Genomic DNA, 49,455 nt, shown 5'->3' on the forward strand with positions numbered 1-49,455 from the left:
TCAATTACTGACTTAAATTTCGCTCAAATAAACTTCGAGTAATTTAAACCAATCAATCAATGAAAATTATTTCGATTAATCAATCAGTAAAAATCCACACAAGTTGTTCTTCAATTCTCTTAATGATTTTTCTGCTCTTCGTCAGAGACAGATTCGACACAATACTAAGCTTTTATCTTAACCCTGTAAGCTAAGATATTCTCGTGTATCGCGTCGGGATGAGTGCATTATAGGGGAAAAAAACCGGTACGCAAGCACTTTTATAAATATCCGTGTTCGACCGGTTCTTTTTCACCCAAATAAAGCTTTTAAAATTATCAAATGATTGATTTATATGATTAATTTATTTTATCGCTGTTTTAATCTTTATATCTACAATCTTTATAGGCTGTTTTGGCACGTTTTGATGCATGCCATAGTTTGATGTAGGAACCTGAACAATACGGTCAACTACATCCATTCCTTTTACCACTTTACCAAAAACGGCGTATCCTGGATTTCCTGGTGAACGGTTAAGAAATTTATTATCTGCAACATTTATAAAAAACTGACTAGTAGCTGAATCTGGATCTGATGTACGAGCCATAGCTAAAGTACCGCGTGTATTTGCAATACCATTTCCTGCTTCGTTCTTAATAGGTGCTCGTGTTGTCTTTTCCTGCATATTTGCAGTCATACCACCACCTTGTGCCATGAAACCAGGAATCACACGATGAAAGATTGTTTCTTTATAAAAACCAGACTTTATATAGCTTTTAAAGTTATTCACACTAATCGGTGCTTTATCGTCATACAATTCTATTTCGATGTTGCCCAAATTTGTTTGCATCTCAACTAAGCTATTAGCCCATACTGAGTGACTACTTAGACCTAGACAAAACAACATCAATAGCTTTTTCATATTTTCCTACAATAAACTTTATAAAAAGATAATCATTAAATCTAATCGTCTACAGCGAAGAATTCTAGTGAGTATTTATTAAGAATTTTAATTCTATTTTCTATTTAATCCATGTTCCACGTGAAACATGGATTATTGAGTTTGCTTAACTATTTTTATCCCAGAATTTTCTGAAATTTTTACTAATTTCGATAGTATGGCGTTTTGCTTTTCTAGAAATTGGTGTCAGGTTAATAAAACCATGAGTCTGTTCCGGAAATTCTTCGTAATACATTTTTACGCCATTTTGTCTTAATTTATGACTATATATTTTTGCTTCGTCATGTAAGACATCATGTCCAGCTGTAATCACAAAAGCCGGTGGATTTTTCTTTAGGTTGCCATAGGTAGGTGAAATAATTGGATCGTCAAGTTCTACATTATGCTGAGTTGCATAATATTGTGTGACGTAATCAATATCGGTATTTGTTAACACCAACCCTTCGTTATAAGCATAAAAAGAAGGATGTCTGCTTTTGAAATCCACTGTTGGATAGATAAGTAATTGTGCTTGCGGAGCATAAGCTTTATTTACTGATCTTTGCGCAACAACAGTACTAATATTTCCACCTGCACTGTCCCCTGCAACCGCAATTCTATTTTTTAATATTTTTAATTGTCTGCGATTTTGATAAACCCATGCTAATGCATCTTCACACGACTGAATTAAATGTTGTGGTGAAACTTCTGGAGCAAGAGGATAGTCGATACTGAGAACCTGCACTCTGGCGTATTTAGCTAATAAACGACAAACCTCATCATGAGTATCTAAACCACCTACGACAAAACCACCTCCGTGATAAAACACAATTAATGGCAGTTTCTTGTTAGGAGCAGGATGATAATGTCTGGCAAAGATTGTGCCGCTTTGGAGTGGTAGACGAATATCCTCTACCGACTCAATATAGGTTGGTTTTTGGCGTATGGCATGCATTTGTGAATCAAACATTCTTCTTGATTCAATTGGGTCAGAACCAATAAAGCCCACTCTCCCCTGTTTAATTTGCACAGCCATCATGCATTTAGTAAATGAATCGAGATCTGGATATTGATAAGAATATCCTAAAATTTTAGCGAGAGACTCTTGGGCTATTCGAGGCAACCTATCGAGTGCTCGAGCAGCGGGGCCTTGCCCCTTATCTAGCAATGTTTGAATTTTTTGATTAAATGCTGTCATGCCTGTCTCCTTGAATCCCTCTTATCCTTCATATTTTCTACAGAATTCTTTGTTGTTTGACTATATTCGCATACAACTCATGCAATCAAGATACAAAGGTAAAAACCAATCTACGCTAATCTGATTTATAGCAAATGTCATTAACAAATCTGTCGATTAAAACAGGACTTTTTTGCCAATTATTGTTAACAGACAAAAAGAGGTACTGCTATGTCAGCAAAACTAGTTGTTACTATGTTAGCAACCAGTCTTTTAACTGTAGGCTGTGTTGCTTATCCAGATGACCCTTATTATCGTGGTGGCGGATATGGTTACCATGATCATGATCGTCGCTATGATCGTGACGATCAACGTCGATATAATGATTGGGAACGGAAACGTTGGGAAGAGCGTCAACGAGTATATGAACAACAACGTAAAGATATTCGTGAACAAGAAAAAGATCGTCGTGAATGGGAAAAAAGGCACCGTGATTGGGATAAAAAACGGGTAGAAGATCGAGATCATGATCGCCGAGATTATCGTCATGATGATTAAATTCACTATTATATAAAAAGCCCCAAAGAGATAAGTCTTCTGGGGCTTTTTTGAGAAATATAAATTCTATTTCATTTATAGAAAATGAGTAGCAGCTCATTTCATATATGTATCGGCATCTTGAACATATATGCTCTATAAACTCATATCTCTTATTTTAGCAGTGAATTACTGAGCAGTTGCAGAACCTGAAACTGAACCAGAAGCACCAGCATCTACTTGACCTGGTTGAGCTTGACCAGAAACACCTGCGTCAATACCAGCACCAGCGTGTACACCAGATGGGCTAGCACTTGTTTGAGCAGAACCTGATGCGTTTAAACCCGCTTCAGATGCACAACCAACAGCTGTAAGAGCAACACCAGCAAGTACTACAGAGATAAGACCTAATTTTTTCATGATTGCTTTCCTTTCATTACGACAAACGTTTAAATGCAAAGTTCATCTTCGCGCTGCCTATAATTCACAATTTTTTTTTCTGACGTGCGTATCATTGGTTGTCTTTTGTAGTAGTAGAAGTACAAATTCTGCAATTTTTTATTAAATTCAATTTTTTAATCTGACCAACCTAATTTATAAATTAAACCATAGATAAACGTTTGTTTAATTTTATCAATTTTTTCTTTTTATTTTGCTGAGCCTTTATATTTAAAAATTTTTCATTTATAGAAACGCTATATAAGGTACGTAGACTGTTACAGAGCTTTTTTACCCTTAAAAGTGGTTTCTTCACAAAAAAGCCGCGAATGATCGCGGCTTTTTTTGAAAGTGAATATGGCTTAAACGTTAGATTATGGCCACTGCATTTCACCTTTTACAACTTTAGCCCCTAACTCTAAACTATCCACGCTTTGAAGAGTTGGATATTGCTTTTGCATAAGTTTGCTCAACTCAGCAGAGTTTTTAGTTACCTTAGCTGCTTTTTCATAACTATTTAAATAATTAATTGAGAAATTAACCGCATCAAGACCTTGCGGTGCTCCTTGAACCATATGAGCAGGTACAACAATTTTAGGCTGAAGAGCTTTGATACTTTCTAAAGATTGAATAACTTCGGCACGATCTTTAGTTTTAGGGGTATCGGCCATCCATAAATGAATGCCTGAAGATACAGGAATCCCCCCTACTACTGCTTTTGCAGACGGTACCCATAAATAGGTAAGTTCTTTTTTACCTTTAATCTCGATTGATTCATTTTCAAGTTTTAAAGTCTTAGCTGTATAAGCTTGAGGCACAATAATTTGGCTAGGTGCATTTGCACCCATTTTTGGTCCCCAATATTTAACTTTAAGCGCTTGAGTATCTTGGATATGTTTTACTGTTTCCGGAGTGGCAATAATCTGTACATTCGGGAAATACTGTTTAAACACATCTAAACCGAAGTAATAGTCAGGGTCACCATAGCTTACAAAAATTGTTTTTAATGTTTTACCGCTATCGAGAATATTTGCGGCAATGCGCAATGCTTCAGATTTTGAAAATTGTGCATTAACTAGTAAAACTTCCTTATCCCCTTCTATTAAGGTTGAAGTCACACCGAAGTGTTCTGGTTTAGCCAGAAAACTCTGGATTTTTAGGTCTTGAGCAAAAGCTGACTGAGCCATAGTTAATGCTGTTGCAGTAGCAAGCGCAGAAGCGGTTAATTTAAATAATTTCATTAGGTATTCTCCTGTTTCATGAAGAACACTTTAAATTGCAATTTATGTAAGATAAATGCACTAATTTAAGATAAACTGTTGCATATATTGTAATAATAGCTAGACATATGGATACTTTAAAAGCGATTCAGGTCTTTGTTTCTATTGCACAACATGGCAATTTAACCAAAGCCGCAGAGCATCTTAATTATTCTCGTGCCATGGTTTCGCGTTATCTTGAGCACCTTGAACATACGTTCTCAACTCGACTTTTTCAGAGAAATACCCGAAAAATATCTCTTACTCCCGCAGGTGAGAAAGCTCTGCTCTACTGTGAAAATATTTTACAGCAACAACAACTTTTACAAGAGCTCGCAGCGCCTGAGCAACATAACGGTACAATCCGTTTTACATGCGGTTTATTTTTATTTGAACTTGGGGTAGCAGAATGTATTCGTCAATTTAAGCGACAGCATCCTCACATTCAGTTTGATGTTTACCTAACTGAAAGCACAATTGATCTTATAGATGCACAAGTGGACTTGGCGCTACGTATTACTCAAAAGGTAGCTGATGGTTTAATTGCTCGGCCAGTTTGTCAGATCGAGTCTGTTTTCTGTGCTCATCCGGATTATTTAAAACAGCACAGCCCCCTGCTCCACCCTCGTCAACTTATTCAGCATGAATGTATTGCTCACCATAGCCAGCATCAATTCTGGACACTTTTTGATAATGAACAACAACCTCAGAATTATCCTTTAAATGTTACTTTTAAGAGTAATGATGTGAATGCGCTTTACGATATGTGCTTACATGCCCAGGGAGTTGCGATGTTACCGTCATTATTAGTTGAAAAAGATTTAAAAGAAAAACGCCTGACGGCTTTATTTAAAAATTTTACGGCTCCTGAGTTAAGTTTGTCGGTTGTGTATGCTTCTAGACAACATTTACCCCGAATCACTCAAGAATTTATAGCTTTTATGATCGAAAATCTGGATTTTTACTTAAAACCGCAAAATTAAAAGCTTTAAATTGCCGTGTACGCTTGAATTTTTAGGCAATGCCCATACTTCATCCCTATTAATGAATTACAGCATATGCATGGCAGTTCAGGTTTTACACAGTAAATACTGATGCCAAAAAGGACTGTACATGTTTAAAAACCCATTTAAACGGAGATCATCAATGGCTAATGAGCAAAACGAGCAAGCTCAAGACATTCAAAATGAGCAAGCTGAGCAATCTAACGAGCAAACTCAGGCTGAAGGTGTAGAGCAAGCAAACGACGTTACCGTTGAATCTTTACAAGCGCAAATCACTAAACTAGAAGAAAATCTTAAACTTGAAAAAGCTCGTACTGCAAATGCAGTTTACGAAGCACAAAAAAGTGTAGAGCGTATTCAACGTGAGTCTGAGAAGCATAAAGAAACTGTGCTTGAAAAATTTGCCAAAGAATTGTTGGATTCTGTCGACAATTTAGAACGTGCAATTCAAGCTGCTGGTGGCGAAGAAACACCTGTACTTGAAGGTGTTAAGTTAACTTTGAAGTCATTGTTAACGACTCTTGAGAAATTTGGCGTTGTAGAAGCTGATACTCAAAATGGTTTCAACGCAGATTTACACCAAGCTGTTGGTATTGATCCAAATGCTAAAGCCAATGAAATCGGCACCGTTTTACAAAAAGGCTATACCTTAAATGGTCGCTTGTTGCGCCCTGCTATGGTTATGGTTGGTCAATAAAATGAGCAAAAGCGAAGCATCGCTTCGCTAAAAGCACAAAATTTGAGAGTTTTTTGATTTTTTTTCATAAAAATGCTTGAAAAAAACCGATTGACTCTCATATCGAATAACAAGCAAAAACATTGCAACAGAATTTTAGAGGAACACACCAAATGGCGAAAATTATTGGTATTGACTTAGGTACTACCAACTCATGTGTTGCTGTACTTGAAGGCGATAAAGTAAAAGTAATCGAAAACGCTGAAGGCGCACGTACAACTCCATCGATCATTGCTTATAAAGATGGCGAGATCTTGGTTGGTCAAAGCGCTAAGCGTCAAGCAGTAACAAACCCTAAAAATACATTATTCGCGATCAAGCGTTTAATTGGTCGTCGTTACGAAGATCAAGCAGTACAAAAAGACATTGGTCTTGTACCGTATAAAATCATCAAAGCAGACAACGGTGATGCTTGGGTTGAAGTAAACGATAAAAAATTAGCGCCTCAACAAATCTCTGCTGAAATCTTGAAAAAGATGAAAAAAACTGCAGAAGATTATTTAGGTGAAACAGTAACTGAAGCGGTAATTACCGTTCCTGCTTACTTTAACGATGCTCAACGTCAAGCAACTAAAGATGCGGGTAAAATCGCTGGTTTAGATGTTAAACGTATCATTAACGAACCAACGGCTGCGGCTCTTGCGTTCGGTATGGACAAAAAAGAAGGCGACCGTAAAGTTGCAGTTTACGACTTAGGTGGTGGTACTTTTGACGTATCTATCATTGAAATCGCAGACCTTGATGGCGACCAACAAATCGAAGTGTTATCAACTAACGGTGATACTTTCCTTGGTGGTGAAGACTTTGATAACGCGTTAATTGAATACTTAGTTGAAGAATTCAAGAAAGAACAAAGTGTGAACTTGAAAAATGATCCACTTGCGTTACAACGTTTGAAAGAAGCTGCTGAAAAAGCAAAAATCGAGCTTTCTTCATCAAATGCAACTGAAATCAACCTTCCATACATCACTGCTGATGCGACTGGTCCTAAACACTTAGTGATCAACGTAACTCGTGCAAAACTTGAAGGTTTAGTTGCTGACTTAGTTGCTCGTACAATTGAACCTTGCCGTATTGCACTTAAAGATGCTGGTCTTTCGACTTCTGACATCTCTGACGTAATTTTGGTTGGTGGTCAGTCTCGTATGCCACTTGTACAACAAAAAGTACAAGAATTCTTCGGTAAAGAGCCACGTAAAGACGTGAACCCTGACGAAGCAGTTGCAATCGGTGCAGCAATTCAAGGTGCTGTATTGTCTGGTGACAAGAATGACGTATTACTTCTTGACGTAACACCATTAACTTTAGGTATTGAAACAATGGGCGGTGTATTAACACCAATCATTGAGAAAAACACTACGATTCCTGCGAAGAAATCACAAGTGTTCTCTACTGCTGCTGATAACCAACCAGCTGTAGATATTTCAGTTTACCAAGGTGAACGTAAGATGGCTCAACAAAACAAATTGTTGGGTAACTTCCAATTAGGTGATATCCCACCTGCTCCACGTGGTGTGCCACAAATTGAAGTATCGTTTGACATCAACGCTGACGGTATCTTGAAAGTATCTGCGAAAGATAAGAGCACTGGTAAAGAGCAATCGATTCAGATTAAAGCAAACTCAGGTTTATCTGATGCTGAAATCGAAGCGATGATTAAAGATGCTGAAGCGAATGCTGAAGAAGACCGTAAATTTGAAGAACTTGCAAAAGCTCGTAACGAAGCTGATGCATTAATTTCAAGTTCGAACAAAGCTGTTAAAGATCTTGGTGACAAAGTGACTGAAGATGAAAAAACAGCGGTTAGCACAGCAGTTTCTGAACTTGAAGCAGCAACTAAAGAAAATGATGTTGAAGCGATCAAAGCGAAAACTGAAGCTTTACAAAACATTTTGATGCCAATCACTCAACGTGCTTATGAACAAGCACAACAAGCTGGTGGTGCTGAAGGTTTTGATCCTAATGCATTCCAAGGTGGCGATGCGGGTCAACAAAAAGCTGATGATGGCGTTGTAGATGCTGAATTCACAGAAGTAAAAGATGACAAAAAATAATTTGTCTCTTTAGAAAAGACCGCGCGAAAGCGCGGTTTTTTATGAGTTACAAAAAGAAACAATTATTGTTTTTATATCAATTTGGTTATTTTGCAGTCAAAATAGTCAATTATTAAAATTAACTTTTTATTATTTATAATTATTTTAAAAAATTAAAATCACTGTTATTAAATTCATTAAATTTTCCATTAGTGCCAAATAAATAGATTTATCCCTTCCCTTTCTTTAGCAAGATCACAAAACAACCACCAACTCTGGTCTCCATTATCACTTTGACGGATCCGAATTACTTACTAACAATAAGAATTTATTTATATTTTTATTTTTGCCATGAAAAAATTTCTATGGTGGGGAATGAGCTTTTACTTAAGTATGAGCTTATACACAGTTGCTTTTGCTCAAAGCCGTTTATCAACTATTTCTTTTAATCAACCTCTAAAATACAAGATTGATTATATAGATCCACGTTTTCATATTACTAAGGAACAATTTATTCAAATTGGTCAAGAAGCTGCTGGGATTTGGCAGAAAGAGACAGGAAAAACTTATTTTATTTATGACCCACAAGCAGAACTTACAATTAATTTAGTGTTTGATGATTATCAAGCTGTTCAAAATGAAAGAAAAATTAATATAAATAAGTTATTACAACAGCAGGAAGAATTGCGAGAGAAAAATAAAGCTGTTCTATTATCTAAACAACAAATAGATCAGGAAACTGCTCTTTTGCATGAAGCAAAAGAGGAACTAAATAATAGATTTGAACAATATCAAAAGGATGTAACTCTTTTTAACCAAGGAGATAATAGTAAATTTAAACAAGCTGATTTAATTAAACGTCAAGCTGAGCTAACCGAATTATCATTAAAGTTAAAAACAAAATTTTCTCAACATAACAATAAAATAGAAAATCTTAATGCACAAATTAAGCAAATAAATCAACAGCAAAGTCTGCTTAGTCAATCTATTAAACAATTTAATTTAAGTACAACGGCTAGTCCAGAGACTTTTCACAAAGGTTTATTCAGTCAAAATCAGATTCAAATTTATGGTTTTAATTCATTTGATGATTTGCGTCTAACACTTGCCCATGAATTTGGACATGCACTGGGACTAAAACACACTACTGACCCTAAATCTTTAATGTATCCTCGTTTAAAAGAGCAAGATATTCATAACATCAAATTAACGCATGCAGATTTAGACTTACTGAGTTCATTTTATAGTTCTAATAACGAAAATCATTAAAACTAACTGATTAAATAAACTAAATAAAATTAAAACTGTTCAAATTTTACTAACAAATAATTTGGCAAACGGTAAAAAATAATGAGACTAAAGTCTCATTTATTTATCAAAATTGTATATTTTTTGATTGATTTTTCATTTTATCTTCTTATAATACGTTTTTTTTAAAAATCTCCCCCTGACGACTATGCGCTTAACATCTTTGTTATTAGGCTTGGCTTTTGCTTTTTCTAATTTTCAGGCCAATGCTCACCTTGCAACTCCTGTAAACACTCAAGTTCAGCAAAAAAATGCTCAACATTTGACATATAAAATTGCTGAAGTCGATCCTCGTTTTGGTTTAAGTGAAGATCAATTAATTCAGATTACTCAGCAAGCTGCTGATATTTGGAAAGAAGGTACGGGTAAAAATTACTTTACTTATGATCCAAATGCAAAGTTAGAAATTCGTCTTGTATACGATGACAGCAAAAATCGTTCAGAACAGCGTCAAAAAATCTCTGCTCAATTTAAACAAGATCAACAACGCGTAGTTGATGAACAACAGCAAATTAAGCAGTTGAAGCAAAATTTAAGTCAAACTCAATCTGATCTTGAAAACAAGAAACAGATCTTAAATGAGAAGTTGAAGAATTTTGATCAACAAATGATGCAATTTAATGAAGGTAAATTAGCACCTGAATACACAGCAAAATCTCTTGCGAAAACTCAAAAAGATTTACAGAAACAAACTGTTTCTTTAAAGAAAGATATTGCTGCTTACAATCAGCAAGCTGCGGACTTAAACAAAAAGGTTAATCACTTTAACCAGATTAATGACCAGTTCAATCAATCATTAAATCAGTTTAAGCAAAATGCACAAGCTGATGTATTTAAGAAAGGTCTTTATAACGGTAAACAAATCACAATCTATGAGTATAGCTCTATTGATGATTTACGTTTAACGATTGCTCATGAATTAGGTCATGCACTTGGCTTAAAACACTCTGATCAACCAGGCGCGTTAATGTACTCAGTTCGCAAAGACAGCGATAAAAAAAGTGATATTTTAACTGACGCTGATCGTGATCTATTAAACGCTTTACCTCAATAATTAGATATGAGACATAATGATGTATCTATTTTATAAATAGATACATCGAAATTCATGTCAAAGTCATGTTATTGTGGTTGTAAGAGCCGTCTAAAATAGAATGGAGATCAAGATGAGTTATTATCATATCCTGATTGAAGTAAATGACCACATTAGTACGATTGAACAAACTCGAGATATCGAACTATTTGATATTATTGAACTTAAACCGTACCTTCATTCTATTTTACTGCCTTATTTTAATGAGCAAGAAATTGAACTTGAAGATGAAAATATTGAATATAAAGATATTTTACATCTTGAAGTTAAGCAGACATTACTACCCATCGAACATCTAATCGAAGAAGAACAGAAGCAGTTACCAAGTGACACCGATGTCACTATTACTGCTTATGAAATCTTTAATGATCGTGATTTAAGCCAAGATGTCACTTCAGTTATTTTGGACATTTTGGAAGCTGTAAAGCTAGATTAATCCATAGTTTAACTGCTAAATAAAAAAGGTCTGCATATGCAGACCTTTTTTATTTAATGCATGCCTTATTGCATCATTTTTCGGGCTTGTTCCTGACGGAATGCTCTTAAAATTTGCTGCCCTGCCCGTCCAGTTGGATTTAAACCTAAACGAGTCTGCTCTTGACGGATAGCAATACGTGTTTTATCACCAATTAAGCCATCTACAGCACCAATATCATAGCCACGATTAATCAGAAATTGCTGAATCTCTCGACGCTCTGCACGTGAAGTACCTGGGTCATCTGTTGGCCAAGAAGCAACGAATGGCTTGCCACCTTTTAAGCGATCAGATAAATGTGCAATCGCAAGTCCATAACTTTCGGCTGCGTTATAGCTATAAATGGCATCAAAATTTTTAAATACTAAAAACACTGGGCCATTTGCTCCTGCTGGTGCCATTAAACCGGCAGACGTACTATCCGACAAAGCACCTTGAATTAAAGGTGTACCATCAATTCGGGTTACTCCACGTGCACTCCAGCTACTCAATGATTTTTTAGAGCGGCGTCCTTCTCCATCAATTGACATACCTGACGGAATTTTGACTTCAAAACCCCAAGGCATTCCCGTTTGCCAACCCGCTTTATTTAAGAAATTAGCCGTCGATGCCAATGCATCTGCCGTACTCGACACTAAATCTCGGCGACCATCACCATCAAAATCAACAGCTAAGCGTTCATAAGTTGATGGCATAAACTGTGTATGTCCAAATGCACCAGCCCATGAGCCTTTAAGTTGATCTTCGGTTAAATCGCCACGTTGTAAAATACGCATAGTGGCAAAAAATTCTGTACGGAAATAACTTTGTCGGCGCCCTTCACAACTTAATGTTCCAAGTGCTTGCAATAAAGGATATTTTCCAGAAATATCTCCAAAATTACTTTCAACACCCCATACTGCTACAATTGTTTCAGCTGGTACGCCATAAGCTTGAGATGCACGATTTAAAACATCTCGATATTGCGCTAATTTTTGTTTCCCCAGCTCAACACGCTCTTCATCTACAAGACCAGATAAATAGTCCCAAATCGGTGTAGAAAATTCTGGCTGATAATTTAACTTATCAATTACTGAGTAGTCTGGCGTTAAATTTTGCGTATAGCGGTCATAAGTGCTACCTGAAACTCCAGCAGCAATTGCCTGTGAACGTAAATTTGCTAAACAACTCTGGAAATTATTATTAGGCGTATAAGTATTGCTATTCGTTACTGGAACAGTCGCATTACTAGATATTGTAGAAGTAGAACCATTTATTACCAGCTCTGCTTGAGCCTGAGTCATTGCCAAAAATATAGACCCAACAATACAAGAAAAACGTCGCATATTATCCTAGTTCAATTTTTAAATTTAAATTTGTCTGTACCATACCATTATGGACTCAAAATTTTCAGAGAGAAATCGTAAATTTGAATTCATAATTACTTCTTTAAATTCATTTCCAAAGTTTTAAATTCAAATTTTACATCTAGTTTTGAATTTAAAACTTCTTACACAAGATTAATTGGTTTTTAAATTCAAAAATCTCTCCTGTAGTTTAAATTCAAAATATCACTTTAAATTTAAAAACCTAAACCCAATCCACCTGTGGATAACTTATAAAACCCACACCTAAACTACCTTACACACTATATTCTTTATACTTTTCATCATCCTTACGAACTATAAGGCCTTAGCTACTCATGAATACATGTTTTAAATTTAAAAGTTAGATGTAGTTTTGAATTCAAAACACCACCCAGACAACATACCTCTTTTTAAATTCAAAACAAACACAAGCTGGAGCACCAGATTTAAATTCAAACTTTAAGCATTGGGGATAACTTATTTTAAATTCAAAATCACCAAAACGACTTATTTGATTTTTTAAATTCAAAATCAGAACCTTTATTTAAATTCAAAAAGCTTAATAAAAGTTATCCACAGCAGAACAACATTAGGTTTCTTAAATTTTTTAAATTTAAAAGACAAAAAAAGCGATCCGAAGATCGCTTTTTAGAAATTTTAACTTAATTAAATGGTCATATCAGCTGTCAATGCGAGTGGTTCTGGCAAAATTTTCGCTAATTGACGGCATAAATTCGTCAATTCATTACTATCCACAGGCATTAATGTAATGTGGCCCAACTTACGGCCAGCACGTTCTGATTTGTTATAAAGGTGCAGATGAGCGCCATTTAGTGCCAAAACATCTTCAGTTTTAGGATGCTGACCAATAATATTGATCATAACCGTTGGTCGAACAACGTCTGTTGAACCCAATGGTAGTCCTGCAACAGCTCGAATATGGTTTTCAAACTGTGAACATACGGCGCCTTCAATTGACCAGTGGCCAGAGTTATGCACACGTGGTGCCATCTCATTTGCACATAAGCCTTGTTCTGTCACAAATAGCTCGAGAGTCAGGACACCAACATAGTTGAGATGATTTAACAAACGAGTAATGTAGTCTTGAGCTACAGGTTGTAGAGCTTCACTGTTCGGTGCAGGTACGATTGAGTGCGACAAAATACCGTTGTGATGGTGATTTTCAGCTAATGGCCAAGTTTTTACTTCACCATTTTGACCGCGTACTGCAATAATCGAAACTTCGCGAGAAAATTTCACAAAACTTTCAGCAACTAAACTTTTTGCAGGACCAAGTTCAGCCCAAGCTGTATCAATTTGGTCTTCTGAACGAAGTACAAACTGACCTTTGCCATCATATCCGCCAGTTGCCGTCTTGAGTACAATCGGCAAACCAAGCTCAGCAACAGCTTTTTTCAAGCTTTCCATGCTATCTACAGCACGATACGGCGCAACAGGAATCTCAAGTTCATCAAACAATGCTTTTTCTGACAAACGATTTTGCGCAGTCGCTAAAGCAACACGGGGAGGGTGCAATGTTTTGGTTTGTGTTAAAACATCTACGTCCGCAACAGGCGTATTTTCAAACTCAAGGCTGAAAACATCAGCGCTTTCAATAAACTGCTTTAAACCTTGTTCATCTTGGCTAGAAAAAACTTGACCTAAAACACCTGCTGGACAATCTGTATTTGCTTCAAAAAAAGTACATTGAATATTTAATGGTAAAGCTGCTTGCGCCATCATACGGCCCAATTGCCCACCACCAAAAATACCGATAGTTTTATCCATTTCAGCCTCTTAAACCTGTCCCGGAATATTGTTGCTTGCAACTTTATCAGTTTGTGCAGCACGGAAATCTGCAACATTTTTTGCGATTTCAGGACGAGTTAAACCTAAGATTTGAGCAGCCATAATCGCAGCATTGGTCGCACCAGCCGGACCAATTGCCAAAGTACCTACAGCGATACCTGCTGGCATTTGTACAATTGAAAGTAATGAATCTATGCCATTTAAAATTGATGATTTAACTGGTACACCCAATACAGGTAAATCAGTTTTTGCCGCACACATACCTGGTAAATGCGCAGCTCCACCAGCGCCTGCAATAATCACTTGAATACCACGATCACGCGCAGTTTCAGCATATTCAAACAAACGGTCCGGAGTACGGTGAGCAGATACCACTTCCGCTTCAAATGGGACACCAAGTTGTTTAAGCATATTGGCAGTATGTTCAAGCGTTGCCCAATCGGACTGGGAACCCATGATAATTCCGACTAAAGGTTGGGTATCTGTTGCGACCGCGTTCATTGGCATTTCCAAAGCGTAAAAATGGTAAAAACTCGACTTGTACCAAGCCAAGCATGAGAGAAAAAGATGAGGCCAATATTATAGCTGTTTTTTCACTCACCCCAAAGCCCAAGTTTATGTAGAAAAAGCATGATTCCGATGGATTTAACAACGATCTGTCTGAAAACCCAATTTCATATAATTTTACTGGCTTCTAAATACAAAATAGACACAACCAAACAAGCATAACATAGCCCAAACATAGTCTAATTTAAACGGCTGCTTAAATAGCAACACCATGAATGGCACAAATACAATGAGAGTGACTACTTCTTGGGTAATTTTCATTTCACCCAAGGTCCAGTTTTGATCACTCAAGATTCGAGTTGCTGGAATCATAAAACTATATTCCAGTAGGGCGATAATCCAACCGAATAAAATCGCTTGCCAGAATGGAGCATGGTGCAAAAACTTAAGATGCCCATACCATGCAAGTGTCATAAAACAGTTCGAAATAATTAATAGCACAAAAGCTAAAACCGTTGGGCTCAAAGGCACATCCTTCATCATTACGATGATATAAGTATTAATATGGATCAAAAATATTATAAAAGATAAAACTGTAATTCAGCTTAAATCTAAAAAATAAAGCTGTCCGTTTATAGGCATCTCAAACACATAGAACAACAACGAATTTTGACTATCTTTTCCAGTTGAGCCTTGCTATCGTTGCTGGCAAATTTATCAATAATGAAACCACAGTAAATCATATTTATACTGTGTACAAAAGCAGTGGAGAAGGCGAGCAATGCATCTGCATATCTTGGGTATTTGTGGCACTTTTATGGGCTCTTTAGCACTTTTAGCTCGTGATTTAGGACATAAGGTAACAGGTTCCGATTCAAACGTTTACCCGCCAATGTCTACCCAGTTAGAAAACGCAGGTATTGAACTCATGCAAGGCTATGACCGTAGCCATTTACAGCCTCATCCAGATTTGGTTATTGTCGGCAACGCCATGAAACGTGGTATTGATGCCGTGGAATACATGCTCAATGAAGGCCTGCCATATATTTCTGGTCCACAGTTCCTTGCTGATCACGTTTTACAAGGCAAACATGTGCTTGGTGTGGCAGGTACTCATGGAAAAACAACTACTACGACCATGTTGGCTTGGGTACTTGATCAAGCTGGTTTAAATCCGGGCTTTTTAATTGGTGGTGTCCCACTTGGTTTTAGTGAAAGTGCTCGTTTAGGCGGTGGAAAATACTTCTGCGTTGAAGCCGACGAATATGACTCAGCTTTCTTTGATAAGCGTTCTAAGTTTGTTCACTATCATCCAAAAACGGCGATTTTAAATAACCTTGAATTTGACCATGCCGATATTTTTGATGACTTAGCAGCAATTCAAAAACAGTTCCATCATCTTGTGCGTACTATTCCAAGTGAAGGCCGTATTATTGCGCCAATTACTGAAACGCATATTGATGAAGTACTTGAAATGGGTTGCTGGACGCCAGTGATTCGTACAAGTTTAGAAGCAAATGAAAAAGCTGCTTTATCTGCCGAATTAATCTCAATTGATGGCAGCCATTTTAAAGTCCTCGAAAATGGCAATGCCGTTGGTGAAGTGAAATGGAGCATGACAGGGCAACATAGCGTAGCGAATGCTTTAGCAACCATTGCAGCGGCTCAACATGTGGGCGTTGCACTTGCAACAGCTTGTGAAGCTTTATCTAACTTTGGCGGTGTAAAACGCCGTATGGAGTTACTCGGTACAGTCAATGGTATTGAGGTTTATGATGACTTCGCTCACCATCCAACAGCAATTGATACGACTTTAGATGGCGCACGTAAACGCTTAGGTGAACGCCGTTTATGGGCCATTATTGAACCGCGCTCAAATACCATGCGTATGGGCAGTCATAAAGATGGCTTAGCGCATTCAGCACGCTTAGCAGATGAGGTTATCTGGTACCAGCCAGAAGGTTTAGACTGGGATTTACAACCTGTAATTGAAGCTGCATCAAACCGTGCTCAAGTCAGCCGTTCACTTGATGAAATTATTGACCGTATTGTCAATGAAGCAGGTGAGGGTGATGCTGTGGTGATTATGTCTAACGGTGGCTTTGGTGGCTTACATCAAAAACTTTTGAGTGCATTAAAAGCAAAAGCTGCTTAACTTTCTCTCTAGATGATTCAATAAAAAACGGGTTTCAGTTTGAAACCCGTTTTTTAGTTTAATAGTTTTTTAAACCTGCTTTGGTTCAATATTTTCCATAAATTTATTGGAAATAAATAAACGTAAGGTATAGACGATACCCATTGCAAACACGCTATATCCCACGTTATTACAAATGAACGGAATACATAAAATAATAAGCGCGGTAATAGGATAAAACCATTTAGAAATTCCAGCTAAACACTCAAACTCGTATAACATCCATATACAAGTGGTATAAAGCACCACACTCACAGCAACAATCACACCCATATATAAATCAGAGATATGTGCATGATGGGTAGTAACATCCACGGCGGCGGCAAGCGCAGCACCTACGGCAGCAATACTCACAAAAACAAAATAATGGCCATAACCCCATACAAATGGACGCACACCTTTAAAATGATGATGTTGTTCACTGCGATCAAAGTAAGCCCACCACATTGCAAACATCAACATTAATCCGCCAATCATTAAAAAAACAGCCGGAATATTGATAGATTGAGCCGCAAGCGCATCACGTATGGCATTAAAACTACCTACAATTGATTCGCCCAAAACAATAATGGTGAGGAGAGCATAGCGCTCTACAATATGGTGAGGATGCCACGGCGTAGGCGAATGTTTTTCTGCATAGATGGGAACAAATAACTCGAACACAACTAGACATAAAAATAGAGGTATAGAAAGGACATGAGCAAAGTTAGCTACAAGCCAGCCAATTTGTACCAAGACTATACCTATCGCATAGCGGTAAGCCGTAACTCGCCGTTCAGGATCATGTTTTGCTGCTCTGAGCCACTGAGTAACTAAAGCCAAGCGCATAATCACATAGCCCACAATAATGATGTCAAAATCCTGACTACGAAACACATCAGGAATACCTGCGGCCATCACCAATGAACCTACAATCTGAACAAAAGTAAGGCATCGATACAATGCATCATCATTATCGTAAGCTGAGGCGAACCATGAAAAATTCATCCATGCCCACCACAGCGCAAAAAATACCATCAGGTAGCTTGGCAGAGCATGCCAGAGATGATTTTCAATAATTGCGTGGTGTAACTGCTGACCTGCTGTTGCAATCGCGACCACAAAAATTAAATCGAACAATAATTCGAGGGGAGTCGCTGCTCTATGCGGCTGTTTTGGATCTCTTGGAGATAGGGGCCTCAAACTTAATTTTTTCTGTTTTTCTTGAGTAGTCATAAAATAACGTTCTCGAATAAAGTGCCAACACGTTAACACTTTAATATTAACCACCAGATCACGCATTAAAAATTATTTAGGTCTGCTGATTAATCTTTACTCATTAGCAAACTATATTTCATTTTTGTGACAATTCTTTATCAAGACAATAGGCTTAATTCTTTATCATAGCCCACGTTTTTTTGTTCTTGTTTGGAATATGAATGTCTTTAGAAACACTCAACCTTAGCTTATTCCATGTCATAAATGGTGCTCAGGATGCGAGTCAATTTATCATTCGTCTTGCTATCTTTTTTGCTAATGATCTCCTCTATATCCTGTTATTCATCCTTACATTTTTATGGTTTTATGGCGATCAAGATTTAAAAAATAGGGTCATTAAATCTGTCTTTTTAACCTGTATATCACTTTTAGTGGGTTATGTTATTTCTCTGTTTTATCACCATCCAAGACCATTTGTAATGGGTGTGGGTACAACGTTTATTGAACATGCACCAACAGCGTCTTTTCCAAGTAATCATATGCTGATTTTCAGCACCATCGCGCTGTCTTATTTGTTTGCTCAGCGCAAAATAATTGGAATTATTCTTTTATTTTTGTCATTTGTAGTAGCGTGGTCACGTATTTATTTAGGTGTACATTTCCCTTTAGACATGTTGGGGGCTTTTATTGTCGCTCTACTGGTCAATACGGCAGGTTATTACTTCTGGAATGCTTACGGTACAAGTTTGACAGCATTCTTTATTCACCTTTACCAAATTATATGCAAACCACTTTTAGACCGCGGTTTGATTAAATAATGCGTAGATCTTTTTGGGATTAAAAGCACCCTCTTAAGTTCAGTTGCGTAATACAAAAAAATCTGCCATTCTATGTGAAATTGGATAGGTTTTATCCAATACAGAATTTAGTTTGACAAGGGGAGTAGCCTCCTCCAAACATAACAGCAATGTTATGTGTCAGATATCGTCAATACACTTTTATTAAAAAGTCGGTATCTGAGCATCGTGAAATTCATGATGTAGGCAAGACCTTGATCATGTTGATACAGATGTTTAATTCATCTGGCAACTGGTCGAGGTTTTTTTATGCCCAGTTGCCGGATGTATGGAGGATTTATGGAAACAATCGGCAATTTATGGCTGTACGTAGCATTCTTTGGCATAGTCATTATCATGCTCCTAATTGACTTTTTAGGCTTTAAACAAAAACAAGGTCAAGATGTCTCAATTAAGCAAGCTGCTTACTGGAGTGTGGCATGGGTAAGCGTCGCAGCCCTATTTGGTGGTGGTTTATGGCTTTATCTCCAACAAACGGTTGGGGTGACCTTAGCAAACCAAAAAACCATGGAATACTTTGCGGGTTACTTACTCGAAAAATCCCTCGCAATTGACAACGTTTTCGTCTGGTTAATGATTTTTGCGGCGTTTGCTATTCCAGCTGCGCTACAACGTAAAATTTTGCTCTACGGTGTATTAGGCGCGATTGTACTGCGTACCCTTTTTATTTTTATTGGTGCATGGTTCGTACAAGAGTTCTCTTGGGTGCTTTATATTTTCGGTGCGTTCTTGGTATATACAGGCTTTAAGTTCTTAAAGGGCCAAGAAGAAGAAACCAATATCGAAGACATCAAAATTTTAAAATGGCTACGTAAGCACATGCGTATTACCCCACAGCTTGATGGTGACAAATTCTTTGTACGTCAAAATGGTTTATTGTGGGCAACGCCGTTATTTCTAGTGTTGATTTTGGTTGAAGCTTCAGATGTAATTTTCGCGGTAGATTCTATTCCTGCTATTTTCGCTGTTACTAGCGATCCGTTTATTGTTTTAACGGCGAATTTAATGGCAATTTTAGGTTTACGCGCAATGTTCTTTTTACTTGCTGGCGCTGCTTCTAAATTGCATTACTTACCGTATGGCTTAGGCATCATCTTATTGTTCATTGGCGCGAAAATGTTGTTGCTTGATGTATTCCACATGCCAATCTGGATCTCGTTAAGCTTTATCGTAATCGTGTTAGCAATTACTGCTTATCTCTCTTTACGACACAACAAAAAGCAATTGCAGTCTTAACTCATCACAACAAGGCATCTACATGTGAGATGCCTTGTCATTTAAATATTTAAAATAGGCTGTACTTTAAAAAAGCAGATTAATATCATATGCCAACCTAAAATTTATCTTTCCTAATCAGAAACATAATAGATAACAGTGATTCGGTTTTTTATGCCGAACATACTTATTAAAATGTGTGGAGTCTCATGCGTTCTAAAAAAATTAATCTTGTCGTGGTCCCTTTATTACTCACGGCATGTAGCCATAATGATGGCCCTTTAGTACAAGATATATATAACAACCAATATGACTGTGCTCGCGACTGGAATAACGAAACATGTAAACAAGAAAATAGCTCAAGTGGACATGGTTCTAGTTATGTCGGTAGCCGCTATTTAGGTCCTGCGTATTATCGAAATAATCGGGAAGTTTCTTTTCACGGAAATACCTTGCATCCCTACAGCAATTTGAGTGTAGGTCACCCCATTATTTCAAGTACGGCAAAAAGCGCATCTTCTTCATCCCCAATTCGTGGGGGTTTTGGTCGTAGCGGCTTCTCTTTCGGCGGCTAAATTCTCAGGCATTCACTTAATATGAAAAGAAAAATATTTACTCCACGTCCAGACTGGCAAGTGGAGCATCAAAATATTGGTTTTGATTATTTTAATTTACCTTCTCTCGATGGCTCAATTTACTGGTCTGAAGGGGTTGCTTATGAATTTACGCTTAAGCAGATTGAACAACTTGAAGATGCAGCAAATGAGCTACATCAGATGTGTTTATCGGTAGTAGGAGACCTTATTCAACGGGGCGATTATCCTGCTTATTTTCAAATTCCTGAAGTCGCCATAAACCATATTGAACATTCGTGGAAACAAAATGCTCCCATGCTCTATGGTCGCTTTGATTTCGCTTACGATGGGCGAAATATCAAAATGCTAGAATATAACGCTGACACACCGACTGGCTTACTCGAAGCCTCTGTTGCACAGTGGCTGTGGATAGAACAAGTCTCGGGCATTGCAAACCGAGATCAATTCAATAGTATTCATGAAAACCTAATTAAACGCTGGAAGACAATTTTACCGCGTGGTAGCCATGTGCATTTTGCTGCCTGTCAGGAGGCTGGAAGGGAAGACTGGGGCAATTTAGAGTATTTAATGGATACCGCTTATCAAGCTCATCTACAAGTTTCCGAGCTTTCTATGGAGAACATAGGCTGGAACGGGCAAGATTTTGTCGATCTTCATAATCACCCCATTCAAAACATATTTAAGCTCTACCCATGGGAATGGATCTGGGAAGAAGCATTTTCTCAATATATCCACCCACAAACACAGTGGATTGAACCCTGCTGGAAAATGTTACTTTCAAATAAAGCGATTTTGGTTGAGCTTTGGAAGCGTTACCCAAACCATCCATTATTGGTTGAAACCCATACCTATGACCCGCAACAAGCTTTGTCTGGTAAATGGGTGAAAAAGCCGATTTTGGCAAGGGAAGGGGCCAATATTCGAGTTTTACAAGACGGCCATGACCAAGGTGCAGCTTCTGGTAGCTTTTATTTTGATGACTATGACAAATATGGTTATGTCGTACAGAAATGGGTAGATACCCCATTATTTTCAGGACAACTGCCTACACTCGGTTTATGGATGGTTGGACATCAATGTGCAGGCATGTCTATTCGTGAAGATTGCTACGACATTATTGGTAATGATGCTCACTTTGCAGCACATTATTTTGTCGAGTAATAAGCGCATCGATATATAAAAAAGCACTTTTAAAGTGCTTTTTTATTCAGTATTACTTGCGATCATTTAGTGCATTTTAAGTAAACAGCGAATAATGAGCTTTCATTTTTAAAGTTAAATTAGAACGAAAATTCAAAAATACAACAATATAAATATATGTATTTTAATAAATTTTTCATTATTCTCTTTATTAAAAATTAATATTGGCAAGCTCTTTGCATCTCCTAAAAAGAAAAAAGCCTAGATTTTAAGGGCTCGCGAGAGCCCTGATTTTTTTAAGGAGTGATGCCATGAATGCTATTCCAACTTTAACGCCACTTGCCATGCCGTGTAACAGCAGTTTTGAAGCAAAAGATTGGGAAATTTTATCTACTCACTGGTATCCGGTTGCGCGTATTCAAGATGTCTCTACAGCGCCTCAACGCGTCACGCTATTAGACGTCAACATGGCCCTGTATAAAACAGAAAGTGGCGAAATTCATCTGGTTCGAGACATTTGCCCACATCGTGGGGTGCCATTAACCAAAGGTTGGGTGGATGGTGAGGAGATTGTCTGTCCTTATCATGGTCTACGCTATAACAGCGAAGGGAAATGTACCCAAATACCAGCTCAGCCCGAACTGACTAAAATTTCTGATCGTTTTTCACTGACCAAATTTCCTGTTGTTGAACGATATGGTCTGATTTGGACCAGTATTCATGGTCGTGAGGTTACTCAAGCCAATATTCCTGTATTAGATACTTGGGACCATGCAGAGCATCAATCAATTTTACCGCCTTTTGTCGATATTGGCGGTTCTAGCGGACGTCAACTCGAAGGATTTATCGATGTCGCTCATTTTGCATGGGTGCATCACAACGCCTTCGCCAGTCGCGATAATCCCGTTGTCCCTAAGTACCACACTGAACGGACCGCCTACGGCTTAAAAACAGTCTATATCAGCAATGTCAGTAACTATCCACACGAGCTAAAACATCTCGAACCAGAAGGCTTTTTATGGAAGCGTACCTTTGAGGTCTATCCACCTTTTTCAGCTGTACTTACGGTCGATTTTCCAGAAGGTGGGGTTTTAAAAATTTTAAATGCCTGTTGTCCTATTTCAAGCAATAAGACCCGTTTATTTGTTCCACTCACCCGTAACTTTGACCAAACTGGCGATTTAGAAAAGGTATATGCATTCAATGCACAAATTTTTGCTGAAGACCAAGAGATAGTCGAATCACAAAAGCCAGAAGACCTGCCGCTTGATTTAATGATGGAAGCACATTTTGAAGCAGACCGTTCATCAACGACTTATCGACGGATTTTGGCAGAATGGGGACTAAGTAAACGTTATACCGTTTAAATCTTGGCTAAGTGGGGTACAATCAATCGAAAAAAGTGAAAATATAAAGGCTTTCCATGTCATTGATCGCAAATACCACCGTTGTGCGTGGTCGTTTTTTAGATATTCAACAAACTGTCTCTGAGCCAACTGATATTCCAAATCAAGTGCGTTATTTAGAAGATGGTGTATTGATTAGTGAACATGGAAAAATCAAATGGTTTGGTGCATGGGAAGAAGCTCAACAGCATCTTCCTACTGGGGTCGAGGTTCAACATTACCCAGAACAATTGATTGTACCTGGCTTTATTGATACCCATATCCACTTTCCACAAACCGAAATGGTAGGAGCTTACGGCGAACAACTTCTAAGTTGGCTCAATACTTATACTTTCCCAACCGAAATCCAATTTCAGGACAAAGCATACGCAAGTGAAATTGCCCAGTTCTTTGTTCAGGAACTCTTAAAACACGGTACAACTACAGCCCTCGTTTTCTGTACAGTTCATCCCGAGTCTGTTGATGCTTTATTTGAAGCCGCAGAACGCGTTCAGATGCGTTTGATTGCCGGCAAGGTACTTATGGACCGCAACGCCCCTGAAGCGCTGTGTGACACACCAGAAACGGCTTACAGCGACACCAAAGCACTCATTGAAAAATGGCATGGTAAGGGCCGTGCTCTCTATGCGATTACTCCACGTTTTGCACCTACTTCTACACCTGAACAATTAGAAAGAGCAGGGCAGTTAAAACAAGAATTTCCGGATGTTTATGTCCATACGCATTTAAGTGAAAATAAAGATGAAATCGCTTGGGTGAAATCTTTATTTCCGGAACAAGCGGGCTATTTAGATGTTTATCAGCATTATGGCCTAACTGGTAAGCGTTCTGTTTTTGCACATTGCGTTCACTTGGAAGATCAAGAATGGCAATGTATGCATGATACGCAATCGGCTATCGCATTTTGTCCGACTTCAAACTTGTTCTTAGGTAGTGGTTTATTCCCATTGAAAAAAACATGGGAAAAACAAGTCAAAGTAGGTTTGGGTACAGACATCGGCGCGGGTACATCATTCAGCTTACTGCAAACCGTTAATGAAGCTTATAAGGTTCAGCAATTACAAGGCGATAAACTCTCAGCTTATGAAGCTCTTTATCATGCCACGCTAGGCGGAGCAAAAGCACTTGATTTGCAAGACCAGTTAGGCAATTTTAACATCGGTAAAGAAGCAGATTTTGTTGTATTGAATCTTAAGCCAACTGCATTACAGGAACTTCGCCAGTCTAAATCTAAATCTGTTGAAGATTCACTGTTTGCATTATTCACTTTAGGTGATGACCGTAATATTGAGGCGACTTATATTTATGGAAACCTTGCTTATCAAAAAGAAACAGCCAAATAAAAAAGGCATTGTTAAGTTTTTGTTATTATTTGGAATATGTGCTCTTGCATTAAAGCGTGATCGACATATTCCGCAAAATGATAAAATTTCACAGCCATCAAAGGGTGCATGAAACGTCATTTTGCTTTAAAATTTTACCATTAACTCAGTTTTTCGAGGTGTTGCAGGTCAACACCTTTTTTATTTTTTCTTTTATATCTTGTAGGAATCTGCCATGACTGTTGCAATGAGCATCATGATTTCAACCGAAGAAATTCAAGCAAAAGTCAAAGAGCTCGGCGAGCAAATCAATTCTCACTATGCAAATAGTGACAAAGAATTGGTTCTGATTGGTCTACTTCGTGGTTCTGTTATTTTCATGGCAGACTTATGCCGTACCATTACCAAACCACACGAACTCGACTTCATGACTGTGTCTAGCTACGGCGGTGGTACCACTTCAAGTCGAGATGTTAAAATCTTGAAAGATCTTGACGGTGAAATTCGCGGTAAAGATGTGCTTGTGGTTGAAGACATTATCGACTCAGGCAACACCTTAAGCAAAGTTGTGGAAATGTTGCAAACTCGCGAGCCAAATTCAATTCAGCTATGCACATTAGTAAGCAAACCGTCTCGCCGTGAAATTGATCTTGAAGTTAAATTTTTAGGTTTTGAAGTAGAAGACAGATTCATTGTGGGCTATGGCTTAGATTACGATCAAAAATATCGTCATCTGCCTTTTATTGGTGAAATTGGCCTATAAATTTCATAAAAATAGCACCATAAGGTGCTATTTTTTTATATAACGTTTTAGCTTTGAACAAAAAAGACACAAAAAGTCGCAATCTGCTACAGACAAAACAGACAGCTCTGTCGCACGATAGAATATGAAGCAAAATCATTAACTTCATCAAAAAAACAACTGGAGAACAAATATGTGGTCACTTATTGTTGCTATTGTGGTTGGTTTCTTCGCTGGCTTAATTGCTCGTGCTTTGCATCCAGGTGATGATAAAGCGGGTTTCATCGTTACGACTTTGATTGGTATTGCAGGTTCACTTCTAGCTACTTATGGTGGTCGTTTGCTTGGGCTTTACGGCGAAAACTCAGCTGCAGGCTTTATCGCTTCCGTGATTGGTGCAGTCATTATTCTTTTCATTTACAACTTGATTGTCCGAAAAAGCTAAACTTTAATTCGTTTATAAAAAAAGCACCTTAAGGTGCTTTTTTTATAATTTATAGACCTAGTTCTTTCCAAACTTCCTGAATTTCTTCAGCAGATCTTGCACCTATCAATTTAAAACCATTTGCAAAAACTAGGGTAGGAGTAGCATTAAAACCTAATTTTTTACCCAACTCTAAGTTACGATCAATTGGGTTTGCACAACTTGCAACTGTTGGTTTTACACCTTGCTCAATCAGTTTTTTCCAAGAGTATGATTGGTTCGGTGCGCACCAAACTTGTCTCGAAACGACAATAGACTGAGGTTTTAAAGGGTAAATAAACGTGTAAATTGTTACATCTTTAAGTTTATCAAGTTCAGGTTCAAGCTTTTTACAGTAAGGACAATTTGGGTCAGAAAATACCGCTAAAACATGCTGACCGTTACCTTTGACTGTTTTAATAGCATCTTTTAAAGGCAATTGTTTCCAATCAATTGAGTTTTGTCCTAAAACCAAATCTTTGGTTAAATTCTTCTGGTCCTTTAAGCGAATCATAGAACCTACCAACATATGCTGACCATCTTCACCCAGATAAATAATTTGTTGATCGAGATTGGCGCTATATAGTCCTGGCATTTCTGTTTTCTGAATATTGCTAATTTTCAAATTAGGATATTGTTTTTTAATATTTTCCCGAACAGTTTCTACATTAGCGAAACTCAAACTTGTAGTTAAGCTAAATAATGCCAATATTCCTAATTTTTTTAGCATAAAACCGACTCATTGGTAGGAGAGGAGATCATTTTAATCAGTTCAGCTCATGAAAACAGAATTGATTACCGAGTTATAACCAAACTCCCACATCATTATGCTTATGTTTCACGTGGAACATAAGTCGCTTTTAGAAAGTCCTTCAACCTGATTTTGATGATGACGTGATACACTATGGGCGTGTATAACATTCAAACCAAATATACTCCCTACCAGTATATTGAATTATTAAGAGAAAACAGATGAGTCACATTGGTCAGGATAAAAAAATTCTTAATCGTGTAAAGCGACTAAAAGGGCAAATCAACAGCATTGAAAATGCGATAGAACAACCAGAATCATCATGCATTGATATTTTGCAGCAAGTTGCGGCCATAAAAGGTGCACTAAACGGTTTAATGAGTGAATTGATGGAACAACACCTACACCACCATGTACTTCAGGGTGCAGAAGTCGATCAAAATGAGTTAGATGAATTTTTAAAAGTTTTAAAGAGATACGGCTGAGAAAAGTACCGGATGACATAGCTCTCTACATCATCCAGTTTTTTATTATTTTCCAATACAGAACGAACCAAAGATTTTGCCGAGTAGGTCATCAGCGCTAAAGTCGCCTGTAATTTCACCTAAAGCATTTTGAGCAAGGCGTAATGACTCGGCAACAAGCTCACCAGCGTTAAATACAACAAGTTGCTCACGTGCTTCTGAAAGATAGAGCTGTGTGCGCTTCATTGCGTCTAAATGGCGTGTTCTTGCAATAAACGTATCTTCCTCAGGGTGAAAACCTGCATGCGCTGTAATCGCATCTACGAGGCCTTGTACGCCCATCTCTTGTTTTGCCGAAACGGTAATATGACGGAACCCTTGAAAATCAGTAATTTCAGCTACCTGTCCAGTTAAGTCGCATTTATTACCAATTAACATTAAACGTCGTGGCTCAATATGTTCAGCAAAATATTCTTGAGCGAGTTGTAATGGGTCATCACCTTGATTCAAATCGTAAACCAACAACAATAAATCAGCTTGTTCAATTTCTTTAATTGCTCTACGAATCCCTTCTTTTTCAACGATATCACCTGTTTCACGAAGACCAGCGGTGTCTGTTAAGGTAATTGGCAGACCATTTAAGCTAATTTTTTCATGCAAAACATCGCGAGTTGTGCCAGCAATGTCCGTCACAATAGCGCGTTCTACACCAGCAAGCGCATTTAATAAGCTCGATTTACCCGCATTCGGTTTACCCGCAATAACAACTTGCAAACCTTCACGTAAGAGTTGCCCTTGTCGTGCAGAAGTTTGAACCGCATGTACCGACTGCTGGACATCTTCCAGTAAAGCTAAAATCTTACCATCTGCTAAGAAATCGATTTCCTCTTCAGGAAAATCAATCGCAGCTTCAACATGTAATCGTAAATGGATCAGTTTTTCTAAAACCGTATTAATTTTTGTTGAAAATGCGCCCTGTAAAGAGCGAACAGCAGAGCGCGCCGCAGCTTGCGAAGTCGCATCAATCAAGTCGGCAATCGCTTCAGCTTGTACCAAGTCCATTTTGCCATTTTCAAAAGCTCGCATGGAGAACTCACCAGCTTTTGCAGCAATTGCACCTAGCTCAAATAAACGGCCAAGAAGAGCATTTTGAATGACAGGACCGCCATGTCCCTGTAGCTCGACAACATCTTCACCAGTAAACGAATGCGGATTTGGAAAGCACAAGACAATCCCTTCATCCATGATGCTTCCATCAGCATCATAAAACTTACGAAAACCCGCCAGACGCGCTTCAGGCAAGTTTTTTTGCGTCAGCTTTTGAGCAATTTCATAGGCCTTAGGTCCAGATAAGCGAATCACGCCCACTCCACCACGCCCTGGCGGCGTTGCAATTGCAGCAATTGTGGTTTGACTTTGCATATTATTCACCTAAAAAACCTAAAATACAGCCAAAGAAAAATCCGCCTAAGATTACCATCTTAAGCGGATTGATTCAGCAAAAGTTCAACGATTAAGACGCTGATTCAGTCTTGTTTAGACGACTTTTCTCAACACTCTTGTTAATAAACCATTGCTGTAAAATGGTAATACTGTTGTTCACAATCCAGTACAACACGAGACCTGCAGGGAAGAACAACATAAATACCGTGAACATAATCGGCATAATGCGGAATACTTTCGCTTGCATTGGATCAGCTGGTTGCGGGTTCAACATTTGCTGAGCAAACATTGTCGCACCCATAATTAACGGCAAGATGAACCATGGATCCATTGCAGACAAGTCTTGAATCCAGCCTAACCATGGTGCGTGACGTAATTCCACACTTTCCATGAGTACCCAGTACAAGGCAAGGAAAATCGGCATTTGTAGCAATAACGGCAAACAACCTGATAGTGGATTAACTTGTTCACGTTTATAAAGCGCCATCATTTCTTGCGAGAAGCGCATACGGTCTTCACCGAACTCTTCTTTCATGCGTTGCATTTCTGGTGCAATCACACGCATTTTCGCCATAGAACGATAACTTTTTGAAGATAAAGGCCACAAAATCATCTTCACCATAATGGTAAGCAAGATGATTGACCATCCCCAGTTGCCTACAATGCTATGGAAGAATTGAAGACCTAAGAACAACAACTTGGCAATTGGCCATAACCAACCATAATCAACAGTCTGGTTCAAACCTACAGCCAAATCTTTTAATTCAGATTGTACTTTCGGACCTGAATAAAGCTTCGCATCTACTTCCATTGAAGTGCCAGCTGGAACATTAATTACTGGCGAAGTAAAGCCAATAATATTCATATGATCCGCAGACTGACGAGATTCAAGCTTAGCAACATAAGGCTGACCATTCGCTTGAGTCAGTTTAAGGTTTCCAGGAATCCAAGCACTTACAAAGTAGTGCTGAACCATTGCAACCCATCCACCTTTAGCATCAGCATTTACTTTTTCTTCTGAGAAGTTAGCAAACTTAAGCTTGTTATAATGTGAATCAGGCGTTCCCCAAGCACCACCTAAGAAAGTTCCTAGAGTGAAAATACCTTGAGAAGACTTACCAGGATCCTCAGAGTTATCACGCTTTAACTGTCCAAACATCTGACCTTGCCAATTTTGTTGGCTACGGTTAATGACTTGATGACTTACAACAATCGGGTATTGACCTTGGGTAAAGGTGAAAGTTTTAATAATTTCAACGCCTTCTGGTGTCTTAAATACCATTGGCACGTTTAAAACTTTTTCAGACTGACCCTTTTGATCCTGTACACCCTTAGCATCAGCCAAAGTATATGATGTTTTTTCAACCGCATATAACGGACGACCACCACGACTACTATCTGGTCCATTCAAACCAATTAAGCCAGACTGAGCAACATATGTACGCTTGGCATCATTTTCAAGCATAACAAATGGTTGATTACTGTCTTTACTTTTGTCGTGAGAGAGTAATTCAATACGAACAATATCACCACCTTTTGGATTGATCCAAAGATGATAAAGGTCAGTTTGTACTGAAATAAGCTGTTGATTCACAGGTGCTGTCGCATCTGTGGTTTGTGACTGCGTAATATTTGCTTGTGGCACATCGGAAGCCACTGTTGCAGTTTTAGCATTTGGCAAATCAGCAGATATTTCATGTGAACTTACAGCCGCCGCTTGTTGTTGCGGTGCAGTTGCAGCATTTCCATAATCTTTTTGCCAAGCCAAAATGAGCAAATATGCGGTGACAAACATGGCCCCGAGAATTGCAAACCTGGCCCATTGTTGCATATCTATTACCCCAAATGGTTAGAGAGATTTTGCTTCATTAAACGATCACGAAAGGGTACAGCAACATGATGCGTTTGAGAATCTATTTGATGAAACGAAATAAAACGAATTGCTTTTGGCGGTACCGGATCATATCCGGAGCCTCCCCATGGATGACATCGACAAATACGTTTAGAAGATAGCCAAACGCCTTTCATTGCACCATGAGTTTGTAATGCTTCTATCGCATATTGGGAACAAGTTGGGATATAACGACAACGGGGTCCAAGAAGCGGACTAATCGCAATTTGATACAGTCGAATGAACCAACGCAAAATACGAACCATTGGTCATCTCTTAATTTTGCGAGGTTGGGACAACTTTAGAATGTTTTTTTGCCAAGCGTTGTAATTTTTGCCAAGCAAAATCTAATTGTTGATATAGCTCAGCGTTCGTAATCGTTTCAATACCAACTTTAGGCATTACAACAACATCTATGTCTAACCCAAATTTCGGCTGATTTAGACGAAAGCTCTCACGAGCAAGACGCTTTATTCGATTTCTTTCATGCGCACGGCGCACTTTTTTCTTAGCAACGACAATACCCAAACGGCTATTAGGCTGTTCGGTTAATTTTGCAAGAAATAAAAAATGGGGTTGATGCACTTTAAAAAGCGCACCATCAAATACACTTTTATAATCTGCAGCACAGCGCACACGACGATCTGTGCTAAAACTGTAAAGTGCCATCACACCCAAGTCTGGTCAGCGTAACAGTAATTAAACAGTTAAGCTATGACGACCTTTTGCACGACGACGAGCTAATACTTGACGACCAGCTTTAGTTGCCATACGAGCACGGAAACCATGAACGCGTTTACGCTTTAATTCAGATGGTTGGAAAGTACGTTTCATATCGAAACTCCCAAAAATGATCTTTCTATAAAGGTCCGCGATTTTATTGTGCAATGTTTACTCTGTCAATGATAAACAGAGAAAGTTTTGTATTTAAGTCAAATTTTTACTTATTCATCCTCTCTTTATATTAAGTCAATTTTTACCATTTAAAAGTTATACACAAAGTAATTGTTTATTTTTATTATGACTTTTAAGATATACACTTCTTATTTACATACTTATCAACAAACCTGGATGTGAAATTAGTTTTGTTTTGGTATATTTGAATTTAAATTCATATTTTTTAGTTATCCACAATTTGAAGTAGCCCTATTAAATAAATTCAAATTTTAAAATTTAAATTTATTCTTATTAGCGTGGACTTTTTCTGTGGATTTCACAGTTTTAAATTTAAAAAACATATATTTGAACTGTTGATAACTCTGTTTTTATTATCTTTATGGATTGTGGATAAGTTTATGTGATAATTTATCCACAGGATGTGCAAAAAGTTATTCACAATTGGTTTTGAATTTAAATTTATTCACAAGAGATTTCTTTTTAGGCAAAATCAACCGAATTCGTCATGACAGATGTGGATAACTTGGGTAGAATGGCGACCCCTTCTTATCAGGAAGGGTTAATCTTTAAATGATTTGAATTTAAAACGCAGACATAGGGGATACACATGCTTTGGACAGACTGCTTAACTCGCTTGCGACAAGAGCTCTCTGATAACGTCTTTGCGATGTGGATTCGCCCTTTAGTAGCTGAAGAAGTGGAGGGCATACTACGTCTATATGCTCCTAACCCTTATTGGACACGTTATATTCAAGAGAATCATTTAGAGTTAATTTCTATATTGGCAGAACAGTTGTCAGAAGGACGTGTACGTCAGGTAGAAATCTTGGTCGATTCTCGTCCTGGTAGTATTTTGTCTTCTAATGAACAACCGGCAACAACTACAGCTGCCTTACAAAGTACGCCTGTATCGCAACCAACTAAGGTTAAAAGAGAACCTGAACCTGTTGCCAACACTGCAGTTAGCCCGAAAACCTCAAAAAAGAAACTATTAAACCCACAATTTACTTTTTCACTATTTGTTGAAGGCCGTTCTAACCAAATGGCAGCGGAAACTTGTAGAAAAGTATTAACGCAATTAGGTGCTTCTCAGCATAACCCTTTGTTTTTATATGGCCCAACGGGTCTTGGTAAAACTCACTTAATGCAAGCAGTTGGTAATGCTTTACTTCAAGCTAAGCCGAATGCGAGAGTCATGTATATGACTTCAGAAAGTTTTGTACAAGATTTTGTGAGTTCATTACAAAAAGGAAAGGTTGAAGAGTTTAAGAAAAATTGTCGTTCTTTAGATTTGTTATTAGTTGATGATATTCACCTTTTGGCTGGTAAAGAAGCTAGCCTTGTTGAATTCTTTTATACATTTAACGCCTTACTAGATGAATCTAAACAAATTATTTTAACTTCTGATCGCTATCCTAAAGAATTAACAGAGCTTGATCCTCGATTGGTTTCTCGTTTTTCTTGGGGGCTATCAGTAGGTGTTGAACCACCAGATATTGAAACACGAATCGAAATTCTGCTTAAAAAAGCTGAAAATAGTGGCGTTGATTTGCCAAGGAACTGCGCATTATTTATTGCACAACAAGTGGTAGCAAACGTACGTGAACTTGAAGGTGCGTTAAATAAAGTTGTTGCAATTTCACGTTTTAAAGGTGCGCCAATCGATCTTGATGTTGTGCGAGAGTCTTTAAAAGATGTATTAGCAATCCGTGCGCGTACAATTAGTGTAGAAAATATACAACGTGTGGTGAGTGAATATTTCCGCATCCCACTCAAAGAACTCGTAGGTCCAAAACGAACACGAATCTATGCTCGACCACGCCAATTGGCGATGGGGCTTGCCCGTGAGTTGACTGGTGATAGTTTTCCGGAAATTGGCATGGCTTTTGGTGGCCGAGACCATAGTACCGTGATGCATGCTTGTGAAAAAGTAGTCAGTTTACGGGAAGAAGATCCTATCTTTGACGAAGATTATAAGAATTTACTACGTCTTCTTCAGAGTTAATGAAATCATAAGACGTTGTTGCAAAGTCTCCATAAGTGCAGCATAGTACACAGCTAAAAAATGAAATGTTTGCTCCAAGTTGCTAGAGGAATGAATCGTGCGTTTGAAAATCGCTAAAGAAAGTTTACTCAATGTTTTATCGCATGTTGTCGGTGCGGTAGAACGTCGTCATACCTTGAATATTCTTTCAAACGTCAAAATTCAGGCTAATGGTCAAGCACTCACCATTACTGGTTCGGATTTAGAAGTTGAACTAGTGGCGAGCACTGCTTTATCAGAAGGGGCGTGCCTCGAAGCAGGTGAAACGACTGTTCCTGCTCGTAAATTGATGGACATTTGTAAATCTTTGCCTACCGCGGCATTGATTGACTTACAAATTACTGAAGATCAAAGATGTATTTTAAAGTCTGGTAATAGCCGTTTTGTGCTAGGTACTTTACCAGCAGAAGATTATCCGTTGTTAAATACTGAGAATAGCCAAGGTACGCAAGTACAGGTGACTCAACGTGAATTAAAGCGTTTATTTGAAAAAACTGCTTTTGCGATGGCTGTACAAGATGTACGTTTTTATTTAACTGGTACGTTATTAGAAATTGATGAAAATCAATTGCGTGCAGTCACAACAGATGGTCACCGTCTAGCCCTTTGTGAAATTTTAGCTTCTTCTAGTTCATCTCAATTAGTACAAGCAATTGTGCCGCGTAAAGCTGTTGGTGAATTACAACGCCTACTTAGTATTGAAGATGAGCAACTTACTTTGCTTATTGGTCGTGAATTATTAAATGTAACGATCAATACGCCAAGCCGTGATAAAGAACAAGGTGATATTACTGTTCGTTTTACGACAAAATTGATTGATGGAAAATTCCCTGATTACCGCCGTGTAATTCCACGTGGTGGTGATAAACACGTTTTAATTGGTCATGATGTATTTAAACAATCATTACAACGTGTCGCAATTTTAAGTAATGAAAAATTACGAGGTGTTTTCTTAAACTTTAATCAGGATTCTTTACAGCTTCGTGCAAATAACCCTGAACAAGATGAAGCGATTGAGGATTTAGCAATCCAATATCAAAATACCCCATTAGAAATGTCATTTAATGCTCAATATTTACTTGATGTGTTGGGGGTATTAGATGGTGATGATGTAAATATGAGCATGACTGAAGCGAACCAGTCTGTATTGGTACAAGATCCAGCTCATCCAGATCAGACTTATGTTGTTATGCCGATGCGTGTTTAATCTGGTTTAATTTTATGCATCTTACGCGCTTAAATATAGAACGCGTGCGTAATTTAAAAACGGTTGCACTCCATGGTTTGCAACCGTTTAATGTTTTTTATGGCGCTAACGGTTCGGGTAAAACATCAATTTTAGAAGCGATTCATTTGCTTGCAACTGGTCGTTCATTCCGTACGCATATTCCCAAAAATTATATTCAGTATGAAGCTGACGATGCGATTGTGTTTGCTCAGTCAACAACTGAAAAAATCGGTATGCAGAAACTCGCTTCTGGTGAGCAATTGATGAAAGTCAACGGCGATACAGTTGCGACTCAAGGTCAACTCGCCAAATTGCTCCCTTTGCAGCATATTGACCCACAAAGTATAGATATTATTGACCATGGCGCTAAGCCAAGACGTCAGCTTTTAGATTGGCTAATGTTCCACGTGGAACCTGAGTTTTATTTTGCTTGGCAATATTACTCTCGAGCTTTAAAACAGCGAAATACCTTACTCAAAACAAGACGCAATCTTTCTTTGGCTGACTTAGAGCCGTGGAACAAAATGTTGAGTGATTATGGCGAAATTTTACACTCACAGCGTTTAAGTATCGTAGAGCAATGGAACGTTTATTTTCAAAATGACTTAAGTCAGTTATTGCCTGATTTAGAGATTGAGCTGGAGTACAGCCCCGGTTTTCATACAGAGCAGGGGCTCATGCAAGACTTGCTGAATCAGCACCAAAAAGACATTGAAAGACGTTATACAGAGTATGGTCCACATCGGGCTGATTTGCGCTTAAAAACGCCTTTTGGACACGCAGATGATGTTTTATCAAGAGGTCAGAAAAAACTCTTGATTATTGCCTTAAAACTGTCACAAATTGCAATGTTGCATGCGAGTAATAAGGAAACTGTGGTATTATTAGATGATCTGACAGCAGAATTAGACTTAACCGCACAACAACGTTTAATTGAACGATTAAGCCAACTTGGTAGCCAGGTTTTTATGACAACTTTAGATCATGCATCGGTAAAAAAACATTTACATGATCTGTCTATTTCATATCAATTATTCAGTGTTGAATCCGGTCAAGTTAGTCTTGCTTCACCATAATTTTTTGATGTTACCCATCTTTGAATAAACCTATATTTGCTAGGGAGAAACCATGAGTTCAGAGTCTCAATCAGCCTCTCAAACAGAACAAACCAATGAAAAGGCTTATGATTCCTCTAGTATTAAAGTATTACGTGGATTAGATGCAGTTCGTAAACGTCCGGGCATGTATATTGGGGATACAGACGACGGTACCGGTTTACACCATATGGTATTCGAGGTTGTCGATAACGCAATCGATGAAGCCTTAGCAGGACACTGTGATGAAATCATTGTCACGATTCACGAAGATGAGTCTGTGAGTGTTTCAGATAATGGCCGTGGTATTCCAACTGATATTCACCCTGAAGAAGGTGTTTCTGCAGCAGAAGTTATTCTTACTATTCTGCATGCAGGCGGTAAGTTTGATGATAACAGCTATAAAGTTTCAGGTGGTTTGCACGGTGTAGGCGTATCAGTCGTAAACGCACTGTCTAGTAAATTACATTTAATTATTAATCGTGCTGGCCAAGTACATGAACAAGAATATCAACATGGTGATCCGCAATATCCATTACGTGTGATTGGTGAAACGGATAACACCGGTACGATTGTACGCTTCTGGCCAAGTGCAGAAACTTTTAGTCAAACCATTTTTAACGTTGAAATTTTAGCACGCCGCTTACGTGAACTTTCTTTCTTAAACGCTGGTGTACGTATTGTTTTACGTGATGAGCGCATTAATCTTGAGCATGTTTATGACTATGAAGGCGGTTTATCTGAGTTTGTTAGATACATTAACGAAGGTAAAAACCATCTGAATGAAATCTTCCATTTTACGGCTGATGCAGATAACGGTATTGCTGTAGAAGTTGCATTGCAATGGAATGATAGCTATCAAGAAAATGTTCGTTGTTTCACAAACAACATTCCACAAAAAGATGGTGGTACGCACTTAGCAGGTTTCCGTGCGGCATTAACACGTGGCTTAAACCAATATCTTGAAAATGAAAACATTCTAAAGAAAGAAAAAGTGAATGTGACTGGTGATGATGCGCGTGAAGGTTTGACTGCTATTATTTCGGTTAAAGTTCCTGATCCAAAATTCTCTTCTCAAACCAAAGAAAAATTGGTATCGAGTGAGGTAAAACCAGCAGTAGAGCAAGCAATGAACAAAGAGTTCTCTGCTTACTTACTTGAAAACCCACAAGCTGCAAAATCAATTGCTGGTAAGATTATTGATGCTGCTCGTGCACGTGATGCTGCACGTAAAGCGCGTGAAATGACACGTCGTAAGAGCGCATTAGATATCGCAGGCTTGCCAGGTAAATTGGCTGACTGTCAGGAAAAAGATCCAGCGCTTTCTGAATTATATCTTGTCGAGGGTGACTCTGCGGGTGGTAGTGCCAAGCAAGGTCGTAACCGTAAAATGCAGGCTATTTTACCTTTGAAAGGTAAAATCTTGAACGTTGAACGTGCCCGCTTTGACAAAATGATTTCGAGTCAGGAGGTCGGTACATTAATTACAGCACTTGGCTGTGGTATTGGCCGTGAAGAATATAACCCTGACAAGCTTCGTTATCATAAAATTATTATTATGACCGATGCCGACGTCGATGGTTCGCACATCCGTACATTGTTATTAACGTTCTTCTTCCGTCAAATGCCGGAGTTGGTGGAGCGTGGTCATATCTATATTGCACAGCCACCTTTATATAAACTGAAAAAAGGTAAGCAAGAGCAATATATTAAAGATAATGATGCCTTGGAAACTTATTTAATTTCAAATGCAATTGATGAGCTTGCTTTGCATATTAGTGCAGAAGCACCTGCGATTACAGGCGAAGCATTAGCAAAAGTGATTCAAGACTATCAAGTTTCACAAAAGAGCTTACAACGTTTAACGTTGCGTTATCCAGCAAGCTTACTTGATGCATTACTTGAAGTAGAGGCGTTTAAAGCTGATCAGAACCACGATCAGGCTTATGTACAGCAATGGGCAGATCAAGTACGCGAAGCTGTACAAAGACTACAGCCAAGTTTGCGTCCTGAAATTACGCTTGAAACCTTCGAACGTGAAAATGCACAAGGCGAGAAAACAGCGCATTATTGGCCACGTGTGACTGTATATGTCCATAACTTGCCACATGCTTACTTGCTTGATGCTGGCTTATTAAACTCAGCAGAATATGCGCGTTTATTGAAGAACTCTAAGAGTTGGTTCAATTTAATTGAAGATGGTGCATATTTACAGAAAGGTGATCGCCGTATTCAAGTGGCTAACTTCCATCAGGTATGGCAGCACATTCTGCAAGATTCGCGTCGTGGAATGATGATCCAGCGCTATAAAGGTCTGGGTGAGATGAATGCTGAACAGCTTTGGGAAACCACAATGGACCCTGAAAACCGTAATATGTTACAGGTGACTATTGATGATGCAATCGAAGCAGATCGTATGTTCTCGTGCTTAATGGGTGATGACGTTGAACCACGTCGTGCCTTCATTGAAGAAAATGCATTAAATGCAGATATTGATGCTTAATTGATAGCTAGATTCTAAATCAGTCTAAGGAGAGAAGATGATGAGTCAAAAGTTTATAGCAAGTATGCTGATTTCATGTGCAGCTTTAGTGAGTCATTCTGCATTTGCAGCTGACTTGTTGGAAGCTGACATGAAAACTTTAGCAAAGAGCACAAAAGCCTTTGCTGAAGCGAAAGATCTCAATAACGCAAAACAGCAGCTTGTGATTATGCGTCAGGCAGCAGTATCTTCAAAAAAATCTTTACCTCATAAGTTGGAAGGTTTACCGCCGGAAAATGTACAGGTAAAACAATATCAAGCGGGTTTAGATCAGTTAGTTGCTGAAATTGATCGAGTGACTGTATTGGTTGATAAGGGTCAATTAGACCAAGCAAAATCAGAAGCAATTAATCTGGTTAATATCCGTAATGAAAACCACAAAAAATTTAGATAAATTCATTTTGATCTAAATAAATAAAGGGAATGATTGAATCATTCCCTTTATTTTTTGGTCTATTTGAGTGTATTAAACCTAAAAAGATCAATTTTCTACTAAGTCTGTAACCTGAATGAGCGCATGGCCAAATAAATATCCAGCTGTTAATAGAATGCAGATCCACAAAATAGCTCCAGCGACATTATAGATTAAAAATTTTCCATAACTCATATTGCTAGAGCCCGCAGCTAATGGTGCAAAAGAACGTGCAAAAGGAATAAAGCGTGCCAGAAGAATAGTTTTCCCACCGTGTTGCAAGAAATAACGGTTGGTTTTATTTAAATATTCTTTCTTAATAAAGCGTGATTTTGCTTCAAAAATACGGTTACCAAAATGACGACCAATAGAGTAGTTCACAATATAGCCTAGGGTGGCAGCTACGGTAAGCAAAGTAATCATATAACCCAGATGCATCATTTCGATCACTGAGCAAAGTGCCCCTACAGTGAGAAGTAAACTATCTCCAGGCAAAAAGAACATAAATACAAAAGCTGTTTCAGAAAAAATAATCAAAAAGAGTATGGCATAAACCCATGCGCCATACTCCTGAATTAAAATAGGTAAAAAATGTTCAAAATTAGTAATAAAATCAATAAAATTCATTCAGTTTGTCTGATCCCGAATTAAATACCTACTCAAGAAGGGTAAAAACGAAGTTACAGAATTTAGTTAAATTATCTGTGTATGGCAACCCTTAAGATGTAGCTTAAGTCTTATATGTTATCAAATTTGAATCTATCTCAAAAATTTAACAGCTGAATGAAATATTATTAGAAGTCATTCAAATTTTTATATAGTAGCGCAAATAAAGCTCTGATTTGAACTAAAAGCCAGTACTGGTCCTTAAAAATACCAGTACTGGCAAGAACTTAGTTTTCGAAAGAGGCTTCCATTTCCTCAAGTTCCATCATGAGTTCTAAAAGTTGCTCTTCATGTTGTTCAAGTTTAGCCTTCAGCTCGGTTTGTTCATTCATCAATTTCAGCAAATCATCTTTACGGTTTGCTTCGTATAATGAGCTATCTGCTAAAGCTTCTTCAATTTCAGCAAGTCGCGGTTGAAGCTTTTCAATTTGTGATTCAACCTTCTCAATATTTTTACGAATAGGTCGAGTCTGTTCACGACGGCGTGCGGCTTCCTTACGCTGTGCTTCTTTATCAACTTTAGTTGGAGCAGGGGCAGCAGATGATGAGTTATTTGCTGCTACAGCAGTTTGAGCATTGATTTGCTGCTGACGTGCTTCACGTAACCATTTAGCATAATCCTGCAAATCACCTTCAAACTCGGTACATTTGCCGCCGTGTACTAAAAGAAGTTCATCACACACACTAGCAATAAGTTGACGTTCGTGAGAAACCAGAACAACAGCACCTTCAAAATCTTGTAAAGCCATGCTTAGTGCATGACGCATATCAAGGTCTAAATGGTTCGTTGGCTCATCGAGAATTAAAACGTTTGGACGCTGCCATACAATCAGTGCTAGAGCCAAACGAGCGCGCTCACCGCCAGAAAAGCTTTCACATGGTGTATCCATGCGTTCACCACTAAACCCAAAACTACCAAGGAATGAGCGTAAGGTAGCTTCACTAATTTGTTTATCTGCCAACCGAGCAAGTTGAAGCATCGGGCTGGCATGGCCATCTAAAGCATCCATTTGATGCTGTGCGAAGTAGCCAATATTAAGCAACTCCGAAGCTTTACGTTCACCTGCTAGAAGTGGTAAATCACCGACCAAGCTCTTAATCAAAGTTGATTTACCTGCGCCGTTCATACCAAGTAAACCAATACGTGAGTTCGGTGTAATTTGAAGTTTAATTTTTTCAGCAATTTGCTTATCGCCATAACCTATGCTGGCATTGTCTAACGTCAGCAAGGGTGAACTCATTTTGGTCGGTTCACGGAAACTAAAAGTAAACGGCGTATCGACATGAGCAGGTGCGAGTTGTTGCATACGCTCAAGTTGTTTAATACGACTTTGTGCCTGACGAGCTTTAGTGGCTTTTGCTTTGAAACGGTCAATAAATTTTTGTAGGTGAGCACGTGTTTCTTGTTGCTTCTCAAAAGCTTGTTGTTGTTGTGCTAAACGTTCACTTCGAGTTGTTTCAAATGTGGAGTAATTACCCGTATAAAGCGTGAGTTCTTGATTTTCGATGTGAAGAATATGATCTGTAATTGCATCTAAAAAATCGCGGTCATGCGAAATGAGGATGAGAGTACCTTCATAGGCTTTAAGCCAATCTTCTAACCACAAAATTGCATCTAAATCTAAGTGGTTGGTTGGTTCATCTAGTAATAATAAATCAGAACGACTCATTAATGTACGCGCCAAGTTTAAGCGCATACGCCATCCACCAGAAAAACTAGCAACATTTAAACGTAATTGATGCTCTAGAAAACCAAGACCAGCCATGAGTTGGGCAGCTTTAGATGGCGCTGAATAACCGTGAATTTCATCAAAGCGGCCATGTAGTTTGGCCAAGTCTGAATCTGTGAGTTGATCTGGTTGAGCAAGCTTATTTTGAATATCCCAATATTCTTCATCACCAGACAGAACAAAATCGAGGGCAGGCATGTCTAGAGCTTTAACTTCTTGCGCCATATGCGCCACAGTCCAGACTGAAGGACGAGTAAGTGTACCTTCATCTGCGCCTAAGCTGCCCAGTAACGCTGCAAATAACGTTGATTTACCTGCACCATTGACCCCAGTCAGACCAATCTTCCAACCTGGGTGTAATTGCATAGACGCTTTTTGAAAGAGAACACGTCCACCGCGGCGTAAAGAAACTTGGTCAAATTGAATCATCTTGTCTTATCGAGGTGAGTTAGGGATGCTGTATTTTAAAGAGAACTGACCGTGAAGACAAAACTTTCAGAGTTTTAGTTTATAAATGCTGAGATTGCATGGCTTAACCTATCTCTATTTAAGCTATTCGTCTGAAAATATCTAAATTTTTAACGAGATAGACCACATTTTAAAAAATATGGCTAAAATAAAAACAATTTAAAACTTGGTTGATAAATGAACTCCTAATAAAACTAGACTAAGGAAAGTCAAATGAAAAAAGGATTGGGGATAATTGGTACAGTATTTTGCTGTGCTATGGGAACAGCACATGCCGGGCAAAATGTATGTGTATTCGATTTATTGGGAAAATCAGGTGAATCCTACAAACTGATGGAAGAGTGGGCACTTGCAGCCAAAAGCTGGCAGGCTGACATTACTTTAATTCCATTTCAAGATGAAGCTTTGGTAGATCGTAGACTGCGTGAGGGCAAATGTGACGCAGCTTATATGACCTCAATGCGAGCACGAAATTACAATAAATTTGCAGGTTCGATTGATGCGATTGGTGGTGTAACCAGTAATGCCATTGCTCAAAAGGCAATTAGTTATGTTTTAGACCAACGTAATAAACATCGCATGGTAACAGCACAAAATGGAACAAACTACGAGGTGGTGGGAATTGTCCAGATTGGTTTGGCTTACTTGTTTGTAAGAGATAAAAACCTCAACTCAATTGAAAAAGTACGTGGTACTAAATTTGCTATTTTACAATATGACGCAGCTCAAAAAATTATGGTGGAAAGTGTAGGTGCACATCCTATTCCGTCAGAAATTACCGATTTTGTGAAAAAGTTTAATAGTGGCCAAGTCGATGCGATTGCCGCACCTGCTTATGCGTATAAACCCTTAGAAATAGGCAAGGGTATTGGAACAAATGGAGCGATGTTTACTTTTCCAGTGGTCAACGTTACAGGGGATTTAATTGCAAGAAGTGATCGGTTTCCAGCCAATTTTGGAATGAAGTCTCGTGACTGGTTCATTAAGCAGTTACCGCAAAATTTTGCAATGGTGAAACAGTTGGAAGCTGGGGTACCGCCTAAAATTAAATTAAATTTTTCAGCTGAAGATAAATTGAAATACCAAAAAATATTACGGGAAGGTCGCCTTGGTCTAACAAAGCAAGGTGTATACGATGCGACAATGATGAGTGTGCTGAAGCGTGCACGATGTACCATTGAACGCACAAATTTTGAATGTACGCTCAATGGAGAGTAGATTGTTTTTTAATCACAAAATCGCTACACATATTTCAAAGCTGAATATGGGTATGAAAATTGTGAATATAAAAAGTAACTTACGGAAAATTAGAGATTTTTACTTCTAATAAATAATTTAAATAGAACAAACAATGATCCAATCAGATAAAAATATTTGAGTAAAAGCTCTATTTTTTTCTAAAAAACATGATTAATATCTGTGTTTGAAAGGAAACTTCAAACAAAAAATCTGTTCCGTGGAAGGATGAAGAAAATGAAAAAAATCGTACTTGCTATGGCTGCCGCTTCTGTTGTTGGTTTTTCTGCTTCAGCGCAAGCAGCGAGTACCGTGTGTGTATTCGACCTCTTAGGAAAAGCAGGCGACTCATATAAAATGATGGAAGAATGGGCTCTAGCTGCAAAAGGCTGGGGTACTGAAATTAACTTGGTTCCTCGTCAGGACGAGGCTGTTGCAGATAATGATTTCAAAGCTGGTAAATGTGATGCTGTAGCAATGACTGCTATGCGTGCACGCCAATATAACAAATTCGCAGGATCAATCGACTCGCTTGGCGGCGTTCCTAATAACCAAATCGCGCAACGTGCTATTACTTATGTATTAGATGCACGTAATGCTGCAAAAATGACAACTAACCTTGGTGGTAAAAAATACGAAGTTGCTGGTATCTCTCCATTAGGTTCAGCATTCATTTTCGTACGTGACAAAAACATCAGCTCTGTTGAAAAAGCTGCGGGTAAAAAATTCGCCGTATTAGGCTATGACGATGCACAAAAAATTATGGTGCAACGTGTAGGTGCTCAGGCAGTTCTTTCTGATATTTCAAACTTTGCTGCTAAATTTAACAATGGTCAGGTAGATATGGTAGGTGCACCTGCTTATGCATACAAACCATTAGAATTGAACAAAGGTTTGGGCGCAAATGGTGTAATGTGGAATTTCCCAGTATTACATGTAACTGCTGACCTTGTATTACGTGCAGATAAATTCCCAGCTGGTTTTGGTCAAAAGTCTCGTGACTGGTTTGTAAAACAATTACCTAAAAACTTTGCGATGATTAACCGTTTAGAAGCGCAAATTCCAGGTAAATACAAAATGAACCTAAGTGCTGAAGACAAACTCAAGTACCAAAAAATGTTACGTGATGGTCGTATGGATTTAACTAAACGTGGTATTTACGATGCAGGTATGATGTCTGTATTGAAAAAAGCACGCTGTTCTGTAGACAAAGCTAACTTTGAATGTTCAATGGCTGGTGAATAATTCATATTGAACTTAAAAGCCTAGATTTATTCTAGGCTTTTTTGCTTTATACAGGCTGTCAATTCAGCCATTGTGGTGTATTAAAAAGTCGCTAATCTAAATTGAGGATAAAACTTCATCTGGATACATGAAGGTATTAAAAGGGAACAAGGATGTGAGTGATCAAAGAGCTACTATAGATATTTAAATAGTTATTTTTCTTTAATTGAGCTCATATAAACAGAATTGCTCGTAAAAATATCTTAATCGTGAATTTTAGATGAAGCATATCTCATGAGAATCATGCCAACCAGCGTGAAATTTCTTGATGCCAAAAACAAAAAATCTACAAGGAAAGGAAAAGAATATGCGATTTTCCAAAACGCTTTTACTTGCGATGGGACTCACAACAATTTCATTTGCAGCCGAGGCCAAACAAACCATTTGTGTTTTTGACTTCGTTGGTAAAAATGGTGATGTCTATGCACTCATGAAAGATTATCAGCTTGCAGCGAAAAACTGGGGAGCTGATATCGAACTCAAAGTAAATCAAAACGAAGCAGTGATTGCTGAAGATTTTAAAGCTGGTAAATGTGACGGCATTAGCGTATCAGGTATGCGCGGACGTCAATTCAACTCATTTACAGGTTCATTAGATGCAATTGGTGCGATTCCAGATCTCAAACTTGCTGTTAAAGTCATGCAAGGTTTAGCGAGTCAAACCTTTAGTAAATATATGGTCAATGGACGCTATGAGGTCGTAGGTGTTATTCCGGTAGGGGATGCTTACCTTTTAGTAAACGACCGTAGTATTAATACAGTAGCGAAAGCTGCGGGTAAAAAAATTGCTGTTCTTGACTATGATGAAGCACAAAAAATTATGGTTCAGCAGGTCGGTGCGCAGGCTGTGAGTGCAGATGTGACGAACTTCGGCGCTAAATTTAATAATCATCAGGTCGATATTATTGGTGCGCCAGCAGCAGCGTTTAAACCTTTAGAACTACAAAAAGGCTTAGGTACGAAAGGAGCAATCGTTAACTATCCAATCTTACAGGTGACTGGAAATATTATTATCCGTCCTGATAAATTCCCAGCTGGATTTGGCCAAAAATCTAGAGAGTGGGTGGCAGGCCAGTTACCACGTGCCTTTACTATCTTAGGTAAAATGAAAGCAGATATACCGCAAAAATACTGGATGGATGTACCGGCTGCGGATAAACCAGGCTATCAAAAGCTTATGCGTGAATCACGAATTAACCTTACAAAGCGCGGCGTTTATGATAAACGGATGATGAAACTATTATGGCAATTCCGTTGTAAACAAGATGCGAAAAACTTCGAATGTGGCTTACAAGATGAGAATTACAAATAATCTTGATAAAAATACTCAAGATTCGCTTTAAACTTCGAAGACAGACCCTATATTGATTATGCTATACTCAATATAGGGTCTTTTTTATTTTGAAAGGCACAGCAAAATCCGAGGAACAATCATCATGAATGCCCAAGCTCTAGTTTTGACAGATAATGCTGCCAATAAGGTACGCCAACTCCGTGATAGTGAAGGGAATGACGATCTCATGTTACGTGTATATGTAACAGGTGGTGGATGTTCAGGGTTTTCATATGGCTTCAATTTCGCCGAAAGCGTAAATGAAGATGATGCTGAATTTGTAAATGGCGATGTAAAGATGCTTGTTGACTCACTCAGCTATCAGTATTTAGTTGGCTCAGTGGTTGATTATGTTGAAGGCCTTGAAGGTTCACGCTTTATTGTGCAGAACCCAAATGCGACAACAACTTGTGGTTGTGGTTCTTCATTCTCGATTTAAAAAGAATTTTAAATAAAAAAGCCTCTCTATTTTGAGAGGTTTTTTTATTGGTCAAATCATGATTTTTCACTGACAGATTCTAAAAAGTATTGAACCAGTTCAGGTGCATTCTGATAAGGAATCCAATGAGAAGCGTTCATGAAAATGGCTTTATAACTATTTTTAAAATAACGTGAGTTTAACTCTGCACTTTTTTCAGTAACGGCAATATCATCTTTACCCCAAATAAACAGAGTTGGCACATCTATTAATTTAAATGGATTCTGAGGTTTCTCCCAGAAAAATCCACGATACCAATTCAACGCCGTAGTTAGCCTATTTTCTTTTATAAACTCAGTCTCGAATATTTCAATTTGCTGCTCGGTCATCCCAGATGACTTAAGAAAGTTACGGCCTAATTTAGGTATCTTTTTAAATAAAAGTTCAGGCAGAATAGGAAGCTGAAAAATTGCAAAATAATAAGATTTAAAAAGTTGTCTGCTGCTTAAACAAGCTTTTAAAAATGCAGCTTGATGGGGGACAGAAACTAAAGTGAGGTGTTGAATATACTGTGGATATTTGATGGATACACTAGACGCAATTACAGAACCCCAATCATGCCCAATTAAATAAACTGGCTGACCAAGCTGCTCAATAAAACTCGCTACATCTTCTACTAGCTCACTTAAAGCATATTCAAAGCGGCTTTGGGGGCTAGCATTTAAACTATACCCACGTTGATGAATCGCAAGCGTTCTAAACCCATGCTTATGCAATAGTTCAGAGGTTTGCTCCCAACTATGGGCAGTTTCTGGAAAACCATGCAATAAAACAACGAGTGGACCATCTAAAGGGCCTGAATCAATCACATCGAATGTCCAAGCCCCACGAGTATATTGATGAATACGGTTGGTCAAATCCATAACAACATGCCTTAGTTATTTTTGTTGGCATTTATCATGAGTTTTTATGCACATTTAAATAACAGCATTTCGGGTCAGTAAATGTGCTATGAGGTCTAATCTGTCCAATTAAATTGCATCGGTAGCTTTATATCGCCGTGATCGTACCTAAAATTCTAAAATTCGAAGCACCTGTTACCGCTGGTAAATTACCACTTAAACTATTCACAAAACGCATTGCTAACCAAGCAAAGGCTGTAGCCTCGACCCAGGTAGGGGAGAGTCCTAAAACATCTGTGGTTTGAACTGACCAATTGTGCTTACGTAAACGCCAGCGTAATTGTTCTAACAAATAAGAGTTATAAGCACCACCACCACATACATATACTTCACCTGTTTCCATATCAGAACGATAAATCGCTTTTTGAATAGCACGTACCGTAAGCTTTAATAAGGTGGCTTGGATATTTTCAGGTGTATCTTCTAACTCATCGTAAGTTAAATCATTACGCCAATCGATTAACTGATCATCTAACCAGTCAATATTGAAATCTTCACGTCCCGTACTTTTAGGTGGCTCTTTAGAAAAATATTCATGAGCATGAAGACGGTCGAGTAACGAACGAATAGGATGTCCATAAGCGGCCCAATCACCATTTTCATCATATGGATGACCTGTATGGCGATGACACCATGCATCCATCAAAATATTCGCAGGTCCAGTATCAAAACCAAATACGCCGTCAGGATTATTGGCCGGCAACATGCTCACATTGGCAATGCCTCCCAAATTCAAAATCACACGATGAATACTTGGATGTTGAAATAATGCCTGATGAAAAGCCGGAACTAATGGAGCACCTTGACCACCTGCAGCCATATCTCTACGACGGAAATCTGAAACAACCGGAATTTGAGTGATTTCAGTAATAATATTGGGATCGCCAATTTGTAACGTAAAGCCATGCTCTGGACGATGACGAATAGTTTGCCCATGCGAACCAATCGCTTTAATTTGGCTACGGTCTAGTTGGTGCTTCTCAATTAAGCTATTAATCCCGTGACCAATCATTTTGGCTAGAGCAACATCAGCTTTACCCATGCGGTCAATTTCATTGTCATCGGGTAAAGTTAATGCCATAAGCTCATCACGTAACTCGGGTTCGAATGGAACTGTAAGAGTGGCATGAAGCTGTAGTGGCTCAAATGAAGCCGCAACAATATCTACACCATCCATACTAGTGCCAGTCATTACGCCGATATAGATTGCGCTCATATGCAACTTCCCCTGCAAGACGCTGAAAAAATGTTAGTATATCGCACAAATTGAATAACTGATGTGTTTAGGTTTTGTGATGTCAAATTTCTTGCCCGCCGAAGAACAGCTTGCCCTCATCCAACGAGGCACGCACGAAATTATTTCAGAAGAAGATTTACTGAAAAAGCTTAAAGAGAACCGTCCTCTTAAAATTAAAGCTGGTTTTGACCCTACGGCACCAGATTTACACTTAGGACATACGGTTCTTATTAACAAACTAAAAACGTTTCAAGACTTGGGCCATGAAGTTACCTTCTTAATTGGTGACTATACAGCGATGATCGGTGACCCAACTGGTAAAAGCGCAACTCGTCCGCCGTTGTCACGTGAACAAGTCGAAGCTAACGCTAAAACTTATCAAGAACAAGTTTTTAAAATCTTAGACCCAAATAAAACAAAAGTACGTTTTAACTCAGAATGGTTTAATCAAAAGTCTGCTGCTGACCTTATTCAGTTAGCAAGTCAACAAACCGTATCACGTATGTTAGAGCGTGATGACTTTACTAAGCGTTATAGCAACCATCAGCCGATTGCAATTCATGAGTTTTTATATCCTCTAGTTCAAGGCTATGACTCAATTGCACTTGAAGCTGACGTTGAGTTAGGCGGTACAGACCAGACCTTTAACTTACTCATGGGCCGTACGTTACAAAGCCGTTATGGTCAAGAATCACAAGTGTGTATCACTGTGCCGATTCTAGAAGGTTTAGATGGCGTAAATAAAATGTCTAAATCTTTAGGTAACTATATTGGTGTTTTTGATGCGCCAGGTGCAATGTACCAAAAAGTATTATCAATGCCTGACTCTTTAATCGAACGCTACTTCGACCTATTAAGCTTCAAATCTCTTGATGAGATCAAAGCTTTATTAGACGAAATCGCTGCTGGACGTAATCCACAAGAAGTAAAACGTATTCTTGCGCTTGAGTTGGTTGAACGCTTCCATGATGCCGAAGCTGCTGCCAATGCTCATAAGAGTGCGGGTAACCGTATTACAGAAGGTGAGGTGCCAGAAGATACACCTGAAGTGACTATTTCACGTGGTGAGTTTGGAGGAGAGATCTTTATTGCTACGATTTTACGTGTAGCAGGATTAAATCCAAATGCAGCAGCTGCAAAAGATGCAGTAGCACGTGGTGCAGTAAAGGTTGACTGGAATGTAGTAGATGCAGGTTTCTCTGTAAAAGAAAATGGGACTTTCATTATTCAGTCAGGTAAGAAAGCAATTGCACGTGTAACTTTCACTGACTAAGAACGTTATATGGTGATAAAAGCAGGAGTAATCCTGCTTTTTTTATTTTAGGACTACAAAATCAATTAAGCGTTCCACGTGGAACAATTTGTAATTAACTTAATAAGTAGAAAAATAGAAAAAGAAAAGAATAAAAAGTATTAAACAATAAATAGAGTATTTGCTCTAGTCTGTCTTTGGAATCTTTGGAATCTTTGGAATCTTTGGAATCTTTGGAATCTTTGGAATCTTTGGAATCTTTGGAATCTTTGGAATCTTTGGAATCTTTGGAATCTTTGGAATCTTTGGAATCTTTGGAATCTTTGGAAT

Annotated in this window: 45 protein-coding genes and 2 pseudogenes; 27 read left to right on the forward strand and 20 right to left on the reverse strand. The window is 38.3% G+C overall.

All coding sequences use genetic code 11. The features are described from left to right. Nucleotides 1-343 precede the first annotated feature (343 nt). Together ACG59Z_RS17085 and ACG59Z_RS17090 are read right to left on the reverse strand one after the other, a co-directional pair. Entirely contained in the window at nt 344-901 is a 558-nt protein-coding gene (locus tag ACG59Z_RS17085; protein ID WP_400200546.1) for a peptidylprolyl isomerase, read from the reverse strand. A 145-nt stretch (nt 902-1,046) separates the two neighbouring features. Next, the gene (locus ACG59Z_RS17090) at nt 1,047-2,117 is read right to left on the reverse strand and encodes an alpha/beta hydrolase (protein ID WP_396522197.1); all 1,071 of its coding nucleotides are present in this window, start codon (nt 2,115-2,117) and stop codon (nt 1,047-1,049) included. A gap of 210 nt (nt 2,118-2,327) precedes the next feature. On the opposite strand from ACG59Z_RS17090, the gene ACG59Z_RS17095 reads away from it, so the two are divergent. After that, nucleotides 2,328-2,654 carry a hypothetical protein gene (locus tag ACG59Z_RS17095; RefSeq protein WP_086223627.1) on the forward strand — a complete coding sequence of 109 codons (327 nt, stop codon included), beginning with the start codon at nt 2,328-2,330 and terminating at the stop codon, nt 2,652-2,654. 168 nt (nt 2,655-2,822) lie between these two features. On the opposite strand, the gene ACG59Z_RS17100 is transcribed toward ACG59Z_RS17095, so the two are convergent. Together ACG59Z_RS17100 and ACG59Z_RS17105 are read right to left on the reverse strand one after the other, a co-directional pair. Beyond that, nucleotides 2,823-3,053, reverse strand: coding sequence for a hypothetical protein (locus tag ACG59Z_RS17100; RefSeq protein WP_002051903.1), 231 nt, complete (start codon nt 3,051-3,053; stop codon nt 2,823-2,825). A gap of 392 nt (nt 3,054-3,445) precedes the next feature. Further along, complete coding sequence (locus tag ACG59Z_RS17105) at nt 3,446-4,312, reverse strand: MBL fold metallo-hydrolase (protein ID WP_400200547.1); 867 nt, start codon at nt 4,310-4,312, stop codon at nt 3,446-3,448. 107 nt (nt 4,313-4,419) lie between these two features. On the opposite strand from ACG59Z_RS17105, the pseudogene ACG59Z_RS17110 reads away from it, so the two are divergent. The 6 genes and pseudogenes from ACG59Z_RS17110 to ACG59Z_RS17135 all read left to right on the forward strand — a co-directional run bounded on the left by ACG59Z_RS17110 (nt 4,420) and on the right by ACG59Z_RS17135 (nt 10,940). Next, nucleotides 4,420-5,348: pseudogene (locus ACG59Z_RS17110) on the forward strand (LysR family transcriptional regulator). 128 nt (nt 5,349-5,476) lie between these two features. Then, on the forward strand, nt 5,477-6,031 hold the full coding sequence (grpE, locus tag ACG59Z_RS17115) for a nucleotide exchange factor GrpE (protein WP_086223625.1): 555 nt from the start codon (nt 5,477-5,479) through the stop codon (nt 6,029-6,031). A 152-nt stretch (nt 6,032-6,183) separates the two neighbouring features. Further along, the gene (dnaK, locus tag ACG59Z_RS17120; protein WP_289736561.1) at nt 6,184-8,124 is read left to right on the forward strand and encodes a molecular chaperone DnaK; all 1,941 of its coding nucleotides are present in this window, start codon (nt 6,184-6,186) and stop codon (nt 8,122-8,124) included. A gap of 330 nt (nt 8,125-8,454) precedes the next feature. Beyond that, a complete protein-coding gene (locus ACG59Z_RS17125; protein ID WP_400200548.1) occupies nt 8,455-9,372 on the forward strand; it encodes a matrixin family metalloprotease in 918 nt (305 codons plus the stop codon). Between the two features lie 81 nt (nt 9,373-9,453). Further along, nucleotides 9,454-10,465: pseudogene (locus tag ACG59Z_RS17130) on the forward strand (M57 family metalloprotease). Nucleotides 10,466-10,565: 100 nt separating this feature from the next. Next, a complete protein-coding gene (locus tag ACG59Z_RS17135; protein ID WP_077164428.1) occupies nt 10,566-10,940 on the forward strand; it encodes a hypothetical protein in 375 nt (124 codons plus the stop codon). Nucleotides 10,941-11,005: 65 nt separating this feature from the next. On the opposite strand, the gene ACG59Z_RS17140 is transcribed toward ACG59Z_RS17135, so the two are convergent. The 4 genes from ACG59Z_RS17140 to ACG59Z_RS17155 all read right to left on the reverse strand — a co-directional run bounded on the left by ACG59Z_RS17140 (nt 11,006) and on the right by ACG59Z_RS17155 (nt 15,181). Further along, entirely contained in the window at nt 11,006-12,304 is a 1,299-nt protein-coding gene (locus tag ACG59Z_RS17140) for a lytic murein transglycosylase (RefSeq protein ID WP_396463758.1), read from the reverse strand. Nucleotides 12,305-12,991: 687 nt separating this feature from the next. Next, nucleotides 12,992-14,113: a 5-(carboxyamino)imidazole ribonucleotide synthase gene (locus ACG59Z_RS17145; protein ID WP_400200549.1), complete on the reverse strand. Its 1,122-nt coding sequence runs from the start codon at nt 14,111-14,113 to the stop codon at nt 12,992-12,994. 9 nt (nt 14,114-14,122) lie between these two features. Continuing rightward, entirely contained in the window at nt 14,123-14,635 is a 513-nt protein-coding gene (gene purE, locus ACG59Z_RS17150; RefSeq protein WP_400200550.1) for a 5-(carboxyamino)imidazole ribonucleotide mutase, read from the reverse strand. 183 nt (nt 14,636-14,818) lie between these two features. Then, complete coding sequence (locus ACG59Z_RS17155) at nt 14,819-15,181, reverse strand: DMT family protein (RefSeq protein ID WP_004711246.1); 363 nt, start codon at nt 15,179-15,181, stop codon at nt 14,819-14,821. Nucleotides 15,182-15,422: 241 nt separating this feature from the next. On the opposite strand from ACG59Z_RS17155, the gene mpl reads away from it, so the two are divergent. Then, the gene (gene mpl / locus ACG59Z_RS17160; RefSeq protein ID WP_348902176.1) at nt 15,423-16,796 is read left to right on the forward strand and encodes a UDP-N-acetylmuramate:L-alanyl-gamma-D-glutamyl-meso-diaminopimelate ligase; all 1,374 of its coding nucleotides are present in this window, start codon (nt 15,423-15,425) and stop codon (nt 16,794-16,796) included. A gap of 69 nt (nt 16,797-16,865) precedes the next feature. Here the strand turns inward: mpl and ACG59Z_RS17165 are convergent, their stop codons facing one another. After that, nucleotides 16,866-18,116, reverse strand: coding sequence for a low temperature requirement protein A (locus ACG59Z_RS17165; RefSeq protein ID WP_400200551.1), 1,251 nt, complete (start codon nt 18,114-18,116; stop codon nt 16,866-16,868). Between the two features lie 137 nt (nt 18,117-18,253). On the opposite strand from ACG59Z_RS17165, the gene ACG59Z_RS17170 reads away from it, so the two are divergent. The 8 genes from ACG59Z_RS17170 to ACG59Z_RS17205 all read left to right on the forward strand — a co-directional run bounded on the left by ACG59Z_RS17170 (nt 18,254) and on the right by ACG59Z_RS17205 (nt 25,755). Then, complete coding sequence (locus ACG59Z_RS17170) at nt 18,254-18,850, forward strand: undecaprenyl-diphosphatase (protein ID WP_005120727.1); 597 nt, start codon at nt 18,254-18,256, stop codon at nt 18,848-18,850. Nucleotides 18,851-19,168: 318 nt separating this feature from the next. Next, entirely contained in the window at nt 19,169-20,125 is a 957-nt protein-coding gene (locus ACG59Z_RS17175) for a TerC family protein (RefSeq protein WP_400200552.1), read from the forward strand. 188 nt (nt 20,126-20,313) lie between these two features. Then, nucleotides 20,314-20,679: a hypothetical protein gene (locus ACG59Z_RS17180; RefSeq protein ID WP_311070323.1), complete on the forward strand. Its 366-nt coding sequence runs from the start codon at nt 20,314-20,316 to the stop codon at nt 20,677-20,679. Nucleotides 20,680-20,700: 21 nt separating this feature from the next. Continuing rightward, nucleotides 20,701-21,861 carry a glutathionylspermidine synthase family protein gene (locus ACG59Z_RS17185; protein WP_400200553.1) on the forward strand — a complete coding sequence of 387 codons (1,161 nt, stop codon included), beginning with the start codon at nt 20,701-20,703 and terminating at the stop codon, nt 21,859-21,861. Nucleotides 21,862-22,151: 290 nt separating this feature from the next. Next, nucleotides 22,152-23,207 (forward strand): Rieske 2Fe-2S domain-containing protein, encoded by a 1,056-nt coding sequence (locus ACG59Z_RS17190; protein WP_400200554.1) that lies wholly within the window; start codon nt 22,152-22,154, stop codon nt 23,205-23,207. A 56-nt stretch (nt 23,208-23,263) separates the two neighbouring features. Beyond that, nucleotides 23,264-24,589: a guanine deaminase gene (gene guaD / locus ACG59Z_RS17195; RefSeq protein WP_400200555.1), complete on the forward strand. Its 1,326-nt coding sequence runs from the start codon at nt 23,264-23,266 to the stop codon at nt 24,587-24,589. Nucleotides 24,590-24,803: 214 nt separating this feature from the next. Beyond that, a complete protein-coding gene (hpt, locus tag ACG59Z_RS17200) occupies nt 24,804-25,331 on the forward strand; it encodes a hypoxanthine phosphoribosyltransferase (protein ID WP_002051884.1) in 528 nt (175 codons plus the stop codon). A 172-nt stretch (nt 25,332-25,503) separates the two neighbouring features. Further along, entirely contained in the window at nt 25,504-25,755 is a 252-nt protein-coding gene (locus ACG59Z_RS17205) for a GlsB/YeaQ/YmgE family stress response membrane protein (protein WP_004884259.1), read from the forward strand. A gap of 49 nt (nt 25,756-25,804) precedes the next feature. Here ACG59Z_RS17205 and ACG59Z_RS17210 read toward each other — a convergent pair whose 3' ends face one another. Continuing rightward, nucleotides 25,805-26,503, reverse strand: a complete 699-nt coding sequence (locus ACG59Z_RS17210; RefSeq protein ID WP_400200556.1) for a DsbC family protein — start codon at nt 26,501-26,503, stop codon at nt 25,805-25,807. A 242-nt stretch (nt 26,504-26,745) separates the two neighbouring features. Here ACG59Z_RS17210 and ACG59Z_RS17215 point away from each other — a divergent pair, with 242 nt between their 5' ends. Further along, complete coding sequence (locus ACG59Z_RS17215) at nt 26,746-27,009, forward strand: metal/formaldehyde-sensitive transcriptional repressor (protein WP_400200557.1); 264 nt, start codon at nt 26,746-26,748, stop codon at nt 27,007-27,009. A 45-nt stretch (nt 27,010-27,054) separates the two neighbouring features. On the opposite strand, the gene mnmE is transcribed toward ACG59Z_RS17215, so the two are convergent. The 5 genes from mnmE to rpmH form a co-directional block, all read right to left on the reverse strand. Next, nucleotides 27,055-28,410 carry a tRNA uridine-5-carboxymethylaminomethyl(34) synthesis GTPase MnmE gene (gene mnmE, locus ACG59Z_RS17220; RefSeq protein WP_400200558.1) on the reverse strand — a complete coding sequence of 452 codons (1,356 nt, stop codon included), beginning with the start codon at nt 28,408-28,410 and terminating at the stop codon, nt 27,055-27,057. 91 nt (nt 28,411-28,501) lie between these two features. Next, nucleotides 28,502-30,262 (reverse strand): membrane protein insertase YidC, encoded by a 1,761-nt coding sequence (gene yidC, locus ACG59Z_RS17225; protein ID WP_311087028.1) that lies wholly within the window; start codon nt 30,260-30,262, stop codon nt 28,502-28,504. A 5-nt stretch (nt 30,263-30,267) separates the two neighbouring features. After that, entirely contained in the window at nt 30,268-30,588 is a 321-nt protein-coding gene (yidD, locus tag ACG59Z_RS17230; protein ID WP_311087029.1) for a membrane protein insertion efficiency factor YidD, read from the reverse strand. A 10-nt stretch (nt 30,589-30,598) separates the two neighbouring features. Beyond that, a complete protein-coding gene (gene rnpA / locus ACG59Z_RS17235; protein WP_311070331.1) occupies nt 30,599-30,991 on the reverse strand; it encodes a ribonuclease P protein component in 393 nt (130 codons plus the stop codon). Nucleotides 30,992-31,021: 30 nt separating this feature from the next. Further along, the gene (rpmH, locus tag ACG59Z_RS17240) at nt 31,022-31,156 is read right to left on the reverse strand and encodes a 50S ribosomal protein L34 (protein WP_000831329.1); all 135 of its coding nucleotides are present in this window, start codon (nt 31,154-31,156) and stop codon (nt 31,022-31,024) included. Between the two features lie 670 nt (nt 31,157-31,826). Here rpmH and dnaA point away from each other — a divergent pair. From dnaA to cybC, 5 genes are all read left to right on the forward strand, one after another. Next, on the forward strand, nt 31,827-33,224 hold the full coding sequence (dnaA, locus tag ACG59Z_RS17245; protein WP_263612617.1) for a chromosomal replication initiator protein DnaA: 1,398 nt from the start codon (nt 31,827-31,829) through the stop codon (nt 33,222-33,224). 97 nt (nt 33,225-33,321) lie between these two features. Beyond that, nucleotides 33,322-34,470: a DNA polymerase III subunit beta gene (gene dnaN / locus ACG59Z_RS17250; protein ID WP_263612616.1), complete on the forward strand. Its 1,149-nt coding sequence runs from the start codon at nt 33,322-33,324 to the stop codon at nt 34,468-34,470. Nucleotides 34,471-34,484: 14 nt separating this feature from the next. Further along, nucleotides 34,485-35,567: a DNA replication/repair protein RecF gene (gene recF, locus ACG59Z_RS17255; RefSeq protein ID WP_400200559.1), complete on the forward strand. Its 1,083-nt coding sequence runs from the start codon at nt 34,485-34,487 to the stop codon at nt 35,565-35,567. A gap of 52 nt (nt 35,568-35,619) precedes the next feature. Further along, nucleotides 35,620-38,088 carry a DNA topoisomerase (ATP-hydrolyzing) subunit B gene (gene gyrB / locus ACG59Z_RS17260; protein ID WP_263612614.1) on the forward strand — a complete coding sequence of 823 codons (2,469 nt, stop codon included), beginning with the start codon at nt 35,620-35,622 and terminating at the stop codon, nt 38,086-38,088. Nucleotides 38,089-38,125: 37 nt separating this feature from the next. Further along, nucleotides 38,126-38,521, forward strand: coding sequence for a cytochrome b562 (gene cybC, locus ACG59Z_RS17265; RefSeq protein WP_022575180.1), 396 nt, complete (start codon nt 38,126-38,128; stop codon nt 38,519-38,521). Nucleotides 38,522-38,608: 87 nt separating this feature from the next. Here the strand turns inward: cybC and ACG59Z_RS17270 are convergent, their stop codons facing one another. Beyond that, nucleotides 38,609-39,166, reverse strand: a complete 558-nt coding sequence (locus tag ACG59Z_RS17270) for a VTT domain-containing protein (RefSeq protein ID WP_002051888.1) — start codon at nt 39,164-39,166, stop codon at nt 38,609-38,611. 266 nt (nt 39,167-39,432) lie between these two features. Further along, entirely contained in the window at nt 39,433-41,364 is a 1,932-nt protein-coding gene (locus ACG59Z_RS17275) for an ATP-binding cassette domain-containing protein (RefSeq protein WP_263612613.1), read from the reverse strand. A 252-nt stretch (nt 41,365-41,616) separates the two neighbouring features. Here ACG59Z_RS17275 and ACG59Z_RS17280 point away from each other — a divergent pair, with 252 nt between their 5' ends. The 4 genes from ACG59Z_RS17280 (at nt 41,617) to erpA (ending at nt 45,695) form a co-directional block, all read left to right on the forward strand. Next, the gene (locus ACG59Z_RS17280) at nt 41,617-42,621 is read left to right on the forward strand and encodes a putative solute-binding protein (protein ID WP_396463770.1); all 1,005 of its coding nucleotides are present in this window, start codon (nt 41,617-41,619) and stop codon (nt 42,619-42,621) included. Nucleotides 42,622-42,876: 255 nt separating this feature from the next. Next, nucleotides 42,877-43,884, forward strand: coding sequence for a putative solute-binding protein (locus ACG59Z_RS17285; protein WP_311087036.1), 1,008 nt, complete (start codon nt 42,877-42,879; stop codon nt 43,882-43,884). A gap of 346 nt (nt 43,885-44,230) precedes the next feature. Next, entirely contained in the window at nt 44,231-45,235 is a 1,005-nt protein-coding gene (locus tag ACG59Z_RS17290) for a putative solute-binding protein (RefSeq protein WP_024438166.1), read from the forward strand. A 124-nt stretch (nt 45,236-45,359) separates the two neighbouring features. Continuing rightward, entirely contained in the window at nt 45,360-45,695 is a 336-nt protein-coding gene (gene erpA, locus ACG59Z_RS17295) for an iron-sulfur cluster insertion protein ErpA (RefSeq protein ID WP_000993572.1), read from the forward strand. Between the two features lie 56 nt (nt 45,696-45,751). On the opposite strand, the gene ACG59Z_RS17300 is transcribed toward erpA, so the two are convergent. Beyond that, a complete protein-coding gene (locus ACG59Z_RS17300) occupies nt 45,752-46,597 on the reverse strand; it encodes an alpha/beta fold hydrolase (protein ID WP_400200560.1) in 846 nt (281 codons plus the stop codon). A gap of 127 nt (nt 46,598-46,724) precedes the next feature. Then, nucleotides 46,725-47,852 carry an anhydro-N-acetylmuramic acid kinase gene (locus ACG59Z_RS17305; RefSeq protein ID WP_400200561.1) on the reverse strand — a complete coding sequence of 376 codons (1,128 nt, stop codon included), beginning with the start codon at nt 47,850-47,852 and terminating at the stop codon, nt 46,725-46,727. Between the two features lie 61 nt (nt 47,853-47,913). Here ACG59Z_RS17305 and tyrS point away from each other — a divergent pair, with 61 nt between their 5' ends. Then, the gene (tyrS, locus tag ACG59Z_RS17310) at nt 47,914-49,146 is read left to right on the forward strand and encodes a tyrosine--tRNA ligase (RefSeq protein ID WP_006581460.1); all 1,233 of its coding nucleotides are present in this window, start codon (nt 47,914-47,916) and stop codon (nt 49,144-49,146) included. Between the two features lie 94 nt (nt 49,147-49,240). Here the strand turns inward: tyrS and ACG59Z_RS17315 are convergent. Further along, nucleotides 49,241-49,455 (reverse strand): hypothetical protein (locus tag ACG59Z_RS17315; protein ID WP_400200562.1); only part of this gene is annotated, 215 nt, incomplete at its 5' end.

The sequence above is a fragment of the Acinetobacter sp. ABJ_C1_1 genome (assembly GCF_044684115.1).
Classification (GTDB): Bacteria; Pseudomonadota; Gammaproteobacteria; order Pseudomonadales; family Moraxellaceae; genus Acinetobacter; species Acinetobacter nosocomialis_A.

Excerpts from the sequence above, each read along its gene's own strand:
- ACG59Z_RS17085 (WP_400200546.1), bottom strand. The coding sequence starts at position 901 with ATGAAAAAGCTATTGATGTTGTTTTGTCTAGGTCTAAGTAGTCACTCA.
- ACG59Z_RS17090 (WP_396522197.1), bottom strand. The coding sequence starts at position 2,117 with ATGACAGCATTTAATCAAAAAATTCAAACATTGCTAGATAAGGGGCAA.
- ACG59Z_RS17095 (WP_086223627.1), top strand. The coding sequence starts at position 2,328 with ATGTCAGCAAAACTAGTTGTTACTATGTTAGCAACCAGTCTTTTAACT.
- ACG59Z_RS17100 (WP_002051903.1), bottom strand. The coding sequence starts at position 3,053 with ATGAAAAAATTAGGTCTTATCTCTGTAGTACTTGCTGGTGTTGCTCTT.
- ACG59Z_RS17105 (WP_400200547.1), bottom strand. The coding sequence starts at position 4,312 with ATGAAATTATTTAAATTAACCGCTTCTGCGCTTGCTACTGCAACAGCA.
- grpE (WP_086223625.1), top strand. The coding sequence starts at position 5,477 with ATGGCTAATGAGCAAAACGAGCAAGCTCAAGACATTCAAAATGAGCAA.
- dnaK (WP_289736561.1), top strand. The coding sequence starts at position 6,184 with ATGGCGAAAATTATTGGTATTGACTTAGGTACTACCAACTCATGTGTT.
- ACG59Z_RS17125 (WP_400200548.1), top strand. The coding sequence starts at position 8,455 with ATGAAAAAATTTCTATGGTGGGGAATGAGCTTTTACTTAAGTATGAGC.
- ACG59Z_RS17135 (WP_077164428.1), top strand. The coding sequence starts at position 10,566 with ATGGAGATCAAGATGAGTTATTATCATATCCTGATTGAAGTAAATGAC.
- ACG59Z_RS17140 (WP_396463758.1), bottom strand. The coding sequence starts at position 12,304 with ATGCGACGTTTTTCTTGTATTGTTGGGTCTATATTTTTGGCAATGACT.
- ACG59Z_RS17145 (WP_400200549.1), bottom strand. The coding sequence starts at position 14,113 with ATGGATAAAACTATCGGTATTTTTGGTGGTGGGCAATTGGGCCGTATG.
- purE (WP_400200550.1), bottom strand. The coding sequence starts at position 14,635 with ATGAACGCGGTCGCAACAGATACCCAACCTTTAGTCGGAATTATCATG.
- ACG59Z_RS17155 (WP_004711246.1), bottom strand. The coding sequence starts at position 15,181 with ATGAAGGATGTGCCTTTGAGCCCAACGGTTTTAGCTTTTGTGCTATTA.
- mpl (WP_348902176.1), top strand. The coding sequence starts at position 15,423 with ATGCATCTGCATATCTTGGGTATTTGTGGCACTTTTATGGGCTCTTTA.
- ACG59Z_RS17165 (WP_400200551.1), bottom strand. The coding sequence starts at position 18,116 with ATGCGTGATCTGGTGGTTAATATTAAAGTGTTAACGTGTTGGCACTTT.
- ACG59Z_RS17170 (WP_005120727.1), top strand. The coding sequence starts at position 18,254 with ATGTCTTTAGAAACACTCAACCTTAGCTTATTCCATGTCATAAATGGT.
- ACG59Z_RS17175 (WP_400200552.1), top strand. The coding sequence starts at position 19,169 with ATGGAAACAATCGGCAATTTATGGCTGTACGTAGCATTCTTTGGCATA.
- ACG59Z_RS17180 (WP_311070323.1), top strand. The coding sequence starts at position 20,314 with ATGCGTTCTAAAAAAATTAATCTTGTCGTGGTCCCTTTATTACTCACG.
- ACG59Z_RS17185 (WP_400200553.1), top strand. The coding sequence starts at position 20,701 with ATGAAAAGAAAAATATTTACTCCACGTCCAGACTGGCAAGTGGAGCAT.
- ACG59Z_RS17190 (WP_400200554.1), top strand. The coding sequence starts at position 22,152 with ATGAATGCTATTCCAACTTTAACGCCACTTGCCATGCCGTGTAACAGC.
- guaD (WP_400200555.1), top strand. The coding sequence starts at position 23,264 with ATGTCATTGATCGCAAATACCACCGTTGTGCGTGGTCGTTTTTTAGAT.
- hpt (WP_002051884.1), top strand. The coding sequence starts at position 24,804 with ATGACTGTTGCAATGAGCATCATGATTTCAACCGAAGAAATTCAAGCA.
- ACG59Z_RS17205 (WP_004884259.1), top strand. The coding sequence starts at position 25,504 with ATGTGGTCACTTATTGTTGCTATTGTGGTTGGTTTCTTCGCTGGCTTA.
- ACG59Z_RS17210 (WP_400200556.1), bottom strand. The coding sequence starts at position 26,503 with ATGCTAAAAAAATTAGGAATATTGGCATTATTTAGCTTAACTACAAGT.
- ACG59Z_RS17215 (WP_400200557.1), top strand. The coding sequence starts at position 26,746 with ATGAGTCACATTGGTCAGGATAAAAAAATTCTTAATCGTGTAAAGCGA.
- mnmE (WP_400200558.1), bottom strand. The coding sequence starts at position 28,410 with ATGCAAAGTCAAACCACAATTGCTGCAATTGCAACGCCGCCAGGGCGT.
- yidC (WP_311087028.1), bottom strand. The coding sequence starts at position 30,262 with ATGCAACAATGGGCCAGGTTTGCAATTCTCGGGGCCATGTTTGTCACC.
- yidD (WP_311087029.1), bottom strand. The coding sequence starts at position 30,588 with ATGGTTCGTATTTTGCGTTGGTTCATTCGACTGTATCAAATTGCGATT.
- rnpA (WP_311070331.1), bottom strand. The coding sequence starts at position 30,991 with ATGGCACTTTACAGTTTTAGCACAGATCGTCGTGTGCGCTGTGCTGCA.
- rpmH (WP_000831329.1), bottom strand. The coding sequence starts at position 31,156 with ATGAAACGTACTTTCCAACCATCTGAATTAAAGCGTAAACGCGTTCAT.
- dnaA (WP_263612617.1), top strand. The coding sequence starts at position 31,827 with ATGCTTTGGACAGACTGCTTAACTCGCTTGCGACAAGAGCTCTCTGAT.
- recF (WP_400200559.1), top strand. The coding sequence starts at position 34,485 with ATGCATCTTACGCGCTTAAATATAGAACGCGTGCGTAATTTAAAAACG.
- gyrB (WP_263612614.1), top strand. The coding sequence starts at position 35,620 with ATGAGTTCAGAGTCTCAATCAGCCTCTCAAACAGAACAAACCAATGAA.
- cybC (WP_022575180.1), top strand. The coding sequence starts at position 38,126 with ATGATGAGTCAAAAGTTTATAGCAAGTATGCTGATTTCATGTGCAGCT.
- ACG59Z_RS17270 (WP_002051888.1), bottom strand. The coding sequence starts at position 39,166 with ATGAATTTTATTGATTTTATTACTAATTTTGAACATTTTTTACCTATT.
- ACG59Z_RS17275 (WP_263612613.1), bottom strand. The coding sequence starts at position 41,364 with ATGATTCAATTTGACCAAGTTTCTTTACGCCGCGGTGGACGTGTTCTC.
- ACG59Z_RS17280 (WP_396463770.1), top strand. The coding sequence starts at position 41,617 with ATGAAAAAAGGATTGGGGATAATTGGTACAGTATTTTGCTGTGCTATG.
- ACG59Z_RS17285 (WP_311087036.1), top strand. The coding sequence starts at position 42,877 with ATGAAAAAAATCGTACTTGCTATGGCTGCCGCTTCTGTTGTTGGTTTT.
- ACG59Z_RS17290 (WP_024438166.1), top strand. The coding sequence starts at position 44,231 with ATGCGATTTTCCAAAACGCTTTTACTTGCGATGGGACTCACAACAATT.
- erpA (WP_000993572.1), top strand. The coding sequence starts at position 45,360 with ATGAATGCCCAAGCTCTAGTTTTGACAGATAATGCTGCCAATAAGGTA.
- ACG59Z_RS17300 (WP_400200560.1), bottom strand. The coding sequence starts at position 46,597 with ATGGATTTGACCAACCGTATTCATCAATATACTCGTGGGGCTTGGACA.
- ACG59Z_RS17305 (WP_400200561.1), bottom strand. The coding sequence starts at position 47,852 with ATGAGCGCAATCTATATCGGCGTAATGACTGGCACTAGTATGGATGGT.
- tyrS (WP_006581460.1), top strand. The coding sequence starts at position 47,914 with ATGTGTTTAGGTTTTGTGATGTCAAATTTCTTGCCCGCCGAAGAACAG.